This is a genomic window from Bradyrhizobium sp. 154 (assembly GCF_023073875.1).
In the GTDB taxonomy this organism is placed as follows: domain Bacteria; phylum Pseudomonadota; class Alphaproteobacteria; order Rhizobiales; family Xanthobacteraceae; genus Bradyrhizobium.
In genome coordinates, this window is sequence record NZ_JADPKG010000118.1 from 56,983 (window position 1) to 113,756 (window position 56,774).

At 64.5% G+C, this 56,774-nt stretch carries 55 protein-coding genes (2 of these 55 only partly in view); 32 read left to right on the plus strand and 23 right to left on the minus strand.

Translation table 11 applies throughout. The features are described from left to right. Window positions 1-5, plus strand: partial view of a DUF2171 domain-containing protein gene (locus IVA92_RS32525; protein ID WP_247275955.1) — the end only. Its footprint begins 229 nt before the window's first position; only the last 5 of its 234 coding nucleotides appear in the window; its start codon lies off the left edge, out of view; it ends in the stop codon at window positions 3-5. 95 nt (window positions 6-100) lie between these two features. Next, the gene (locus tag IVA92_RS32530; RefSeq protein WP_247275956.1) at window positions 101-2,380 is read left to right on the plus strand and encodes a ComEC/Rec2 family competence protein; all 2,280 of its coding nucleotides are present in this window, start codon (window positions 101-103) and stop codon (window positions 2,378-2,380) included. Between the two features lie 138 nt (window positions 2,381-2,518). Here the strand turns inward: IVA92_RS32530 and IVA92_RS32535 are convergent, their stop codons facing one another. From IVA92_RS32535 to IVA92_RS32560, 6 genes are all read right to left on the minus strand, one after another. Beyond that, entirely contained in the window at window positions 2,519-2,953 is a 435-nt protein-coding gene (locus tag IVA92_RS32535; protein WP_247275957.1) for a hypothetical protein, read from the minus strand. A 538-nt stretch (window positions 2,954-3,491) separates the two neighbouring features. After that, window positions 3,492-4,193 (minus strand): transcriptional repressor LexA, encoded by a 702-nt coding sequence (lexA, locus tag IVA92_RS32540; RefSeq protein WP_247275958.1) that lies wholly within the window; start codon window positions 4,191-4,193, stop codon window positions 3,492-3,494. A 177-nt stretch (window positions 4,194-4,370) separates the two neighbouring features. Beyond that, the gene (gene glp / locus IVA92_RS32545) at window positions 4,371-5,582 is read right to left on the minus strand and encodes a gephyrin-like molybdotransferase Glp (RefSeq protein ID WP_247275959.1); all 1,212 of its coding nucleotides are present in this window, start codon (window positions 5,580-5,582) and stop codon (window positions 4,371-4,373) included. 221 nt (window positions 5,583-5,803) lie between these two features. Beyond that, complete coding sequence (locus IVA92_RS32550) at window positions 5,804-6,010, minus strand: hypothetical protein (RefSeq protein ID WP_247275960.1); 207 nt, start codon at window positions 6,008-6,010, stop codon at window positions 5,804-5,806. Window positions 6,011-6,171: 161 nt separating this feature from the next. Next, window positions 6,172-6,795 carry an HAD-IA family hydrolase gene (locus tag IVA92_RS32555; protein ID WP_247275961.1) on the minus strand — a complete coding sequence of 208 codons (624 nt, stop codon included), beginning with the start codon at window positions 6,793-6,795 and terminating at the stop codon, window positions 6,172-6,174. A gap of 16 nt (window positions 6,796-6,811) precedes the next feature. Continuing rightward, on the minus strand, window positions 6,812-7,945 hold the full coding sequence (locus tag IVA92_RS32560; protein ID WP_247275962.1) for an alpha-hydroxy acid oxidase: 1,134 nt from the start codon (window positions 7,943-7,945) through the stop codon (window positions 6,812-6,814). A gap of 319 nt (window positions 7,946-8,264) precedes the next feature. On the opposite strand from IVA92_RS32560, the gene IVA92_RS32565 reads away from it, so the two are divergent. Then, window positions 8,265-9,602, plus strand: a complete 1,338-nt coding sequence (locus IVA92_RS32565) for a S41 family peptidase (RefSeq protein WP_247275963.1) — start codon at window positions 8,265-8,267, stop codon at window positions 9,600-9,602. Window positions 9,603-9,682: 80 nt separating this feature from the next. Here the strand turns inward: IVA92_RS32565 and IVA92_RS32570 are convergent, their stop codons facing one another. The 5 genes from IVA92_RS32570 to IVA92_RS32590 form a co-directional block, all read right to left on the minus strand. Beyond that, a complete protein-coding gene (locus IVA92_RS32570; RefSeq protein ID WP_247275964.1) occupies window positions 9,683-12,403 on the minus strand; it encodes an EAL domain-containing protein in 2,721 nt (906 codons plus the stop codon). A 175-nt stretch (window positions 12,404-12,578) separates the two neighbouring features. Further along, window positions 12,579-13,097, minus strand: coding sequence for a cyclic pyranopterin monophosphate synthase MoaC (gene moaC, locus IVA92_RS32575; protein WP_247275965.1), 519 nt, complete (start codon window positions 13,095-13,097; stop codon window positions 12,579-12,581). A 1-nt stretch (window position 13,098) separates the two neighbouring features. Then, a complete protein-coding gene (gene trpC / locus IVA92_RS32580; protein ID WP_247275966.1) occupies window positions 13,099-13,920 on the minus strand; it encodes an indole-3-glycerol phosphate synthase TrpC in 822 nt (273 codons plus the stop codon). A 7-nt stretch (window positions 13,921-13,927) separates the two neighbouring features. Then, window positions 13,928-14,941: an anthranilate phosphoribosyltransferase gene (gene trpD, locus IVA92_RS32585; protein WP_247275967.1), complete on the minus strand. Its 1,014-nt coding sequence runs from the start codon at window positions 14,939-14,941 to the stop codon at window positions 13,928-13,930. A gap of 14 nt (window positions 14,942-14,955) precedes the next feature. Beyond that, the gene (locus IVA92_RS32590; RefSeq protein WP_247275968.1) at window positions 14,956-16,854 is read right to left on the minus strand and encodes a SurA N-terminal domain-containing protein; all 1,899 of its coding nucleotides are present in this window, start codon (window positions 16,852-16,854) and stop codon (window positions 14,956-14,958) included. Between the two features lie 221 nt (window positions 16,855-17,075). Here IVA92_RS32590 and tpiA point away from each other — a divergent pair, with 221 nt between their 5' ends. The 3 genes from tpiA to IVA92_RS32605 all read left to right on the plus strand — a co-directional run bounded on the left by tpiA (window position 17,076) and on the right by IVA92_RS32605 (window position 20,149). Continuing rightward, a complete protein-coding gene (gene tpiA / locus IVA92_RS32595) occupies window positions 17,076-17,831 on the plus strand; it encodes a triose-phosphate isomerase (RefSeq protein WP_247276044.1) in 756 nt (251 codons plus the stop codon). A gap of 139 nt (window positions 17,832-17,970) precedes the next feature. Next, entirely contained in the window at window positions 17,971-18,351 is a 381-nt protein-coding gene (secG, locus tag IVA92_RS32600) for a preprotein translocase subunit SecG (protein ID WP_247275969.1), read from the plus strand. Between the two features lie 166 nt (window positions 18,352-18,517). Then, on the plus strand, window positions 18,518-20,149 hold the full coding sequence (locus tag IVA92_RS32605; RefSeq protein WP_247275970.1) for a CTP synthase: 1,632 nt from the start codon (window positions 18,518-18,520) through the stop codon (window positions 20,147-20,149). Here the strand turns inward: IVA92_RS32605 and IVA92_RS32610 are convergent. From IVA92_RS32610 to IVA92_RS32620, 3 genes are all read right to left on the minus strand, one after another. After that, on the minus strand, window positions 20,112-20,846 hold the full coding sequence (locus IVA92_RS32610; protein ID WP_247275971.1) for an rRNA adenine N-6-methyltransferase family protein: 735 nt from the start codon (window positions 20,844-20,846) through the stop codon (window positions 20,112-20,114). The genes IVA92_RS32605 and IVA92_RS32610 overlap by 38 nt on opposite strands. 101 nt (window positions 20,847-20,947) lie before the next feature. Continuing rightward, window positions 20,948-22,324, minus strand: a complete 1,377-nt coding sequence (locus tag IVA92_RS32615) for a HAMP domain-containing sensor histidine kinase (RefSeq protein ID WP_247275972.1) — start codon at window positions 22,322-22,324, stop codon at window positions 20,948-20,950. Continuing rightward, window positions 22,321-22,995, minus strand: coding sequence for a response regulator transcription factor (locus IVA92_RS32620; RefSeq protein ID WP_247275973.1), 675 nt, complete (start codon window positions 22,993-22,995; stop codon window positions 22,321-22,323). Before IVA92_RS32620 ends, IVA92_RS32615 begins: the two co-directional genes overlap by 4 nt. Before the next feature lie 196 nt (window positions 22,996-23,191). Here IVA92_RS32620 and IVA92_RS32625 point away from each other — a divergent pair, with 196 nt between their 5' ends. The 3 genes from IVA92_RS32625 to IVA92_RS32635 all read left to right on the plus strand — a co-directional run bounded on the left by IVA92_RS32625 (window position 23,192) and on the right by IVA92_RS32635 (window position 25,691). After that, window positions 23,192-23,518, plus strand: coding sequence for an NIPSNAP family protein (locus IVA92_RS32625; protein ID WP_247275974.1), 327 nt, complete (start codon window positions 23,192-23,194; stop codon window positions 23,516-23,518). A 116-nt stretch (window positions 23,519-23,634) separates the two neighbouring features. Further along, window positions 23,635-24,483: a 3-deoxy-8-phosphooctulonate synthase gene (gene kdsA / locus IVA92_RS32630; protein ID WP_247275975.1), complete on the plus strand. Its 849-nt coding sequence runs from the start codon at window positions 23,635-23,637 to the stop codon at window positions 24,481-24,483. Beyond that, window positions 24,483-25,691 (plus strand): MFS transporter, encoded by a 1,209-nt coding sequence (locus IVA92_RS32635; RefSeq protein WP_247275976.1) that lies wholly within the window; start codon window positions 24,483-24,485, stop codon window positions 25,689-25,691. The genes kdsA and IVA92_RS32635 overlap by 1 nt, the downstream gene beginning before the upstream one ends. Window positions 25,692-25,731: 40 nt before the next feature. Here IVA92_RS32635 and queF read toward each other — a convergent pair whose 3' ends face one another. Beyond that, a complete protein-coding gene (gene queF / locus IVA92_RS32640) occupies window positions 25,732-26,184 on the minus strand; it encodes a preQ(1) synthase (RefSeq protein WP_247275977.1) in 453 nt (150 codons plus the stop codon). 51 nt (window positions 26,185-26,235) lie between these two features. Beyond that, window positions 26,236-27,213, minus strand: a complete 978-nt coding sequence (locus IVA92_RS32645) for a lyase (RefSeq protein ID WP_247275978.1) — start codon at window positions 27,211-27,213, stop codon at window positions 26,236-26,238. A gap of 174 nt (window positions 27,214-27,387) precedes the next feature. On the opposite strand from IVA92_RS32645, the gene eno reads away from it, so the two are divergent. The 5 genes from eno (at window position 27,388) to IVA92_RS32670 (ending at window position 32,259) form a co-directional block, all read left to right on the plus strand. Then, window positions 27,388-28,671 (plus strand): phosphopyruvate hydratase, encoded by a 1,284-nt coding sequence (eno, locus tag IVA92_RS32650; RefSeq protein WP_247275979.1) that lies wholly within the window; start codon window positions 27,388-27,390, stop codon window positions 28,669-28,671. Window positions 28,672-28,715: 44 nt separating this feature from the next. Beyond that, complete coding sequence (locus IVA92_RS32655; RefSeq protein ID WP_247275980.1) at window positions 28,716-29,855, plus strand: zinc-binding dehydrogenase; 1,140 nt, start codon at window positions 28,716-28,718, stop codon at window positions 29,853-29,855. Between the two features lie 111 nt (window positions 29,856-29,966). Beyond that, the gene (locus IVA92_RS32660; protein ID WP_247275981.1) at window positions 29,967-30,965 is read left to right on the plus strand and encodes an MBL fold metallo-hydrolase; all 999 of its coding nucleotides are present in this window, start codon (window positions 29,967-29,969) and stop codon (window positions 30,963-30,965) included. 226 nt (window positions 30,966-31,191) lie between these two features. Next, window positions 31,192-31,743 (plus strand): NAD(P)H-dependent oxidoreductase, encoded by a 552-nt coding sequence (locus IVA92_RS32665; protein ID WP_247275982.1) that lies wholly within the window; start codon window positions 31,192-31,194, stop codon window positions 31,741-31,743. Window positions 31,744-31,941: 198 nt separating this feature from the next. Next, window positions 31,942-32,259 (plus strand): septum formation initiator family protein, encoded by a 318-nt coding sequence (locus IVA92_RS32670; RefSeq protein ID WP_008567889.1) that lies wholly within the window; start codon window positions 31,942-31,944, stop codon window positions 32,257-32,259. Between the two features lie 168 nt (window positions 32,260-32,427). On the opposite strand, the gene IVA92_RS32675 is transcribed toward IVA92_RS32670, so the two are convergent. Then, on the minus strand, window positions 32,428-32,598 hold the full coding sequence (locus IVA92_RS32675; protein ID WP_247275983.1) for a hypothetical protein: 171 nt from the start codon (window positions 32,596-32,598) through the stop codon (window positions 32,428-32,430). Between the two features lie 54 nt (window positions 32,599-32,652). Between IVA92_RS32675 and pdhA the strand changes: the two genes are divergently transcribed. The 9 genes from pdhA (at window position 32,653) to IVA92_RS32720 (ending at window position 41,314) form a co-directional block, all read left to right on the plus strand. Continuing rightward, the gene (pdhA, locus tag IVA92_RS32680; RefSeq protein WP_247275984.1) at window positions 32,653-33,675 is read left to right on the plus strand and encodes a pyruvate dehydrogenase (acetyl-transferring) E1 component subunit alpha; all 1,023 of its coding nucleotides are present in this window, start codon (window positions 32,653-32,655) and stop codon (window positions 33,673-33,675) included. Window positions 33,676-33,704: 29 nt separating this feature from the next. Further along, complete coding sequence (locus tag IVA92_RS32685) at window positions 33,705-35,096, plus strand: pyruvate dehydrogenase complex E1 component subunit beta (RefSeq protein WP_247275985.1); 1,392 nt, start codon at window positions 33,705-33,707, stop codon at window positions 35,094-35,096. A 3-nt stretch (window positions 35,097-35,099) separates the two neighbouring features. Beyond that, window positions 35,100-35,402: a DUF5076 domain-containing protein gene (locus IVA92_RS32690; protein WP_247275986.1), complete on the plus strand. Its 303-nt coding sequence runs from the start codon at window positions 35,100-35,102 to the stop codon at window positions 35,400-35,402. Between the two features lies 1 nt (window position 35,403). Further along, complete coding sequence (locus IVA92_RS32695) at window positions 35,404-35,856, plus strand: nucleoside deaminase (protein ID WP_247275987.1); 453 nt, start codon at window positions 35,404-35,406, stop codon at window positions 35,854-35,856. Window positions 35,857-35,918: 62 nt separating this feature from the next. Then, on the plus strand, window positions 35,919-37,271 hold the full coding sequence (locus IVA92_RS32700; protein ID WP_247275988.1) for a pyruvate dehydrogenase complex dihydrolipoamide acetyltransferase: 1,353 nt from the start codon (window positions 35,919-35,921) through the stop codon (window positions 37,269-37,271). A 22-nt stretch (window positions 37,272-37,293) separates the two neighbouring features. Then, a complete protein-coding gene (locus IVA92_RS32705; RefSeq protein WP_247275989.1) occupies window positions 37,294-37,527 on the plus strand; it encodes a hypothetical protein in 234 nt (77 codons plus the stop codon). A 16-nt stretch (window positions 37,528-37,543) separates the two neighbouring features. Further along, window positions 37,544-38,965, plus strand: a complete 1,422-nt coding sequence (gene lpdA, locus IVA92_RS32710) for a dihydrolipoyl dehydrogenase (RefSeq protein WP_247275990.1) — start codon at window positions 37,544-37,546, stop codon at window positions 38,963-38,965. 55 nt (window positions 38,966-39,020) lie between these two features. Further along, window positions 39,021-40,262, plus strand: coding sequence for a threonine synthase (locus tag IVA92_RS32715; RefSeq protein WP_247275991.1), 1,242 nt, complete (start codon window positions 39,021-39,023; stop codon window positions 40,260-40,262). A gap of 83 nt (window positions 40,263-40,345) precedes the next feature. Next, window positions 40,346-41,314: a tripartite tricarboxylate transporter substrate binding protein BugD gene (locus IVA92_RS32720; protein WP_247275992.1), complete on the plus strand. Its 969-nt coding sequence runs from the start codon at window positions 40,346-40,348 to the stop codon at window positions 41,312-41,314. Window positions 41,315-41,366: 52 nt separating this feature from the next. On the opposite strand, the gene IVA92_RS32725 is transcribed toward IVA92_RS32720, so the two are convergent. The 3 genes from IVA92_RS32725 to IVA92_RS32735 form a co-directional block, all read right to left on the minus strand. Further along, the gene (locus tag IVA92_RS32725; RefSeq protein WP_247275993.1) at window positions 41,367-41,747 is read right to left on the minus strand and encodes a response regulator; all 381 of its coding nucleotides are present in this window, start codon (window positions 41,745-41,747) and stop codon (window positions 41,367-41,369) included. Between the two features lie 95 nt (window positions 41,748-41,842). Next, window positions 41,843-42,511 (minus strand): response regulator transcription factor, encoded by a 669-nt coding sequence (locus IVA92_RS32730; protein ID WP_247275994.1) that lies wholly within the window; start codon window positions 42,509-42,511, stop codon window positions 41,843-41,845. Beyond that, window positions 42,508-44,493 (minus strand): PAS domain S-box protein, encoded by a 1,986-nt coding sequence (locus tag IVA92_RS32735; protein ID WP_247275995.1) that lies wholly within the window; start codon window positions 44,491-44,493, stop codon window positions 42,508-42,510. Before IVA92_RS32735 ends, IVA92_RS32730 begins: the two co-directional genes overlap by 4 nt. A 1,334-nt stretch (window positions 44,494-45,827) precedes the next feature. Between IVA92_RS32735 and IVA92_RS32740 the strand changes: the two genes are divergently transcribed. Next, window positions 45,828-46,184 carry a hypothetical protein gene (locus IVA92_RS32740; RefSeq protein WP_247275996.1) on the plus strand — a complete coding sequence of 119 codons (357 nt, stop codon included), beginning with the start codon at window positions 45,828-45,830 and terminating at the stop codon, window positions 46,182-46,184. Between the two features lie 76 nt (window positions 46,185-46,260). Here IVA92_RS32740 and IVA92_RS32745 read toward each other — a convergent pair whose 3' ends face one another. Then, window positions 46,261-48,450: a lytic transglycosylase domain-containing protein gene (locus tag IVA92_RS32745; RefSeq protein ID WP_247275997.1), complete on the minus strand. Its 2,190-nt coding sequence runs from the start codon at window positions 48,448-48,450 to the stop codon at window positions 46,261-46,263. A gap of 319 nt (window positions 48,451-48,769) precedes the next feature. On the opposite strand from IVA92_RS32745, the gene IVA92_RS32750 reads away from it, so the two are divergent. The 6 genes from IVA92_RS32750 to IVA92_RS32775 all read left to right on the plus strand — a co-directional run bounded on the left by IVA92_RS32750 (window position 48,770) and on the right by IVA92_RS32775 (window position 52,498). Beyond that, a complete protein-coding gene (locus IVA92_RS32750) occupies window positions 48,770-50,506 on the plus strand; it encodes an adenylate/guanylate cyclase domain-containing protein (RefSeq protein ID WP_247275998.1) in 1,737 nt (578 codons plus the stop codon). 122 nt (window positions 50,507-50,628) lie between these two features. Further along, window positions 50,629-50,805, plus strand: a complete 177-nt coding sequence (locus IVA92_RS32755) for a hypothetical protein (RefSeq protein ID WP_247275999.1) — start codon at window positions 50,629-50,631, stop codon at window positions 50,803-50,805. A gap of 151 nt (window positions 50,806-50,956) precedes the next feature. Then, window positions 50,957-51,169, plus strand: a complete 213-nt coding sequence (locus IVA92_RS32760) for a hypothetical protein (protein ID WP_247276000.1) — start codon at window positions 50,957-50,959, stop codon at window positions 51,167-51,169. Between the two features lie 101 nt (window positions 51,170-51,270). Next, entirely contained in the window at window positions 51,271-51,528 is a 258-nt protein-coding gene (locus IVA92_RS32765) for a hypothetical protein (protein ID WP_247276001.1), read from the plus strand. Window positions 51,529-51,562: 34 nt separating this feature from the next. Further along, a complete protein-coding gene (locus tag IVA92_RS32770) occupies window positions 51,563-51,856 on the plus strand; it encodes a hypothetical protein (protein ID WP_247276002.1) in 294 nt (97 codons plus the stop codon). Window positions 51,857-51,922: 66 nt separating this feature from the next. Then, window positions 51,923-52,498: a hypothetical protein gene (locus IVA92_RS32775; RefSeq protein ID WP_247276003.1), complete on the plus strand. Its 576-nt coding sequence runs from the start codon at window positions 51,923-51,925 to the stop codon at window positions 52,496-52,498. 260 nt (window positions 52,499-52,758) lie between these two features. On the opposite strand, the gene IVA92_RS32780 is transcribed toward IVA92_RS32775, so the two are convergent. Continuing rightward, a complete protein-coding gene (locus tag IVA92_RS32780; RefSeq protein ID WP_247534653.1) occupies window positions 52,759-52,896 on the minus strand; it encodes a hypothetical protein in 138 nt (45 codons plus the stop codon). 817 nt (window positions 52,897-53,713) lie between these two features. On the opposite strand from IVA92_RS32780, the gene ilvD reads away from it, so the two are divergent. Together ilvD and IVA92_RS32790 are read left to right on the plus strand one after the other, a co-directional pair. Continuing rightward, complete coding sequence (ilvD, locus tag IVA92_RS32785; protein WP_247276004.1) at window positions 53,714-55,435, plus strand: dihydroxy-acid dehydratase; 1,722 nt, start codon at window positions 53,714-53,716, stop codon at window positions 55,433-55,435. Continuing rightward, window positions 55,422-56,246 carry a tetratricopeptide repeat protein gene (locus IVA92_RS32790; protein ID WP_247276005.1) on the plus strand — a complete coding sequence of 275 codons (825 nt, stop codon included), beginning with the start codon at window positions 55,422-55,424 and terminating at the stop codon, window positions 56,244-56,246. Before ilvD ends, IVA92_RS32790 begins: the two co-directional genes overlap by 14 nt. Window positions 56,247-56,262: 16 nt before the next feature. Here IVA92_RS32790 and xth read toward each other — a convergent pair whose 3' ends face one another. Further along, on the minus strand, window positions 56,263-56,774 hold the 3' portion of the coding sequence (gene xth / locus IVA92_RS32795) for an exodeoxyribonuclease III (protein ID WP_247276006.1). It continues 286 nt past the right edge of the window; 512 of the gene's 798 nt are visible here — the last part of the coding sequence; its start codon lies off the right edge, out of view; the stop codon is at window positions 56,263-56,265.

Here is a 56,774-nt window from a genome sequence, read left to right on the forward strand (position 1 = left end):
AGTAGGGGACGTCCAAGTTCGTTCCTGATCCGTACCGCTATTCGCACAGCCGCACGTTCCGGTAGCCTCTGCACCTATCGCGTATCGTAAGGTGCAGGGAATGGCGGAGCCTGGCCGGCCAGTGCGCTCCCAGGGAGTTGCCGGAACGTGGCCGGTTGGCCGCGCCGCGCCCGCTGGCGGCTTTGCGCCGGCGGGCTTTGGCGCCTGGCCCGCGATCGTCGAGACGGCGCGCGAATGGGCGCGTGCCGAGGCCGGCGCCGGTCGGCTGTTGCCCTGGGTGCCGGTCGCCTTCGGCGGCGGCATCGCGCTCTATTTCGCTGCCGATCACGAGCCGGTGCTGTGGGTCGTTGCCGCGTCGGCCATCGCGCTCATGCTCGGCGCCGTCCTGCTGCGGCGGAGTCGGCTGTTCGCGCCCGCGATCATGATCGCGGCTGTCGCGGCTGGCTTTGCCATGGCGACCTGGAAGACCGCGCGCATCGCCCATACGGTGCTGGCCAAGCCACTCTATTCGGTATCGCTGTCGGGCTACGTCGAGACCCGCGACATCCGCGAGCGCACGGATCGCTTCGTGCTGCGCGTCACCGCCATGGAGGCGCAGCGCAGCGACGTCAGGCTCGAGCGCGTCCGCCTCTCGGTGCGCAAGGGGATGGCACCGCAGGTCGGCAGTTTCGTGCAGCTGAAGGCGCGCTTGATGCCGCCGATCTCTCCCGTGCGCCCGGGTAGCTACGATTTCTCCCGCGACATGTTCTTTCAAGGCATCGGCGCCTCCGGTTTTGCAATGGGCGCGATTACGGTGGCAGCCCCGCAGGAGACCGGCGGCTTGCGGCTGCGCTACGCAGCCTTCACGCAGGGCTTGCGTGATGCGATCGACGCACGCATCCGTGCGACGCTCGAGGGCGACAACCGTGCGATCGCGACCGCGCTGCTCACCGGACGGCGCGATGCCATCACCACGCCCGTCAACGACGCCATGTTCATCTCGGGGCTTGGCCATGTGCTGTCGATCTCCGGCTATCACATGGCGGTCGTCGCCGGTGTCGTGTTTTTCGCGGTGCGCGCCCTGCTGGCCTTGATCCCGGGGCTGGCGGCGGGATTTGCCATCAAGAAATGGTCAGCGGCCGCCGCGCTGGTGGCGGCTGCGTTCTACCTGCTGCTGTCAGGCGCGGAGGTCGCCACGCAACGCTCGTTCTTCATGACGGCGGTGGTGCTGATCGCGGTCATGGTCGATCGCCGCGCTATCACCTTCCGCACGCTGGCCGTGGCGGCACTGATCGTGCTCGCGGTCGCGCCGGAAGCGCTGGTGCATCCGAGCTTTCAAATGTCCTTCGCCGCAACGCTCGGGCTCGTGGCGCTGGTGCAGATCGGCATGCCGAACCTGTTTGCCTCGCCCGATCATTCCGCGACGGCCCGTATCGCGCTGTGGGGCGGCCGCGAGATCGCGATGCTATTCCTGGCCTCGCTGATCGCAGGACTTGCGACCACGCCCTATGCCGCCTTCCACTTCCATCGCGTCACCCCGTTCGGCGTGCTCGCCAATCTCGGCGCGATGCCGGTGGTCTCGGCACTGGTGATGCCGGCTGGCCTGTTGGGACTGCTCGCGGCTCCCTTTGGGCTTGACAGCGTGTTCTGGTGGCTGATGGGGATCGGCATCGACTGGATGGTCGCGGTGTCGCGCTGGGTGGCGGCACTGCCGGGTGCAGTCGGCCGGATCCCTGCCTTCGGCACCGCGCCGCTGATCGCGGCAAGCCTCGGGATCATCTTGATGGGCCTGTTGCGCACGCCCTTGCGCTGGTCTGGCGCCTTGGTGCTGCTGGCCGCCATCGCGTGGGGCCTGTCGGTGCGGCAGCCCGACATCCTGATTGCCGGGGACGGCGCCAGCGTCGCGGTGCGGGGCAGGGACGGGCAGTTGCATGTGATCCGGGCGAGCAAGGATGGCTTTCTGCTCAAAGAGTGGTTAGCTGCCGACGCCGATCCGCGCGATGCCGGGAGTAGCTCGCTGGCTGACGGCGTGTCGTGCGACGAGTCCGGCTGTGTGACGCCGCTTGCCGACGGTCGGCTGGTCGCGCTTTCACTGCGCATCGATGCGCTGGCTGAGGATTGCAGTCGCGCCGCGCTGGTGGTCACGACGCGCCCCGCGCCGCCCGATTGCGCGGCGATGGTGGTCGACCGGCAGCGTCTCACCAGCCAGGGCGCGCTGGCGTTGACGCAGCGTGGTGACGGCTTTGCGATACAGGCGGTGAGAGCAAGAGGCACAAGCCGTCCCTGGTTGCCGGCCGGCGCCGGCGAGGGTGATTTCGATGGGAGCCTTGTGCCGAGGACGGCCGCGGCCCGCAACCGGGATGCAACGCCGGCGGAGACCGACTTGCAGGTCGACGATTAGGGGCCGGACGATTAAAAACAAATGCGAAGAGTAGGTCCGGGTCCGACCGGACTCCGCAGCACACAAATTATACCATCTCGCCGGCCTCGGCCGGCGATGGCATTTCAATCCTGGCCCGACCCCGCGGGCGGGGACGGCTCAGCCAATCGGCAGGCGCGTGATCGTCGACCGGCTATCGGCAACGATCTGCGGCTTGTGCTCGCGCTCGCTGACCGGCTGCGTCACCGGCAATTGCAGCACGGTTGCGCGCTGGCCTTCGACGAGCTGCGTCACCAGCACGTATTTGCCGTCGGGGAATTCGATCGCGTCATGATGGCGGTCGGGTATGTGCGGATCGATCTTGCCGAACTTGCCGACGCGGGAGTTGATGGTGCGCGTCCAGATCCAGCGATTATCGTAACGGACGTTGTCGGCGAAGGCGAGCTCCGTTCCCGGCAGCAGGCAGACGGCCACGGTCGGATCGGCCGCGGAAGCAAAGCCGCGCGTTGAGGTGCCGCGGAACGTTGTCGACACGATCGTCTCGCCGACTTCGGCGGGGCGAGATGCAACGGCATGCAGGCTGTAGTCACACATCGGGTGCTCCTCATTCGAAGATAGCAACCCGCGCCTCCTTCGGAGGCGCAAGCCTCTATCAGAGTGGAAGCACGTAACGCTCTGCTCGGTTGTGGGCAAATCTGCGGCTGGCGTTGCCGGACACGATCACATTATCTTTCCCGAAGTCATAGGAACAAAGCTCGCTTCAGTGCATTCGGCGGATGCGAGCGCCCGTGGCCTGCGGGCGCCGAGAGGGGGAATGTGGCCAGCTTCGCCGTGGCTGTCGGTTGATGGGAGTTTAGGCGTTGCGGAATAGCTCGCTCCCTACGTGCGCAGATTGCGTGCATGGTGCTGCAATTGAGTTGCGAATGCTTGCGCGAGCACGCTGCGAAGGCGCTTAAAGCGATCCTGCGCACGATCTCTTCACAAGCGATGCGTGCTTGGAGCCGCATGCCGAGGATGGAGCGCCGGAGAGAGGGGCCGGATAATCTGCGCAAGACCAAAAGACTATCCAGCTGGAGCGGACCATCGTCCGCTCCAATCGGAATCATTGGTATCGAATGACCGCTGGCCCGTCTCAGTACTTGCGGTACAGCCCGATCAGCTTGCCCTGAATCTTCACCCGGTTCGGCGGCAGGATGCGCACCTCGTAGGCGGCATTGGCGGGCTCGAGCGCGATCGACGCCCCCCGGCGACGAAAGCGCTTGAGCGTCGCTTCCTCGTCGTCGATCAGGGCCACCACGATGTCGCCGGTATCGGCGCTCTCGTTACGCTGGATCAGCGCCATGTCGCCATCGAGAATGCCGGCTTCGACCATCGAATCGCCGCGCACTTCGAGTGCGTAGTGTTCGCCCGAGCCGAGCATGTCGGGCGGCACGCTAATGGTGTGACTGCGGGTCTGCAACGCTTCGATCGGCGTGCCGGCCGCGATGCGACCCATCACGGGCACCGCAACGGGACGCTCGCCTTCGTCCGCGGAAGAACTGGAGCTCGCGCGCACCTTGCCGAGATTGCCCTCGATGACGCTCGGCGTGAAGCCGCGGCGGCTGCCGGCGGCGGCCTGGAGCTCGGGCAGCTTGATCACCTCGATGGCGCGGGCGCGGTTGGGCAGGCGGCGGATGAAGCCGCGCTCCTCGAGCGCGGTGATCAGGCGATGGATGCCCGATTTCGAGCGCAGGTCGAGCGCATCCTTCATCTCGTCGAAGGAGGGCGGCACGCCACTTTCCTTCAGACGTTCGCTGATGAACCGCAGAAGCTCGTATTGTTTGCGCGTTAACATCTCGACCAAAGTCCCCCGGTTGATGTCGTTCGATTCCGAGACGCTAAATTGGAGCGGTGAACCGCTACATGCTCGAAACAAATCATGAACGGACACTATATGTTCGATATGTGTTCCGCAACTGCTTAATTTACCGTGAACGGGACAAAGTTCGCGGAACGCGTGTGGTGGATGCGTTCAGACGGGCAGGCGCAGGACCTCGCAAGGCGAGCCGGCTTCTGCCTTCGGAGCGAACGGTGCGCGGACGAGAAGTGCCTGTGCTGCAGCGAGATTCGCAAGCAGCGAGGAATCCTGGTGTTTGACGGGAAGGGCCACCAACGTGCCATCGTCGCGCGTCTCCAGATGTGCGCGCAGATAGTCCGCGCGCATATCGTTTGCATCCACATCGCGGCCGAGCACGGCGCGTTCTTGTCGGTGATGAATCATGGATCGTCCCGACAAGGCGCGAATCAGCGGCACCAGGAACAGGAAGGCGCACACGTAGGATGACACAGGATTGCCCGGCAGGCCGATCACGCGCATCGCGCCGAGCCGCCCATGCATCATCGGCTTGCCCGGGCGCATCGCGATCTTCCAGAACGCCATCGCGATGCCTTCGTCCCTCAACGCCTGCTGGACCAGATCATGGTCGCCGACCGACGCGCCGCCGCTCGTGACCAGGATCTCGGCGCCGCTCTCGCGGGCGCGGCGGATGCCGGCAGTGGTGGCCTCCAGCGTATCGGCGGCAATGCCGAGGTCGATGGTATCGGCCCCCTCGCTGCGGGCGAGCGCGTGCAGGGCATAGCCGTTGGAATAGACGATCTGGCCGTGAGCGGGTGTGGTTCCCGGCATGACCAGCTCGTCGCCGGTGGCGAGGATCGCGACCTTCGGACGGCGGCAGACGGCAAGCTGCGGATGATTCATGGCGGCGGCGAGCGCGAGATCGCGCTCGGTGAGACGGGTTCCCTTGCGCAGGAGCACGTCTCCTTCGGAGAAGTCGACGCCCGCGGGGCGGATGTGGCGGCCGGCAATCGCGGCTTCCTTGATCGTGATGCGCTTGCCGTCCGCAACCGTGTCCTCCTGGATCACGACCGCGTCGGCACCGTTGGGAATGACGCCGCCGGTGAAGATCCGCACGGCTTCGCCGGGGCCCAGCGTTCCCGCGAACGGACGACCCGCCGCCACTTCGCCAATCAAGGTGAGCGTACTATCGAGCTTTGTTGCATCGCTCGCGCGCACCGCGTAGCCGTCCATCGCCGACATTGCTTCCGGCGGCTGTGTGCGCAGCGCCGGGACATCGCGTGCGAGCACGCGATGATAGGCCTCGTTGAGGGAAACCATCGCTTCAGGCAGCGGCTCCGCACCCGCCAGCACCGCGGCAAGCGCGTCAGAAACCGGCATCAGGGCCAAGGGCGGAAACTCCTGCTGAGCATATCGGCAATGGGCGGCGAAAGTTCTAGCCGAGTGCAGGCGCGAGGCAAAGGCGCCGACAGGATGATTTATCCTGCGTGATCTCCGTCATGAAGAATCGTGCTCAGACCGGTCACGGCATGATCCGGAAGGCGAGACAGACCGGTACGAGGATAGCCATGGCGAGGACGAGAAGGATGAGCGCCACGGCCGGCATCGGATCAACTCTGCGTCTGTTCGCCCGAACTGACGCTGGATGTCACGTCCGGAGCTTTGGGGCTTTGATCCTTGTCCGGCAGCGGATCGGCCTGCGACTTTAGGTCGGCGGCCTTGCTGATCAGCTTGGCGGAGAGGCGCGAATCCGAAGTTGTCTTGGCGAATTCGAGCAGCAAGGAGGCTTGCTTTGTGAGGTAGGCTTTGCCCAGCACGAGAATAAGTCCGATGTAGACGTCCCAACGGACTCATAGAGTCCGGAGGGAGGTATTCCGTTCCCGGAACTCTGTACAAAAATGTACAAAGTGAATTGGTTCCATACCCGAGCGGATTTGGGTGCCCGAAACCCGACCCCGATCCTGTTCGGCATCGGTGGTCAAATTCCCAACGCTAGCAAGGCGTTGCCGACATCACCGGGCGAGGTGACATGCACCGCCGTCAGTCCACGCGCTCGCGCCCCCTCGACGTTCTCGGCCAGGTCGTCGAAGAAGACGATTCGGCTGGCTGGCACGCCGATCGCCGCCACGACATGATCGAACGCCTCCGCATCCGGTTTGCGCAGGCCGATGCTGGACGACAGATAGAGCTCGCGGAAATGCCCGAGCACGCCGGCATATTCCTTCGAAAAATAGTCGACATGCGGCCGATTGGTGTTGGAGAAGGCATAGAGCGGCATCTGCTTCGCCGCGCGCGGCAAGAGCTCGGCGATCTCAGGCATCTCGCCGGCGAAGATCGCGTTCCATCCCTCCAGAAACTGCGCGTCGGAAATGCCGATCCCGAGCGATGAACGCAGCGATTGGAAATAATCCTCGTCGCCGATCTTGCCGACCTCGTGCAGCCGGTAGGCCTCGTCACGCACATAGCGCGCGACGATGGCCTCGGGCTGGCAGCCGGCATGCCCCGCCCAGCAGGCGATCGCCTTGGAGAAATCGATATCGAGCACCACGCGGCCGAGATCGAACAGGAGCGCATCGGCGCTGCCGGGGGAGAGTGAGGTCATCGTGTTCTTTCACATTTCAGTATCGGTAGGGCTCGTGGTCGAACAGCGGGAACGCGCTGAACACGCTCGGCGCATTCGTTGCGGTCGCCTGATGCAGGCAGGATTTGTCGATTTCGGCGAACGAGGTGGCACCCAAGAGGCCGAGGCAGCGCAGCACTTCGTCCTCCAGCAATTCCAGCATTCGCATCACGCCGGCTTCGCCGGCCGCCGCCAGCGCCCAGCATTGCAGCCGGCCGATGCCGACGATGTCGGCGCCGGCCGCGATCGCCTTGACGATGTCGGTGCCGCGGCAGAAGCCGCCATCGACCATGATCTTGGCGCGGCCCTTCACCGCCTCGACGATTTCAGGCAGCACATGCATGGCGCCGCGGCCGTGATCGAGCTGACGGCCGCCATGGTTGGAGACGTAGATCCACTCGACACCGTGATCGATCGCGATCTGAGCGTCCTCGGCGGTGGCGATTCCCTTCAGGATCAGTGGGATCCTGAACTTGTCCTTGATCATCTTCACCGTCCGCCATTCCAGACCCTTCTGGAAATCGCCGCCGGTCGCGCGCAGGCGGCTTTCGCGAACGTAGCGCTTGGCGATGTCACGTTCGCGACGGCTGTAATGGGCGGTGTCGACAGTCAGGCAGAACGCGGCATAGCCGTTCTTCTCGCTCCGGCTGACGACATCGGCGACGAAGGCATCGTCGCCGCGGACATAGAGCTGATAGAGCCGCAGCGCGTCGGGCGCGGCCTCGGCGGTCTTCTCGAGCCCCGGCTCGGACACCGAGCTCAACATGTGCGCCGCACCGAAGGTGCCGGCGGCGCGCGCGACGCTTGCCGCGCCATCGGGATCGAAGATCTCCAGGGCACCGACGGGGGCGAGCACCACCGGCAGCCGCATCCTGCGGCCGAGCTGCTCGACGGAGCCGTCGACCTTGCGAACGTCGCGCAGCACGCGCGGGCGGAAGGCGATCTCGTCCAGCGCCATGCGGTTGCGGCGCATCGTGGTCTCGGTCTCGGCAGCGCCGACGATGTAGTCCCAGGCATTCTGGTTGAGATTGGCGCGCGCCTTCCGGATGAACTCGTGTAGATTCTGGAACGGCTCGTTGCTGGCGCCGAGTTCGACGTTCCTGTCCGGCCGGATGCGGGGCGCGTCATTCATTGGTGTCCTCCCGAGAATTTGAAGTCTTGTCGCCATCGCCTAGCGTGTCCGGCCCCCCAAAACCATCCTAAAATCGCATAGCTGCGAGGCGTGGGCGGCCGACCGATGCCGCGTTGCGCGAAGCGGTTTCGGAACGTTGCCAAAAGCTTAAGCCGAGGCGAAGGGATTTCGCCGGTGTACCGCCGCCGGCCTTCCAGGCGGCCTTGAAGAAACCAGAATGGTGTTGTGAGAGGTGACCTGGATCGCCATTTGCATGGCGGCTTCCAAGCCCGAGAGATAAGCCCTCAACAGAACCGCTAAGCAAAAGGCCAGCCTATCCATGCGGAAAACCCTGCTGTTCCCCCTGGGCGCGCTCACGGGAGTGTGTCTGACCCTTCTGGTAGCCAGTCCCCACGGCAGCGTGTGGGCGGCACGGGCGGCGGCGAGCGCGGACGATGCCTATTCCCAGCTCAATCTGTTCGGCGCAGTGTTCGAGCGGGTCAAGGCGAACTATGTCGAGAAGCCCGACAGTGCCAAGCTGATCGAAGGCGCGATCACGGGCATGGTGACCTCGCTCGATCCGCACTCGCGCTACATGAATGCCAAGGCCTGGACCGAGATGCAGGAGACCACCTCCGGCGAGTTTGGCGGGCTCGGCATCGAGGTCACGATGGAGGATGGGCTCGTCAAGGTCGTCTCGCCGATCGACGACACGCCGGCCTCGAAGGCCGGCATCATGTCCGGCGACCTCATCAGCAAGATCGACGGCGAGGCCGTGCAGGGCATGACGCTCGAGCAGGCCGTCAACAAGATGAAGGGGCCGGTCGCCACCAAGACCAAGCTCACCATCGTGCGCAAGGGTGCCGACGCGCCGCTCGATGTCGCGATCACCCGCGAGATCATCCATGTGCGCCCGGTGCGCTTCCACGTCGAGAATGGCGACATCGGCTATATCCGCATCACCTCGTTCAACGAGCAGACCACCGACGGCCTGAAGAAGGCGATCGCGTCGGTCTCCAAGGAGGTCCCCCCGGAGAAGCTCGCAGGCTATGTGGTGGACCTGCGCAACAATCCCGGCGGCCTGCTCGACCAGGCCGTCTCGGTGTCGAGCGCATTCCTCCAGCGTGGCGAGGTCGTCTCGACCCGCGGGCGCAATCCGGAAGAAACCCAGCGCTTCACCGCGCATGGCGGCGATCTCACCAAGGGCAAGCCGCTGGTGGTTCTGGTCAATGGCGGCTCGGCGTCGGCTTCCGAGATCGTGGCCGGCGCGCTGCACGATCACAAGCGCGCGACGATCATTGGCACGCGCTCGTTCGGTAAGGGCTCGGTGCAAACGATCATTCCGCTCGGCGCCGGCAATGGTGCGCTGGCGCTGACCACGGCGCGCTACTACACGCCGTCGGGCCGCTCGATCCAGGCCCAGGGCGTCGCGCCCGACATCGAGATCCTCCAGGACGTGCCGCCCGAGCTGAAGGGCCGGATGGATACGATGGCGGAGTCCCAGATGCGCGGGCACTTGTCGGCCGCCGATGGCACCGAGCAGACCGGTTCCCAATCCTACGTCCCGCCGGAGGAGAAGGACGACAAGGCGCTGCATGCGGCCTATGACTTCCTTCACGGCGTCACCGCGAATGCCGTCGCCGCCAAGCGCGCGACGAAGGCTGCGGTGCCGAACTAGACTTGACGGCCTCAGACATGGATCGCCTGGGAGCGGATGACCGCTTCTGGGCGATTTCGTTTGCGGCGCAGTCTGCGAGCCTAACCGGCCTCGCGGCGTCGGCTCTCGCTGCCTTCGCGTCGGGCGAGACGGCTGCGATGCAGCGCGAACAGCTCCAGCATCTTGTCGGCCGGTTTCGCGGCGCTGAAAAGATAGCCCTGCATCTCCGAACAACCGAGCGCCCGGAGCAGGCGCTGCTGCTCTTCGGTTTCGACGCCCTCGGCCGTGGTGGTCATGCGGCGGGCGGCAGCTAAGTTGACAACGGCCTGGACGATGCTGGCGGAGCCGTCGGGGCCGGCGATGTCTTCGACGAAGCAGCGGTCGATCTTGATCTTGTCGAAGGGGAAGCGGTGCAGATAGCTCAGCGACGAGTAGCCGGTGCCGAAATCGTCCAGCGCGATGCGCACCCCGATGGCGCGAAGCTGGTGCAGGATCGCCAGCGCTGCTTCGTCGTCGCGGATCAGCACGGCCTCGGTGATCTCGAGCTCGAGCCGGCTCGCCGGGAGGTCCGAGGCGGCCAGCGCCGCCATGATCTTGAGCGCCAGCGTGCCGCTCTTGAATTGCACTGGCGAGACGTTGACGGCGAGGCGGATGTCGTCGGGCCAGATGGCTGCGTCCCGGCAGGCGGTCGCCAGCACCCATTCGCCGATCTCGTTGATCAGGCCGGTGTCTTCGGCGATCGGGATGAACTCGGCTGGCGAGACCATGCCGCGCTCGGGATGGCGCCAGCGCACCAGCGCCTCGCAGCCGGTGATGTGGTCGTCGTTCAGGCCGAGGCAGGGCTGGTAATAGACCTCGAGGCCGCCATGGGCGATGGCGTGACGCAGGTCGATCTCGAGCTGCCGCCGATCGCGAACCTTAGCGTCCATGTCCGGCTCGAAGAAGCGATAAGTGCGGCGTCCGGCGGCTTTGGCGGCATACATCGCCATGTCCGCGTTCTTCAGGATCTGATCGAGCACCTCGCCGTGTTCCGGCGCCAGCGCAATGCCGATGCTGGCGTCCGCGGTGAGATGATGGCCCATGCAGTCGAAAGGGGTGCGGATGGCCCGGAAGACCCGTGCGACGAGATCGTTGACCTGGTCCGGCGAGGTCACCGCGCTCTGCACGATGGCAAATTCGTCGCCGCCAAGCCGGGCCACGAAATCCGCCGGGCCGGCACAGCGGCGCAGGCTCTGCGCGATCGACTTGAGCAGTTCGTCGCCGACGAGATGGCCAAGCGCGTCGTTAACGCCCTTGAACTCGTCGATGTCGATATAGTGCACCGCGATCTGTTCGCCGTCGGCGATGGCGGCCAGCTCTTGCCGCAGATGCTCGTGGAACATGGTGCGGTTGGGCAGATCGGTCAGCGCGTCGTAATGGGCGAGGTGGGTGATGCGCGCCTCGATCCGCCGGCGCTCGGTGATATCCTCATGCGTCGCCACCCAACCGCCGTCCGCAAGCGGCTCGTTGACGATCTGGATCGAACGGCCGTCGGAGGTGTTGACGACCATGGCGTTGCGCACATGGACGCCGCTCAGCACGCGCGCAACGTAGTCGTCGACATCGCCGGTGAACGAGCCCGTCGCTTTCCGATGGGCGATGATGTCGTGGAAGCTGCAACCCGGCTTCACGATCGCGGCCGATAGCCCGTACATGTCGATGTAGCGTTGGTTGCAGATCACGAGCCGCCGCTCGGAATCGAACAGCAGAAGGCCCTGGGTCATGTTGTTGACGGCGCGGTCGAGACGCTGCATTTCCAGCATCAGCCGTTCCCGCGAGAGGCGGTGCTGCTCCAATAGCTTGCGCACGATCGCGATCAGCACGCCCGCGATGGCGAGCGCAGAAGACGCGGCGACCGAGATCAGGATCCTAATCTGCTCGCGCCAGTCCGTCAGGGCCGCCGCGCGCGTCATAGTGGCCATGATCAGGATCGGGAAGTGGGGCAGGGCGCGCGAGGAGATCAGCCGGTCTTCTCCGTCGACCGGGCTTACGAAGCGGCCGGCGAAGTGATCGAGCCCGAAAACCCTCTGCTGCGAGAACGGGCCGGTCTTGAAATTCCGGCCCATCAATTCGCTGGAAAGCGGATACCGGGCGAGCAGCGTGCCGTCTCGATGCAGCATCGAGATCGTCGCGCCTTCGCCGAGCACGACGGAAGCGAAGAATTTCTCGAAATTTGCGGGCTCGATACCGCGCCCGACGATGCCCAGGAACTCGCCGTTCGGTCCCAGGATCTTGCGCACGATCAGGATGGTCCAGGCACCCGAGATGCGACTGTGCAGCGGCTCGATCAGCACGTCAGGCGAATGCGGATCGTATTTGAAGGTGCGGAAATAGGCGCGATCGGCAACGTTCACTTTCGGGGCCGGCCATGCCGTCGACGAATTGACCAGATTGCCTTCGGCGTCGATGACGTTAACCCCACCCATGTAGGGCAACGCCTCGATCTTCGAGCGCAGCATCCGGTGGACGTCCTGCCCCGAGAGGCGCCTGCGATAATCCTCCGCGTCACGGATGCCGGTCGTGCGGACGTGGTCGACGAAATCCCGTTGGATGACCGCAAAATCCTGCAATTGGTGGTCGAAATGATGGGCGAGCATCAGCACGGTGTTTTCCAGCTCGCGGCCGGAGTTGCGCAGCGCACGTTCGCGGAAATTCTGCGCCATCAGCGTCGCGCCGACGGCGATCGCCGCGATCAGCAGCGTGCCGCCCACCACCAGCCAGCGGATCGGTCCGCTGCGCACGAAGGCTTGGTCAAAGAGGCGACTGCCGAATCTCGTCATCATGCTGGATCATTGCCGTGCACACGCCAGGATCAATTCCTGACCTCGAAAACACCCGTTGGTTTACGGGAACGGTATGGAGGCGAAGTTAGGAAGCGCGGTTAACGCGATGTGAACGGCCGGGTGCAAAGGCAACCGATGTGCGCGGCGCAGAAGGTGGATCGCTGACGTCCGCGTGTCAGGCGCGGTAATGGCCGGACTTGCCGCCGAGCTTCTCGACGAGATGGATGCCCTCGATGCGTACGCCGCGCTCCACCGCCTTGATCATGTCGTAGATCGTGAGGCAGGCGACCGAGACGGCGGTGAGCGCCTCCATCTCGACGCCGGTGGGACCGGTAACCTTCACGCTGGCGCGGACGAGGCAACCCGGCAGTTTCGCATCGGGCCCGATGTCGACCGTGACCTTCGACAGCGCGAGCGGATGGCAGAGCGGGATCAGCTCGGAGGTGCGCTTGGCGGCCATGATTCCGGCAATGCGCGCAGTCCCGAGCACGTCGCCCTTCTTGGCGTTGCCGGACACGATCAGCTCGAGCGTCGCCTTGGTCATGATGACACGGCCTTCCGCCACCGCAAGCCGCTCGGTCGCGGGCTTGTCCGAGACGTCCACCATCCGCGCTTCGCCGGACGCGCCGATATGGGTGAGGGCAGCGCCGGCCTTCGACTTGGCTGGGATTGTCTTGGATGGCTTGCGCGCCATGTCAGCGCGTACCCGTCGCGCGCGGCGCCGTCTCGCGCGCCAGCAGCGTGCGCGTGGCGGCGGTGACGTCGGCCTGCCGCATCAGGCTCTCGCCGACGAGGAAGGTCGACATGCCGACGCGCTCGAGCCGCGCAAGATCCGCGGCTGTGAAGATGCCGCTCTCGCCGACCATCAGCCGGTCCCCGGGGATCAGCGGCGCCAGAGCCTCGCTGGTCGCAAGCGTGGTTTCGAAGGTGCGCAAATTGCGGTTGTTAACGCCGATCACCGGCGAACGAAGTTTCAGCGCGCGGTCGAGCTCGGCGCGGTCGTGGATCTCGATCAGCACATCCATGCCGTAGGCGAAGGCGGCATCTTCGAGGTCTCTGGCAGTCGCATCATCGAGCGCGGCCATGATGATCAGGATGCAGTCGGCGCCATGCGCGCGAGCCTCCGCCACCTGATAGGTGTCGAACATGAAGTCCTTACGCAGCACCGGCAGCGAGGTTGCCGCGCGCGCGGCCACCATGAAGTCGAGATGGCCCTGGAACGAGGGCGTGTCGGTCAGCACCGAGAGGCAGGCGGCGCCGCCGGCCTCATAGGCCTTGGCAAGCTGGGGCGGATCGAAATCGGCGCGGATCAGTCCCTTGGACGGCGAGGCCTTCTTGATCTCGGCGATCAGCGCGTAGTCGCCATTGGCGTGCTTCGCCTTGATCGCGCGCACGAAGCCGCGCGGGGCGGCTTGCGCCTTGGCCTTTGCCTCGACAATCGAGAGCGGCTGCGCGCGCTTGGCCGCGGCAATCTCCTCGCGCTTGTACGCTTCAATCTTGGTCAGGATATCCGACATGTCAGGCTCAGCCGTTCGAAACCGCGATCAGATGTTTTAGCCGCGCGCTCGCGGCGCCGCTGTCGAGCGATTTTGCGCCGATCGCCACCCCTTCCTTGAGGTCCTTGGCGCGTCCGGCCACGACGAGCGCGGCGGCGGCGTTGATCAGCGCGACGTCGCGGTAGGGGCTCGGCCTGCCGTCGAGCACGCTTTTCAGCGCGATCGCGTTGGCATCGGCGTCGCCGCCTTTGAGTGCGCCCGTCTCGCAGCGCGATAGGCCGGCCTCCTCGGGCGTCACCTCGAAATTCCGGATCTCGCCATTGTGGAGCGCGGAGACGAAAGTCGGGCCGGTGAGGGTGATCTCGTCGAGGCCGTCGGAGCCGTGCACCACCCAGGCTGACTCCGAGCCGAGGTTCTTGAGCACCTGCGCCAGCGGCTGCACCCATTGCCGCGAAAAGACGCCGACCATCTGCCGCTTCACGCCAGCCGGATTGGAGAGCGGACCGAGCAGATTGAAGATCGTGCGCGTCGCGAGCTCGACCCGGGTCGGGCCGACGTTCTTCATCGCGGGATGGTGCGCGGGGGCGAACATGAAACCGATGCCGCATTCGCGCACGCAGTGTCCGACCTGCTCGGGCCTGAGGTCGATCTTCACGCCGAGCGAGGCCAGCACGTCGGCGGCGCCCGAGCGCGACGACAGCGCGCGGTTGCCATGCTTGGCCACCGGCACGCCGGCGCCCGAGACGATGAAGGAGGCGCATGTCGAGACATTGACGGAGCCGGAGCCGTCGCCGCCGGTGCCGACGATGTCGACCGCATCAAGCGGCGCCGTCACGGTCAGCATCTTGGAGCGCATCGCCGTCACAGCGCCGGTGATCTCGTCCACGGTCTCGCCGCGCACCCTGAGCGCCATCAACAGGCCGCCCATCTGCGAGGGCGTGGCCTCGCCGGACATCATGGCATCGAAGGCGGAGGCGGCTTCGTCACGCGACAGGCTGGCGCCGGTCGCCACTTTTCCAATGATCGATTTCAGGTCGTCCATCGCGTGCTTTCAACTCACTGGTTCGCGCCGGTCACCTGCGCGAAGGCGGCCTGATTAATGGTGGTCCCGATGTCGGTTTCAAGCTTGTTGACGTAGGAAGCGACCTGCTCCTCGGTCTGCGCACGGTCGAGGCTGTCCTTCAGCTTCTTCACCGCCTCGGAGGCTGCGTCGACCGCGGGTTCGACGATGTCGGTGACGCGGAAGATGATCACTTCGCTGCCGCCGCTCACGGGCGTCTGCCCGACGCCGTCCTTGGCGGTACGGAAGGCCGCCGACACCACAGTTGCGGGCACGCCGGCAGGCGAATCGTCGCGCTTGAAGCCGGTTGCGGTCTCGACTTTGGCGCCGATCGCAGCGGCCTCATCGGCGAGCTTGCCGCCGGATTCGAGCTTCTGCACCATCTCGGTCGCCTTGGCCTTCAGCTTGGCCGCGACCTGGTCCTGGCGCCAGCGCGCCTCGACCTGGTCGCGGACCTCGTCGAGATTGCGGTCGCGCGAGGGCGTGATGGCGAGGACGTCGTACCAGACATAGCCGCCTTTGAACGAGATCGGGTCGTTGTCGACGCCGACGTCGGTGTTAAAGGCCTGCGACACCACGTCGAGACCCTGCGGAATGTTGGCGACCGGCTGGCCGTTCGGGGCGCGGCCGGAACGGTCGACGGCGTCGATGGTCACGGCCGTGAGCCCGAGCTTCTGTGCCGCGTCGATCACGCTGGAGCCGCCCCCACGCTCGTCCTCCATCTTGTCGCGGAGATCCGCGACCTTGACGCGCGCGCGCTCGGTCGCGATCTCGCGCTTGATATCGCTGGCAACGCTCGCGTAGTCCGCCTCCTTGCCCGGTTCGATTTTCTCGACCTTGACGATCGCGACGCCAAGCCCCCCCTGGATCGGCTGGCTGATCTCGCTGGCAGGAAGCGCGAAGGCGGCTTCGCCAACGGCGGGATCGAGCGAAGACTTGGTCACGAGCCCGAGGTCGACGTCGGAGGCGCTCAGCCCGCGCTCCTTGCCGAGGTCCTCGAACGACGTCCCGCCGACGAGGCGCTCGCGTGCGGTCTGCGCGTCGGCCATGTTCGCAAACACGATCTGCTGGATCTGGCGCTTCTCCGGCGTGCCGAGCCGGTCCTTGCGCTGGTCGAACACTTTCCTGGCGTCCTCGTCCGAGACCTCGGTCCACTTGCCGATCTCCTCCGGCGAGACCACGACGAAGGCGACCTTGCGATATTCGGGCGCGCGGAACTGGACCTTGTGATCCTCGAAATAGGCGGGGAGCGTCTCGGGCGAGGGCGCATCGATGGTGCCTGCCTGCGCGGCGTCGAGCCTGACGAACTCGATGGCGCGCTGCTCGTTCTGGAAGCGCGTCAGTACGTCGAGCATCGTTTTCGGCGGCTCGAGGCCGGCGCCGATCGTGCCGGTGATCTGCCGGCGCAGCGACACCTTGCGCTGCTCGGCGACGTAGCGCTGCTCGGTGTAGCCGAAATTGCGGATCACGGCCTGGAAGCGGTTCGCATCGAAGTTGCCGCCGACGCCCTTGAAGTTCGGGTCGTTCATGATGACCTGGCGGATCTGCTCGTCGGACTGGCCGAGCCCGAGCCGACGCGCCTCCTCGTCCAGGGCGGCCTCCGCAATGGTCTGCTGCAGCACCTGACGATCGAGGCCGAAGGCGCGCGCCTGATCGGGCGTCAGCGGACGGCCGAACTGGCGGCTGATCTGTTGCAGGCGGTCCGTGTAGATCTGGCGGAACTCGTTGAGCGAAATCTCGGTGCTGCCGATCTTGGCCACCGTGGACTGCCCGAAGCCGCGGAAGATGTCGGCGATGCCCCAAATGCCGAAACTGACAATCAACACGCCCATCACCACGGCCATAATGGTCTTGCCGAGCCAGTTTGATGAGGCCTTGCGCATTCCTCGAAGCATTTGGTCCAACTTGTTTGGCAGGAGGGGAACGGGAGCGCGTCTTAATGCAGATTCCGCAAAAGCGCGTCACCAAATTGATAGATCATCATAAAGTGGCGGCTTTCCCCCCGCAACCTCGCCTCAAGCGGCTGCTCGAAGCTGCGGTTAAAAGCCCCGAGGTCTGGAACTGGCGCGACAGCTCTGCTAGCGCATGCACAAACCTCATTTTGCTGGACATTGACATGACCGACGCCATCCGACCGCTGATCGCCGGCAACTGGAAGATGAACGGCCTGAAGGCCCAGGTTGCGGAATTCGACGCCATGCTCAACGGCGCGGCAGATGTGACTGGAAGGGCCGACCTGCTGGTCTGCCCACCGGCAACCCTGATCGCCGCCTTCGCCGACAGGGCGCGGGGCAAGAAGGTGACAGTAGGAGCCCAGGACTGCCATCCCAAGGCCTCGGGGGCCCATACCGGCGATGTCGCCGCCGAAATGCTGGTGGATGCGGGTGCTGCCGCCATCATCGTAGGTCATTCCGAGCGCCGCGCCGACCACGGCGAGGGCGATGCCCTGGTCCGGCAGAAGGCCGAGGCAGCCTGGCGCGCCGGGGCGACCGCGATCGTCTGCATCGGCGAGACGCAGGGCCAGCGCGATGACGGCCAGACCCTGGACGTCCTGCGCGGCCAGCTCGACGGCTCGCTGCCGGACGGCTCCAGCGCGGCCAATCTGATCGTCGCCTATGAGCCGGTCTGGGCGATCGGCACCGGCCTCACCCCCACATCCCAGGATGTCGAGCAGATTCATGGCTTTATTCGGGAACTCCTGACGTCCCGGTTCAGAGCCGATGGTGCCAGGATGCGGATCCTCTACGGCGGCTCGGTCAAGCCCTCGAACGCGGCCGAACTGATGGCCGTGAAGAACGTCAACGGCGCGCTGGTCGGCGGGGCCAGCCTGAAAGCAGCTGATTTCCTTGCGATCGCGAAGGGCTGTCCCTAGCTCATCCAAACCATGGGTCCGGATCCGATCGGGGGTGGCAATACCCCCTCCGATCGTGTAACACCGCGCAACTTCAGGAAAACCCGCGAAGCGCGATCGGCCGCCGTCAGGCGCCGCCCGCTTATGACGGAAGGATACTATGCAGACCGTTGTCATCGTCATCCACCTCATGATCGTCGCCGTCATGATCGGCGCCGTCCTGCTCCAGAAGTCGGAAGGCGGCGGCCTCGGCATGGGCGGAGGCGCGGGCTTCATGTCGAGCCGCGGCACCGCAAACCTCTTGTCGCGCACGACAGCGATCCTGGCCGCGGGCTTCTTCCTGACCAGCCTGTTCCTGTCCTGGTACGCCGGTTATGACCGCAAGCCGTCGTCGATCATCGGCCAACCTGGGCAGACTCAGCCGGCCGGCGGATCCCCGATCGCGCCGCCGACCTCGGGCGGTATCCTGGATTCGCTGAAGAAGGCCGACGAGCAGCAGAATCAGGCGCCTGCCGGCCCGCAGGTGCCGCGCTCGCAATAAAGCAGGGGGGCCATGCAGGTCGGCTGCTACCGTCCTGCATCAAAAATCCCCATCAAGGCACTGTCACCACTCTCAGTTCTGGATCACCCACAGGCCCGCAGAATCTTTGGGGCGGAATGCGAATCGCTTTGGCGAATCGAATTCGAGGGATTAGAGGTTAAGTCCCATGGCGCGGTATATATTCATCACCGGCGGCGTGGTTTCTTCGCTCGGCAAGGGTCTGGCTTCAGCGGCACTCGGTGCGCTGTTGCAAGCCCGGGGCTACAAGGTCCGCCTCCGCAAGCTCGACCCCTATCTCAACCTCGATCCCGGAACGATGTCGCCGTATCAGCACGGCGAAGTGTTCGTCACCGATGATGGCGCAGAGACCGATCTCGATCTCGGTCACTATGAGCGCTTCACCGGCAGGCCTGCGACCAAGGCCGACAACATCACAACGGGGCGCATCTACCAGGACATCATTTCCAAGGAGCGCCGCGGCGATTATCTCGGCGCGACCATCCAAGTGGTTCCGCACGTCACCAACGCCATCAAGGAATTCGTCCTCGACGGCAATGACCATTACGATTTCGTGCTGGTCGAGATCGGTGGCACTGTCGGCGACATCGAGGGCCTGCCGTTCTTCGAGGCGATCCGCCAGCTCAAGAACGAGCTGCCGCGCGATCATGCCGTCTACATCCATCTCACGTTGCTGCCCTACATCCCCAGCGCCGGCGAGCTCAAGACCAAGCCGACGCAGCACTCCGTGAAGGAGCTGCGCTCGATCGGCATCCAGCCGGACATCCTGCTCTGCCGCACCGACCGCGAGATCCCGAAGGAGGAGCGGCGCAAGCTCGGGCTGTTCTGCAACGTGCGCGAAAGCGCCGTGATCGAGGCGCGCGACGTCGACAACATCTACGCCGTGCCCGAGGCCTATCACAATGCGGGCCTCGATGATGAAGTGCTCGCCGCCTTCGGCATCGCCTCGCGGACCCCGCCCGAGCTGCGCAGCTGGCAAGAAATCAACGAACGCGTGCGCAATCCCGAGGGCAACGTGACCATCGCCATCGTCGGCAAGTACACCGGCATGAAGGATGCGTACAAGTCGCTGATCGAGGCGCTGTCGCATGGCGGCATCGCCAACAAGGTGAAGGTCAATCTCGACTGGATCGAGAGTGAGATATTCGAGAAGGAAGATCCCGCGCCGTTTCTCGAGCACGTCAACGGCATCCTGGTGCCCGGCGGCTTCGGCCAGCGCGGCGCGGAAGGAAAGATCAAGGCGGCGCAATTCGCACGCGAGCGCGACGTGCCGTATTTCGGCATCTGCTTCGGCATGCAGATGGCGGTGATCGAGGCCGCGCGAAATCTCGTCGGCATTGAGGATGCCAACTCCACCGAGTTCGGCCCGACCAAGGAGCCGCTGGTCGGCCTGATGACGGAATGGCTGCGCGGCAACGAGCTCGAGAAGCGCTCGCAGGCCGGCGACCTCGGCGGCACGATGCGGCTAGGGGCCTATCCTGCAACGCTCAATCGCGGCAGCCGCGTCTCAGAGGTCTATGGCGGCGCCACCGAAATCTCCGAGCGTCACCGCCACCGTTACGAGGTCAACACTGCCTACAAGGATCGCCTCGAGCAGCACGGCCTAAAATTCTCCGGCCTGTCGCCCGACGGCGTGCTGCCGGAGATCGTCGAGTACGAGGATCACCCCTGGTTCATCGGCGTCCAGTTCCACCCCGAGCTGAAGTCGCGCCCCTTCGAGCCGCACCCGCTGTTCGCCTCGTTCATTCAGGCGGCGATGGTGCAATCGCGGCTGGTCTAGACGCCTCAGCTCGCTTTCTTGACGATCTTACGGAGAGCGGCATCGATCGTCGATTGCCAGCCAGATCAATCCGTCCCGGCAACATCGGCGCCGCAAGCTCGGGCGAAAGCAGTGCCGTGACAAGTTTCATCTGCGGCCGCCGCGTCAGCCTGTAGACGGCCGCGGGTGGCACGTTCAGCATTGCCCGATCCACCAGCTTGGCGCGCAGGCCCAGCCGGTCGAGCACCGGGCGCGGCACCGGGCAGCTCATGCCGTAAGTGAACTGATAGAAGGCGCCGCCGGGGCGGATGTAGCTGAATGCGCCGCTGACAATCGAGACGACTTTGCGCATTGACATGTTGAGCATCGGCAATCCGCTCACCACGGCGCCGACCGGCGCGCCCTCATAAAGGCGATGCGTGGTGAGCCGCGCCGCATCGATCCACAATATGCGAGCCCCGGGAAAGCGCACCTGCAGCAGCTTCATGAAATCGGAGCCGTATTCGACCAGCGTGAGGTCTTCCTGGCGCACGCCGCGCTTCAACAGCTTGTAGGTGAATGCGCCGGTGCCGGGACCGAGCTCGAGGATGGGGCCGGTCGATGCGTCGATCTCGCGCGTGATGAGATCCGCCAGTGCCGCGCTCGACGGCGCGATCGCACCGACCTGACGCGGTGCCGACATCCAGGCGAGGAAGAACGAGAGAAAATCGTTGGGCATGCGCACTCCGGCATTTTGCTTCGCGCCTCGCAAATCAGAGGCGGCTCACAATCTCACGGGAGTGCATTGCGACAGCATTGCGTAGGTGATGCCGACCAAGATCACTTGGCGCGGATCGGCGGCAATGTGATCCGGAAGCATGCGCCGCCGTTCGCTCCGTCCAGCACCGAGACGTCGCCGCCATGCAGCAGCACGATCTCGCGAACCATGTTGAGGCCGAGGCCGGCGCCGCGATCGAGCGGCGTGAGCCGATAGAACGGCTCGAAGATCATCTCGCGTTGCTCGGGCGGAATGCCCGCGCCCTCGTCGGTGACTTCGATGCAAGCGGGCTTGCTGACGCGGATGCCGATCGTGCCGCGGCGCGGGCCGTGCTGGATGGCATTCTGCACCAGGTTGGTCAGGGCGCGTTCGAGCGCGACCGTGTCGCCGAGTGTCTCGATCGCTGTTTCCGGTGCGTCGAGCGCCAGCTCATAGCCCGCGGCGATGGCAAGCGGAGCAAGCTCGGCGGCGACGCCCTGGGCGATTGCGACGAGGTTGACCCGTGCGAAAGGGTGCCCGCAGCGGTCGAGCCGCTGGATATCGAGCAATTGCTCGGCGAGCGTGGCGAGCCGCGCGGCATCCTCGATCAGGCGGGTCTTGTCAGGTCCCGGCGGAAGCGACTCCAGGCGCGTGTTCAGGATCGCGATCGGCGTGCGCAGTTCGTGCGCGGCATCGGCGACGAAGCGCTTGTGCCGGGCATAGCCTTCATCGAGCCGCGCCAGCGCGTCATTGACTGCGGTCACGAGCGGCACGACCTCGAGCGGAATCTGGTCCACCGACAGTCGCGCGCCGCGCTGATGAATGTCGATGCGGCGCGCCTGATCGGCGGTCGTGTCCAGCCCCCTGAAGGCGCGCCGCACGATCATCGGAGTAGCGATCAACGTCGCCGTTCCCATCAGGAGCAGGCCGGGCAGGGCGATGCCGAGAAACATCAGCGAGGTCATGAGCACCGCCTTGGCGCCGGTTAGCGTGCCCTGCGTCGCCGTGATGACCTGCACGTTGCCGGCGTCGGCATCGACGCGCTTCAACCGCGCGGGGGCTTTGCGTGGATCGTCCTCGAAAAGCTGCCAGCCGAGCCGCGCCTGGCTGATGTGGTCGAGCGCCCCGCCGATCGTGGCGAATTCGGCCGGCACAGCGCCTTCGCTGAGCGAATGGCCCTCTCTGTCACGGACCAGGAACCACAGGTCGGGCGTCTCCGCGCGCAGCTGTTTCAGCTCCGGCGTCGCGCGCAGCATCAGGCCGCCCTGTGCGTCGCGGGTCAGCGCATGCTGCACGGCGTCGATGACACGGTCCTCGTCGCGCGCGGCGAGCACGAAGCCGGAGGCGCATAGCCCCGTGATGATGACGGCCACCAGTGCGACGAGCAGCGCGGCCTGGAGGGACAGCAGGCGCCAGCTCAGCCGCGAGCGCAGGCAATAGGGATCGGCGTGCCTGCTCACGGCAGCTTCTTCAGGAGATAGCCGACGCCGCGAATGCCGTGAATCTCGACATCCGCATCCGCTTCGGCAAGCTTGCGGCGCAGCCGCGATATGTGGGTATCCAGCGCGTTCGACTGGATTTCGTCGTCGAAATTGTAGACGGCCTCTTCCAGTGCCGAGCGCAGGACGGTCCGGCCCATGCGGCGGATCAGCGCTTCGAGCACCAGCAGCTCGCGGCGCGGTAGCTCGAACGGGTGGCCGTCGATGCTCGCCTCGCGATGGCCGACATCGAAGGCGAGGCGGCCGGCGCGGATGACATCCGGCGTGAGACCGGCGGGCCGCCGCAGCACCGCGCGCAGACGCGCGAGCAATTCCTCGACCGCGAAGGGCTTTGCCAGATAGTCGTCCGCGCCGCTGTCGAGCCCGGCGACACGGTCGGCGAGCTCGCCGCGGGCCGTCAGGACGATGATGGGCACGCTGTCGGCGCGCGCCCTCAGCTTCGGGATCAGGGCAAGACCGTCACCGTCCGGTAGCTGGCGGTCGAGCAGGACTGCGGCGTGGACCTCGGCGGAAAGCGCTTCCTCCGCTTCGCAGAGCGTCGGCACGTGGTCCACCACCATGTCGTAGCGCTTCAAGGCCGATGCCAGCGCGCCCGCCATCTCCGCCTCATCCTCGACGAGCAAAATTCGCATGATCTCGCACCTCAGCCTTCAGAGCCGTTCTAGCCGCCGTATCATTGCGGCAGCATTGCGGGAACCGGCTGCGACGCGGTGACAGTGAAGGGGGCACCAGCCATGCGCGGAACGCCGCAGGGGCGGCCGGGTGAGGCTCAAGACAGCATCACGGCCAATCGTTATAACCGCTGCACTTGATCAGGGAGGAACATGAATGATCTACGAAATGCGCCAGTATCGCTGCGTGCCTGGCCGTTTGCCGGCGCTCTTGAAGCGGTTCGAGACGGTCACGCTGAAGCTCTGGGAGAAGCACGGCATCAAGCAGGCCGGCTTCTTCACGACGCTGATCGGTGAGTCCAACCAGGAGCTGACCTATTTTCTGGCCTGGGAGACCCTTGCCGAGCGCGAGAAGAAGTGGGGCGCGTTCATGATCGATCCGGATTGGCTCGAGGCGCGGGTCAAGTCGGAAGCCGATGGCCAGATCGTCGCCAACATCGTCAGCCAGATACTGACGCCGACCGCTTTCTCGGCGGTGAAGTAGTGAGCCTGGCGCGGCGGGGAACCTTGGTGCAACCCTGATATTCGAACGGTCCCGGCCGAAGAGGGTTGATCCGACCCTCATCGCCGCTATGGTCGCGCCGAAACGAGGGATTTGCCTTGAGCTCTTCGAATTCAGCGGCGCCGGTCGTCACCATTGGCACGGTCAAATTCGGCAATGACCTGCCGATCTCGGTCATTGCCGGGCCGTGCCAGCTCGAGAGCCGCCAGCATGCGCTGGAGGTCGCCTCCGCGCTGAAGGAGATCGCCGCGCGGCTGAACATCGGCCTCGTCTACAAGACCTCGTTCGACAAGGCCAACCGCACCAGCGCGTCCGCTGCGCGCGGGCTGGGCCTCGCGCAATCGCTGCCGATCTTCGCGGAGATCCGCTCCTCGCTCGGCTTGCCGGTGCTGACCGATGTGCACGAAGCCACGCAATGCGCCGAGGTGGCGCAGGCCGTGGACATCCTCCAGATACCCGCCTTCCTGTGCCGGCAGACCGATCTGCTTCTTGCAGCGGCTGCGACCGGGAAGGTCGTGAACGTCAAGAAGGGCCAGTTCCTGGCGCCTTGGGACATGGCGAATGTCGTGACCAAGATCACGGGTGCGAACAATCCCAATGTGCTCGTTACCGAACGCGGCGCCTCGTTCGGCTACAACACGCTGGTTTCCGACATGCGCGCATTGCCGATCCTGGCACGCACCACCGGCGCGCCTGTGATCTTCGACGCCACCCATTCGGTGCAGCAGCCGGGCGGGAAGGGGACTTCCTCGGGCGGCGAGCGCGAGTTCGTGCCGGTGCTGGCACGCGCGGCTGTTGCCGTTGGCGTTGCCGGCGTCTTCATCGAGACCCATCCCGACCCCGACAGCGCGCCCTCCGATGGTCCCAACATGGTGCCGCTGCGCGAGTTCGAGGGGCTGATCGCCAAGCTGATCGCGTTCGACGCACTCGCAAAGAACCCGGGCTAATGCAGCGAGGCGAGGCGCGGCCGCAGGATCACGGCTTGCCGACAGCACTCTACGTCATATCGGGCGCAAGCTTCGCCGCAGCGCTTTCGGCACGCGCGCTCGATCCGGTGCTGCCGCACGTCGCCGAAGATTTTGGCGTCAGCATCGCGACCGCCGCCGGCTTTGCTGCGGTGTTCGCCTTCACCTTCTCGATCATCCAGCCCATCATCGGCGCCGCCGCCGATCTATTCGGCAAGACGCGGCTGATGATCGGCTGCCTCGCGCTGCTCGGCCTTGCCAACATCCTGGGCGCGCTCTCGACCTCGTTCTCGGTTCTGTTTGCGACCCGCATCCTCGCCGGTATCGGCTCGGGCGGCGTGTTTCCGGTGGCGCTGAGCCTGACCAGCGATCTCGTTGGGCCGGAGAGACGCCAAGTCGCGATCAGCCGCACGCTTGCAGGCGCGATGACCGGCAATCTGCTTGGCGCCTCGGCCTCCGGGCTGATCGGCGATTTCCTCGGTTGGCGCGGCGTGCTCGCGGTGCTCGGCGTGCTGGTGATCGCCGCCTCGATCGCGGTCGCGGCCGGCTTTCACGGCGCCAAGGTCAAGCATCCGCCGAAGACCAGCCTGTCGGCACTGAAGGCCGGCTATCGCACCATCTTCACCAATCCGAACGCCTATGTCTGCTACTCGGCCGTGTTCATCGAAGGCTGCTGCGTGCTCGGCCTGTTTCCCTACATCGCCTCGTTCCTGTTTGAGCTCGGGCAGACCTCGCTCTCGATCGCCGGCATCGTCATCGCGGGCTTTGCGGTCGGCGGCTTGTTCTACACGCTGACGGTGTCGCGCCTGCTGCCGCGGCTAGGGATGAAGGGCATGATGATCGCGGGCATGACGCTGGTGGCCTCACAGCTCATGGCCGTCGCATTCGGCCCACGTTGGGAAGTGCAAGCACTGAATCTCGTCGTGATGGGATGGGGCTTCTACATCGCCCATGGCTGTCTGCAGGTCTTCGCCAGCGAGCTCTCGGTCGAGGCGCGCGCCACCGCACTGTCGCTGCATTCGTTCTTTTTCTTCATGGGACAGACCGTTGGGCCGCTCGCCTATGGCTTCGGGCTCCAGCATGCTGGCAAAATGCCGACGCTGGTCGCGAGCGCCGGGATCATGGTGGTGCTGGGCTTCGTCTGCGCCCGGTTGCTCAAGCCGCGTGCACCGGCGGATGCGCGGGCCTGAACAATACCGTTCAGGCCACGCCAAGCTGGACAACAGGACGCTATCCCCGCCCGCGATAAGGCGCGACACCTTGCTCCGGCACCCACAATCCTTTCGGCACGCGGCCGGTTTGCCAGAACACGTCGATCGGAATGCCGCCGCGCGGATACCAATAGCCGCCGATGCGCAGCCATTTCGGCTTGATCTCGCTCGCGATGCGCTTGCCGATCATCACGGTGCAGTCCTCGTGGAAAGCGCCGTGATTGCGGAAGCTCGCAATGTAGAGCTTGAGCGACTTCGACTCCAGCAGCCATGGGCCCGGCGCGTAGTCGATCATCAGATGCGCGAAATCCGGCTGGCCCGTGACCGGGCACAGCGAGGTGAATTCCGGCACGGTGAAGCGCACCAGATAATCCGTGCCCCTCTGCGGATTGGGCACGCGATCGAGCTGCGCTTCTTCCGGTGTGTGCGGCCACTCGACCGCGCGGCCAAGCTGCAGGGATTTCTTCGCCATCGTCGTCACATCCTGTTTCGGATGCCGGGATGGACGCAAATGTCGCTGTCGTCAACCGGCGGCGATGGTGTGGATCATGACGATCCGGTCGTTGCCGGATTCGCAGCCCCAGAGCTCGCCCGGCCTGCCGTCGAGCTGTCGCACATTGGCATTGGCCTTATTGCTGGCGAAGACGTTGAACCGCTCGGTTGTGGGATCGAAACGGACGATGGCGTTGGCGGAGAAATCGCTCAGCCAGACCTTATCCTTATCGTCGACATAGACTGCGTAGGGCCGGGGGCGCTCGCCCGGCAGCTTCCAGGTCTTCCAAGAGCCGTCCGCGGGATCGTGCACCGAGACATGGCCGCTGTTCCACTCGCTGACCCAGATCCGGCTCTTCGAATCGGACCACACCCGCCGCGAGCCTTGGCTCGGCGTCGGCGGCTCGACCACGCTCGCATTGCCGCTCGCGCGGTCAATCTTCGCGATGTAGCTCCCAGCGAGCGAGGCGTACCAGATGTCGCCGTCCGGGGTGACCGTGATGCCGTAGGGGCCGATTCCCTTGGGCGCCTTGAACACATTCATGTCGCCAGACTTCGGCACGAGCCGGCCGTAATAGCCGGACTGACCGGTGAACCAATACGTGCCGTCCTTGTCGAACACGCCGGTGTTGAGATTGGCGGCGGCGAACTTTTCCGGCAGGCGGAACAGCGTGACCTTGAGATCGCCGGGGTCGGCCCGCGCAATTGCGTTCTGGCCGCCCTCGGTGATCCATGGCGCGCCGTCGGGGCCGATGGTCACCCCGTGCGGGGCAGCACCCTGGCCGAGGCTGACCGTCTTGAAGGTGCCATCCTTGGGGTCGAGCCTGCCGAGCATGCCCTTGCCCTGCGCGGTGAACCACACTGTGCCGTCAGGGGCGGGCGTCAGATCGTGCAGGCCGATGCCGGCACTGATCGGGAAATACTTTGTCCGGAACGGGCCTTCCTGCGCGAAACCTGGGCGGATGGCGAGCAGGGCGGCGCTTGAGACAAGAAACTCGCGGCGATTCATGGCGTTACCCCGACTGTTTCAGATTGAGGTTGGACGCGCAGATCAGATGCCGTGGAGCATAATCTGAGGGGCTTCACGGGTCAGTCGAAGCCAGCCGTCCAAGCGTTCACATTTGCTTGCGCTCCGTGTAAGACCCGCGACACCGATCAGCCCTAACGAACGGAAGTGCACATCATGACCGCCATCATCGACATCATCGGCCGCGAAATTCTCGATAGCCGGGGCAATCCCACGGTCGAAGTCGATGTCGTGCTCGAAGACGGCGCACTGGGCCGCGCCGCGGTGCCGTCGGGGGCCTCCACCGGCGCCCATGAAGCGGTGGAACTGCGCGACGGCGACAAGGCCCGCTATCTTGGCAAGGGCGTCTCCAAGGCGGTCGGCGCCGTCAACGGCGAGCTCTTCGAGGCCCTCAGCGGCCTCGATGTCGAGCAGCAGGCCCAGATCGACCAGATCATGATCGACCTCGACGGTACGCCGAACAAGAGTCGCCTCGGCGCAAACGCCATTCTCGGGGTATCGCTGGCCTGCGCCAAGGCGGCCGCGAACTCGCTGGACATGCCGCTCTATCGTTATGTCGGCGGCACCTCGGCGCGCCTCTTGCCGGTGCCGATGATGAACATCATCAATGGCGGCGTGCACGCCGACAACCCGATCGACTTCCAGGAATTCATGATCCTGCCGGTCGGCGCATCGAGCTTTGCCGAGGGCCTGCGCTACGGCGCCGAAGTCTTCCATACGCTGAAGTCGGAGCTGAAGAAGGCCGGCCACAACACCAATGTCGGCGACGAGGGCGGCTTCGCGCCGAACCTGCCGTCGGCCGATGCCGCGCTCGACTTCGTCATGAACGCGATCGGCAAGGCCGGCTTTAAGGCCGGCTCCGATATCGTGCTCGGCCTCGATTGCGCCTCGACCGAGTTCTTCAAGGACGGCAAATACGTCTATGAAGGCGAGGGCAAGACGCGCTCGATCTCCGAGCAGGCGAAGTACCTTGCCGACCTCGTCGCGCGCTATCCGATCGTGACCATCGAGGACGGCATGTCGGAGGACGACATGGACGGCTGGAAGGAGCTCACCGACCTCATCGGCAAGAAGTGCCAGCTGGTCGGCGACGATCTCTTCGTCACCAACGTCAAGCGCCTCGCCGAAGGCATCAAGGCGGGCAGGGCCAATTCGATCCTGATCAAGGTCAACCAGATCGGCACGCTCACCGAGACGCTTGCCGCGGTCGAGATGGCGCACAAGGCGGGCTACACCTCAGTGATGTCGCACCGCTCGGGCGAGACCGAGGATTCCACCATCGCCGATCTCGCGGTCGCCACCAATTGCGGTCAGATCAAGACCGGCTCCCTTGCGCGGTCCGACCGCACCGCCAAATACAACCAGCTCCTGCGCATCGAGCAGCAGCTCGGCAAGCAGGCGCTCTACGGCGGCAGGGCGGCACTGAAGGCGCTGGCTTAAGCCGGCGCTTCGACCTGCGAAACGACGAACAGGGGAGGATCGACATGAGCGACGGCAACACCGGACTGCAATTGCGTTCGCTGATCAAGGCGAGCGGCGAGCTGGAAATCTCGCTGGTCGACGTGCCGACCCCCGAGCCTGCCGCGGACGAGGTCGTCGTCCGCGTCGACGCGGCGCCGATCAATCCGTCCGACCTCGGGCTTCTGATCGGCGCGGCCGACATCAGCACGGCGAAAGCTTCGGGCAGCAAGGACGCTCCCGTCATCACCGCGAAGGTGCCGGAGGGCGCGATGCGGGCGATGGCAGGCCGGCTCGACCAGTCGATGCCGGTCGGCAACGAGGGCGCCGGCGTCGTCGTCAGGACCGGCTCGTCGGATGCCGCCAAGGCGCTGATGGGCAAGACTATCGCCATGATCGGCGGTGCGATGTATTCGCAATATCGCACGCTGAAGGTGAGGGAGTGCCTGCCGCTGCCTGAGGGCACGACGCCGGCCGAGGGCGCCTCTTGCTTCGTCAATCCGCTCACCGCGCTCGGCATGACCGAGACGATGCGGCGCGAAGGTCACAAGGCCCTGGTGCACACCGCGGCCGCCTCCAATCTCGGCCAGATGCTGAACAAGATCTGCATCAAGGACGGCATCCCGCTGGTCAACATCGTGCGCAGCAGGGAGCAGGCCGACATCCTGCACAAGATCGGCGCCAAATACGTGGTCGATTCCACCGCGCCGAGCTTCCTCGGCGATCTCACCGATGCGCTAGTCGAGACCGGCGCCACCATCGCCTTCGACGCTATCGGCGGGGGCAGGCTGGCCGGCGACATCCTCAACTGCATGGAAGCGGCAATCAACAAGACCGCGAAGGAGTACAGCCGTTACGGCTCCAACGTGCACAAGCAGGTGTACGTCTACGGCGCGCTCGACACGCGGCCGATCGAGCTGCCGCGCGGCTTCGGCATGGCCTGGGGCGTCGGCGGCTGGCTGCTGTTTCCGTTCCTGATGAAGATCGGGCAGGCGGACGGCGCCAAGCTGCGCCAGCGCGTCCTCGACGAATTGAAGACCACCTTCGCCAGCCATTACACCAAGGTGGTCTCGCTTGCCGAGGCGCTCGATCCCGCCAACATCGCCGTGTACGCCAAACGCGCCACAGGCGAAAAATTCCTCATCAACCCGAATAAATTATCGTGATGTGCGACGGCACGTCACCGAAAGAAGGACTTGCCTTCTGAGCGAACCGGGGGATTATTCCCGCCGCCGTTGAAAGCGGAAAAACCGCAAGGCACTCAGAAGGGGATCTGCATGACCGACCTCAATCGCCGTCACCTGCTTGCAGGCGCCGCCACCCTCAGTGCGGCTGCCGTTACCGGGCTTGGACCGATCGCCGCCGATGCCTCAGTGCCGCCGGCCGGAACGCAGGCGCCGGGCTTCTATCGCTATAAGGTCGGCAGCTTCGAGTGCACCTCGATCAATGACGGTGCGCGCACCTTCCCGATGCCGGACAAGTTCGTCGTCAACGTGCCGAAGGACGAGGCGCTGGCCGCAGGCGAGGCGGCCTACATGCCGAAGGGCATGGTCACGGTGCCCTTCAACCCGCAGCTCATCAATACCGGCTCCAAGCTGGTGCTGATCGATACCGGCAACGGCATCGCGAATTTCGAGCCGAGCAAGGGCGCCGTCGGTCGCACGTTGCAAAATCTCCAGGCCGCTGGCGTCGATCCCAAGAACATCGACGTCGTGCTGCTCTCGCATCTGCATCCCGACCACACCAACGGCATCCGCCTCGCCGACGGCGCGCTCGCCTTCCCGAACGCGGAGATCATGGTGCCGGGCAAGGACTGGGAGTTCTGGACCAGCGAGGACAACGCCGCCAAGGCCGAGTCCAACGCGATGATGAAGAATTATTTCGCGAACGTGAAGAAGACCTTTGCCGGCCTCGAGTCCAAGGTCACCAAGTACGAGTGGGGCAAGGAGGTCGCGCCCGGCATCACCTCCATCGCGACGCCGGGTCATACGCCCGGCCACACCTCGTTCGCGGTCGCATCGGGCGATGCGAAGGTGCTGATCCAGTCCGATGTCACCAACATTCCGGAATTCTTCCTGCGCAATCCGGACTGGCACGTGATGTTCGACACCGATGCCGCGCTGGCGCAGGCGACCCGCCACAAATTCTACGACATGGCGGCGGCCGAGAAGGCGACCGTGGTCGGCTTCCACTTCTCCTTCCCCTCGATCGGCCATGTCGAGAAGGACGGCGCAAAATATCGCCTGATCCCATCGGCGTGGAATCCAACGATCTGATCTGGGTTAGTCTCGTCTAGACGTTCGCGCGAATGATCGGGCCGCCACTTGGCGGCCTGACTGTTTTGGCCAACAGGTCAAAGGACGCGATTTCCCCAGAAGAGCCGAGGGCACTTTCACGAAACACAGCGTTTCCAAATCGAGCCAGTTCATGCACTTGCATCCATCGGTCCGGATGGCTTAAGTGCCTTCCCGGCACTCCCGCTCAAGATCCCAAGGACACACCATGGCCTACAACATTGTCACGATCGCCGGCAGCCTGCGCAAGGACAGCTTTTCGCTCAAGATCGCCAATGCCCTCGCCAAGCTCGCACCTAGCTCGCTCAAGCTCGAGGTCGTCACGCCGGCGGGCATTTCCTTCTTCAACCAGGACCTCGAGGGCGCGCCGCCCGCCGACTGGCTGGCCTTCCGCGAGAAGCTTCAGAAATCTGACGGCGTCATCTTCGTCACGCCCGAATACAACCGCTCGATCCCGGGCGCGCTGAAGAATGCCATCGACGTCGCCTCGCGGCCCTATGGCAAGAGTTCGTTCAACGGCAAGCCGGTCGGCATCATCTCGAATTCGCCGGGGCCGCTCGGCGGGGTCAGCGCTGCCAAGCATTTGCAGACCATCCTGCCTGGTATCAGCGGCCCGATCATGCAGCAGCCGGAGGCCTATCTGAACGCCGTGGGCGACGCCTTCGATGCCGAGGGCAATCTGACCAAGGAGTCGCTGAAGCCGGTGCTGCAGGCCTATCTCGACGCCTTCGCGGCGCACGTGGCGAAGCATCACGGCTAATCCAAGTCGCCGGCGGCTAGACGCCAGGTCCTGATCTTGAGGAGGCGCGTCAGCGCCGTCTCGAAGGATGGCCGCGGGGACAGCGGGGCCTTCATGATTCGAGACGGCCGCTATGCAGCCTCCTCACCATGAAGGTCAGATCCTCGTCAGCTAGGGCCGATTAGCACTCCCTTAACCAACCTGTCCCATCTTCCCAAGATGGTCTCCCGCGCGCGCCTGAAATCGATCCTGACCGGCCTTGCCCTGTATGCGATGGCGGCGGCCATCGTCGGCTATTTCGGCGTCAACGCCTACACCGGCAAATACGGCCTCAATGCCCGCCAGGAGCTCGATCAGGAGATCATCGCCCTGACCAGCGAACTGGCGCAGCTCAAGCGCGAGCGCGCCCGGAGCGAGCAGCGCGTCTCTTTGCTGCGCACGTCGAGGATTGATCCTGACATGCTGGACGAGCGGGCGCGCTACCAACTCGACTATGTCAATCCGCATGATCTCGTTCGGATGATCCCGGCGAAATAGCGTTCTCGCTGCCGAGCGGTCGTGACATGATCGGCCATGGTGTCTTGGTCGAAACGGTCGGGGCGTCGGGCGTGAGTCCCAAAAGATGATGCTCGATCACGACCCGCAGACCAAGAAGCTCCCGAAGAGGGTCGGCTTCTTCTGATTGGGCGGACGGAGAGGGCGGCGTCATTTCGGCATCGCCCGTCCTCCCCATTTCTTGACGCGGTCACGAATCTGCGCGTGCGGCAGCCTTGCATCGAATTGTTGCCCGATCGGCGCCAAAGATTTTCCAATATTACGATCACGTTGCAGTGCGGCATAATGAAAGTCGTGCCATGCCGCCGCGGTGCTTTCCAACGGTGTTTGACTTGGGTTAGAGAGGGCGAAAGTTTTCTCTGACCCGGAATTCCCATGGCCGCACCCAAGAAAGCCGCCGCAAGCACTCCACAGGACAAGGCCGACGGCGGTCCGCCCCCGGAATTCACCAGGGAGCAGGAGCTCAAGGCGCTCCGCGACATGCTCCTGATCCGGCGCTTCGAGGAAAAGGCTGGCCAGCTCTACGGCATGGGCGCGATCGGCGGTTTCTGCCACCTCTATATCGGCCAGGAGGCCGTGGTGGTCGGCATGCAGATGGCCCTGAAAGAGGGCGATCAGGTCATCACCGGCTATCGCGATCACGGCCACATGCTCGCCACCGGCATGGACGCCAACGGCGTGATGGCCGAGCTCACGGGCCGCCGCGGCGGCTATTCCAAGGGCAAGGGCGGCTCCATGCACATGTTCAGCAAGGAGAAGCACTTTTACGGCGGCCACGGCATCGTCGGCGCGCAGGTCTCGCTCGGCACGGGTCTCGCCTTCGCCAATCACTATCGCGGCAACGACAATGTCAGCGTCACCTATTTCGGTGACGGCGCGGCCAACCAGGGTCAGGTCTATGAGAGCTTCAACATGGCGGAGCTCTGGAAGCTGCCGGTGATCTACGTCATCGAGAACAACCGCTACGCTATGGGGACCTCGGTCTCGCGCGCCTCGGCGCAGCAGGACTTCTCCAAGCGCGGCGCCTCCTTCAACATTCCCGGCAAGCAGGTCGACGGCATGGACGTCCGCGCCGTGAAGGCTGCGGGCGAGGAGGCGGCGGCCTGGTGCCGTGCCGGCAAAGGCCCCTACATTCTCGAGATGCAGACCTACCGCTATCGCGGCCACTCGATGTCCGACCCTGCAAAATATCGCACGCGCGAGGAGGTCGAGAAGATCCGCCACGACCAGGACCCGATCGAGCAGGTACGTAACCGCCTCTTGGCGGCCAAGGTCAGCGAGCAGGATCTGAAGGCGATCGACGCCGAGGTGCGCGACGTCGTCAACGCGTCCGCCGATTTCGCCCAACATGATCCCGAGCCGGATGCCGCCGAGCTCTGGACCGACGTTTACCGCTGAACGCGCGCAAGCTTTCTTTTGGAGTCGATATGCCAATTCAAGTGCTGATGCCCGCGTTGTCGCCCACGATGGAGAAGGGCAACCTCGCCAAATGGCTGAAGAAAGAGGGCGAGACGATCAAGTCCGGCGACGTCATCGCCGAGATCGAGACCGACAAGGCGACGATGGAAGTCGAGGCAACCGATGAGGGCACGCTCGGCAGGATCCTCATTCCCGAGGGCACCGCCGACGTTGCCGTCAATACGCCGATCGCGACCATCCTCGCCGATGGCGAGAGCGCCGCCGATCTCGCGAAGGCCCCAGCGCCGGCCAAGCAGGAGAAGGCTGCGGAGTCCGCGCCGCCCGCCGCCGCCAAGTCCGAGGCCCCCCAGCCCAAGGCGGCGCCGTCCGCGCCGCAGCCCGTGGCCGAGCCCGATCCGGAGGTACCCGCCGGCACCGAGATGGTGACGCAGACCATCCGCGAAGCCTTGCGCGATGCCATGGCCGAAGAGATGCGCCGCGACGGCGATGTCTTCGTGATGGGCGAAGAGGTGGCCGAATATCAGGGTGCCTACAAAGTCACGCAAGGGTTGCTTCAGGAGTTCGGCGCCAAGCGCGTGATCGACACGCCGATCACCGAGCACGGCTTTGCCGGTGTCGGCGTCGGTGCCGCGATGACGGGCCTCAAGCCGATCGTGGAGTTCATGACCTTCAACTTCGCCATGCAGGCGATCGATCAGATCATCAACTCCGCGGCCAAGACGCTGTACATGTCCGGCGGCCAGATGGGCTGCTCGATCGTATTCCGCGGGCCCAATGGTGCCGCTGCGCGGGTCGCAGCCCAGCACAGTCAGGATTACTCGGCCTGGTATTCGCACATTCCCGGCCTCAAGGTGGTCGCGCCGTATTCGGCGGCCGATGCCAAGGGGCTGCTTAAGGCCGCCATCCGCGATCCCAACCCGGTGATCTTCCTCGAGAACGAGGTGCTCTACGGTCACACCGGCCAAGTACCCAAGCTCGACGATTTCGTGATTCCGATCGGCAAGGCGCGCATCGTGCGCTCCGGCGGCCACGTCACCATCATCTCGTGGTCGAACGGCATGACCTATGCGCTCAAGGCCGCCGACGAGCTCGCCAAGGATGGCATCGAGGCCGAGGTGATCGACCTACGCACGCTGCGCCCGATGGACACCGAGACCATCATCAACTCGGTCAAGAAGACCGGTCGTGCGGTGACGGTGGAGGAGGGCTGGGCTCAGAGCGGGGTCGGCGCCGAGATCGCCGCGCGCATCATGGAGAACGCCTTCGACTATCTGGACGCGCCGGTTACGCGGGTCTCCGGCAAGGACGTGCCGATGCCCTATGCCGCGAACCTGGAGAAGCTCGCGCTGCCCTCGGCAGCGGAAGTCGTCGAGGCCGCCAAAGCCGTCTGCTACAGGTAGACCATGGCGGGCCCCAAGGAGCAGCCACTGCCGCCCGACGTCATGACCCGCGAGGACGCGGTCGAGATCCTGCGTGTGTTCGTGCTGGACGGTGGGCTGTCGATGGCGTTCCAGCGCGCCTTCGAGGAGCCCGACATGTGGGGCCTGCTGCTCGTCGATCTCGCGCGCCATGCCGCGCGCGCCTATGCGCGCGAGAGCGAATACACCGAGGAGGATGCCTTGAACCGGATTCTGGAGATGTTCCAGGCCGAGATCGAGCGTCCGACCGACACCGGCAGCACGACGCCACGCGGCAAGGGGCACTGACGTGGCCATCGAATCCTATCACTACGATTTTATGCTGGAGGCGATCCGCGAGGCGGAAACCTCGATCGCGCAGGGCGGCCTGCCGATCGGTGCGGTGCTGACGCGCGACAACAAGATCATCGCCCGCGGTCACAACAAGCGCGTGCAGGAGAACAACGTGATCCTGCACGGCGAGATGAGCTGCCTGCGCGAAGCCGGCGCGATCACGTTTCATGACACCGTCATGTACACCACCCTGTCGCCATGCTCGATGTGCGCCGGCGCGCTGGCGCTGTTCAAGGTCAAGCTGGTGGTGATCGGGGAATCTGTCACCTTCGAGGGATCCAAGGACATCCTCGACAAGTTCGGCATCCCCTGGATCGACCTTGCCGACGACCGCTCCATCACCATGATGAAGAATTGGCGTTCCAATCCCGCCAATGAGCGTCTGTGGCAGGGCGACATCGGCAACTAAACCTGGTCTGTTCGTCTTCGCTTCAGGAGACGACGTTTTGAGAAGTTCTTCGTGAGGTCAGCATGCCCATCAACATCCTGATGCCCGCTCTTTCGCCGACGATGGAGAAGGGCAACCTCGCCAAGTGGCTGAAGAAGGAGGGCGACAAGGTCAAATCCGGCGACGTCATCGCCGAGATCGAGACCGACAAGGCGACCATGGAGGTCGAGGCGATCGACGAAGGCACGATCGCCAAGATCCTGGTGCCCGAGGGCACCCAGGACGTTCCGGTCAACGACGTGATCGCGGTGCTGGCCGGCGAGGGCGAGGACGTGAAAGCCGCGGGCGCCGCGAAGCCGACCGCCTCGGCTGCACCGCCCAAGACCGCTGAGGCACCTGCTGCCGCGCCGGCACCGGCACCTGCGCCGGCCGCACCCAAGGCGACGCCGGCTGCCGCCGCACCGGCTCCGCCGGCTGCAGCTCCCGCCGCGCAGGGCAACGGCCATGGCGGCCGCGTGTTCTCATCGCCGCTCGCGCGCCGTATCGCGAAGGAAGCCGGCATCGATGTTGCGATGATCACGGGCACTGGCCCGCACGGCCGCGTGGTCGCGCGTGACGTCGAGCAGGCCAAGTCCGGCAAGGGCCTCAAGGCTCCCGCCGCAGCACCGTCTGGGGCGCCCTCGATCGCGCCGACCATGTCTGACAAGCAGATCCTGTCGCTGTTCGAGCCGGGCTCCTACGACATCGTCCCGCATGATGGCATGCGCCGGACCATCGCGCAGCGCCTGACCGCATCGATCCAGAACGTCCCGCACTTCTATCTCACCATCGATTGCGACATCGGCAAGCTGCTGGCCGCGCGCGAGGAGATCAATGCGGCTGCTCCCAAGGACAAGGAGAAGAAGCCGCTCTACAAGATCTCGGTCAACGACTTCGTCATCAAGGCGATGGCGGTCGCACTCCAGAAGATCCCGAACTGCAACGTCAGCTGGACCGAAAGCGGCATGGTCAAGCACCACCATTCCGACGTCGGCGTTGCCGTCGCGATGCCAGGCGGCCTGATCACGCCTATCATCCGCAAGGCCGAGACCAAGACGCTCTCGACCATCTCCAACGAGATGAAGGACTTTGCCGCGCGCGCCCGCTCGCGCAAGCTGAAACCCGAGGAATACCAGGGCGGCACCACGGCCGTCTCCAACCTCGGCATGTACGGCATCAGTCACTTCACCGCGGTGATCAATCCGCCGCACGCGACCATCCTCGCGGTCGGCACCAGCGAAGAGCGTCCCGTCGTGCGCGGTGGCAAGATCGAGATCGCAAACATGATGAGCGTGACCTTGTCCTGCGATCACCGCGCCATTGACGGCGCGCTCGGCGCCGAGCTGATCGGCGCGTTCAAGCAGCTGATCGAAAATCCCGTCATGATGATGGTCTGACGCGGCGGCAGAGGGGGCAACGTTGCATGTCCGTACCCGCTGGCCATGGATATCGCTGCTGCTTGGGGGGATCGTCGCGCTCAATCCGATCGGGCTCGATTTTCTTCAGTCCGCCTTCCTGTCGGCAGAGCAATTATCGCGGAACATCGCTCAACCCATTGTGTTGAGCGCGCTGGCTATTCTGGTCCTGGTCGGGATCATCGAATGGCTAGTCAGGTTTGTTGTCTTCAAGCGCCGCGCTCGCGGCGCCTCTTGAATTGAACGGGAGCGCCATGGCCGATACATCCTTCGACGTCATCATCATCGGCTCCGGTCCCGGCGGCTATGTCACCGCGATCCGCGCCGCACAGCTCGGCTTCAAGACGGCGATCGTCGAAAAAGCGTATCTGGGCGGCATCTGCCTGAACTGGGGCTGTATTCCGACCAAGGCGCTGCTGCGTTCGGCCGAGATCTACCACTACATGCAGCACGCCAAGGATTACGGCCTGTCGGCAGAGAAAGTGTCTTTCGACCCGAAGGCTGTGGTGCAGCGCTCGCGCGGCGTCTCGAAACGACTCAACGACGGCGTCGGCTTCCTGATGAAGAAGAACAAGGTCAGCGTGATCTGGGGCGCGGCGTCGATCGACGCGACCGGCAAGGTCACTGTGAGTAAATCGGACGTCGAGGGCCCGAAGGGCACGTTGGGCGAGGGGAGCTACCAGGCCAAGCACATCATCGTTGCGACCGGCGCGCGGCCGCGCGTGCTGCCCGGGCTGGAGCCGGACAAGAAGCTGGTCTGGACCTATTTCGAGGCGATGGTGCCGGAACGGATGCCGAAGTCGCTGCTGGTGGTCGGCTCCGGCGCGATCGGCATCGAGTTCGCCTCGTTCTTCCACACCATGGGCTCCGACGTCACGGTGGTCGAGGTGCTACCCCAGATCCTCCCCGTCGAGGACGCCGAGATCGCGAGCCTGGCGCGCAAGCGCCTGGAGAAGCAGGGCATCAAGATCATGTCCTCGACCAAGGTCACCAAGCTCGAGAAGAAGGCCGATAGCGTCGTCGCCACCATCGACGACGGCAAGGGCAAGCCTGTGGCGACCGAGTTCGAACGGGTGATCTCCGCTGTCGGCGTGGTCGGCAACGTCGAGAATCTCGGCCTCGAAAAGCTTGGGGTGAAGACCGATCGCGGCATCATCGTGGTGGACGGCCACGGCAGGACCAACGTTCCTGGCATTTACGCCATCGGCGACGTCGCAGGTCCCCCGATGCTCGCGCACAAGGCCGAGCATGAGGGCGTGATCTGCGTTGAGGCAATCAAGGGTCTCAATCCGCATCCCATGGACAAGAACATGATCCCGGGCTGCACCTATTGCCATCCGCAGGTGGCATCGGTCGGGTTGACTGAGGCCAAGGCCAAGGAGAGCGGCCGCGAGATCCGCGTCGGCCGCTTCCCCTTTGTCGGCAACGGCAAGGCGATCGCGCTCGGCGAGGACCAGGGCCTCGTCAAGGTGATCTTCGACAAGAAGACCGGACAGCTTCTCGGCGCTCATATGGTCGGCGCTGAAGTCACCGAGCTGATCCAGGGCTACGTCGTCGCCATGAACCTGGAGACCACGGAAGAAGAGCTGATGCACACAGTGTTCCCGCATCCGACGCTGTCGGAGATGATGAAGGAAGCCGTGCTGGATGCTTATGGACGGGTGCTGAATATTTGAACGCTCGCCATGACGACCAAAGAGCTGTTCTCCAGAATAAGAAGGAAACCACCCCATGCACGACAACGACAACCTCACCATCGAACGTCCGACCTTCGTCACGCATCTCGAATGCGCGATGGAAGGCGATCATTACGCCCCCGACCAGGTCCACAATCTCTCCAAGGCCGGCAAGCCGCTGCTGGTCCGCTACGACCTCACTGGGGTGAAGAAGGCGCTGACCAAGGACGCCCTGGCCCAGCGTCCCGCCGACATGTGGCGCTACCGCGAGCTGCTGCCGGTGCGCAAATGCAAGGACATCGTCTCACTCGGCGAGGTCACGACGCCGCTGATCCGGCTGCCGAAGCTCGGCGCCAAACTCGGCGGTGGCGAGATCATCGTGAAGGACGAAGGGCGCCTGCCGACCGGCTCGTTCAAGGCGCGCGGCCTCGTGATGGCGGTGTCGATGGGCAAGGCGCTGGGCATCAAGCACATGGCGATGCCGACCAATGGTAACGCCGGCGCCGCGCTGGTGGCCTATGCGACCTCCTGCGGCATCAAGACAACGATCTTCTGCCCGGCCGATACGCCCGAGGTGAATGTCAGCGAGATCGAGCTCCAGGGCGCGACCGTCTATCGCGTCAACGGCTATATCGACGATTGCGGCAAGATCGTCGGCGAGGGGAAAGCAAAAGTCGGCTGGTTCGACACGTCGACGCTGAAGGAGCCGTACCGCATCGAGGGCAAGAAGACGATGGGCCTCGAGCTTGCCGAGCAGCTCGGCTGGGACGTGCCCGACGTGATCTTCTATCCGACCGGCGGTGGCACCGGCCTGATCGGCATGTGGAAGGCGTTCGACGAGCTCGAGAAGATCGGCTTCATCGGGTCCAAGCGTCCGCGCATGGTCGCGGTGCAGGCCTCGGGCTGCGCGCCGATGGTGCGGGCCTATGACGCCGGCGCCGAGCATGCGACGCGCTGGGAGGATGCCCACACCATCGCCTCGGGCATTCGCGTGCCGCAGGCGATCGGCGATTTCCTGATCCTGCGCGCGGTGCGGCAGAGCAAGGGTTTTGCCATCGCGGTCGACGACGACAAGATCTCGTCGGCGCTGAGCGAGGTTGCGCGCGAGGAGGGACTGCTGTTGTGTCCCGAGGGCGCCGCCACCTACGCTGCCTACAAGCAGAGCCTTGCCGATGGCCGTGTCAGCAAGACCGACCGCGTCATGCTGTTCAACTGCGCGACCGGACTGAAATATCCATTGCCGCCGGTCACCCGGACGCTCGATCGCCACAAGCCGATCGATTACACGCAGTTCTAGCGCGGCAATACGCCACGAACGATCCCTCTTCCCGTACGCGGGCAGAGGGTCACAATAACAAAGACATCGCTGGGGAGAGGACTATGAAGGCCGCTTGGGCTGCGCTGATTGCCATTCTCGCTGTTGCAGGCGCCGCGCGCGCTGACGACTATCCCACGCGTCCCATCACCATCATCGTGCCATTCGCGGCCGGCGGGCCGTCGGATGCAATGGCGCGGGTGCTTGCGGAGCGCATGCGCGTATCGCTTGGCCAGCCCGTGGTGATCGAGAACGTCACCGGTGCGGGCGGCTCGATCGGCGTCGGTCGCGCCGTGCAATCACCGCCGGACGGCTACACCATCTCGTTCGGCCATCTCGGTACCCACGTCGCAAACGGTGCCGTCTACAAGCTCAAATACGACCTTGTCGCCGACCTCGAGCCGGTGGTGCTGTTGCCGAGCAATCCGATGATCGTGGTCAGCAAGAACGCGGTGCCGGTGACCTCGCTGAAGGAGCTCATTGAATGGCTGAAGTCGCGGCCATCGCCGCCCACGGCAGGCACGGCCGGCGCAGGCTCCGGCAGCCACATCGCCGGCGTCTATTTCGAGAGCGTCTCCGGCATCAAGCTGCAATACGTGCCGTATCGCGGCACAGCGCCCGCCCTCAACGATCTCATCGCCGGCCAGATCGATCTCATCGTCGACCAGACCTCCAATTCCATCAACCAGGTCCGCGCCGGCACCATCCGCGCCTACGCCATCACCGACGACAAGCGCCTGCCGTCGGCGCCGGAGATTCCGACCGCGGAGGAGGCGGGCCTGAAGGGTTTCAAGATGACGCTGTGGTCAGGCATGTGGGTGCCGAAGGGCACGCCGAAGGAGGTCGTGACCAAGCTCAACGCGGCGGCCGTGGAAGCGCTGAACGATCCTGGAGTGAAGAAGCAGCTCGAAAGCCAGGGCCTGGAGATGACGCCCAAGGATCAGCTCACGCCAGAAGCGCTCGGCAACCGCCAGAAGGCGGAGATCGCTAAATGGTGGCCGATCATCAAGGCGGCGAATATCAAGGTGGATTGAGGTGGGCTGCGCTGGTGTCAGCGTCGCATTCGCTGATCGCCGGACAATCACTTCATGGTTTCGTCACCTGCTGCAGCGCCACCTCCAGGCATTTCATCAGATCCGAGGCGGCAAACGGTTTACCGAGGAAACAACTTGCCCCGGCTTTAAGCGCACGCACACGCACGCTCTCCTCCGGGAAAGCGGTGATGAAGATGAACGGCGTTGACGACCCCTGCGCGCGCATCTGCGTCAGCAGATCGATTCCAGTGACCGACGGCATCTGCACGTCCGCGATCACGCAGGAGGTGTCGGTCGAATCGGTCGACCTCAAAAACTCCTCGGCGGAGGCGAATGTGTGGACGATGTATCCGCGGGATTCCAAGAGATTGTTGATCGCGGCCCGCACGTAGGGATCATCGTCAAGCACAGAAATGACCGAAGCCACTGACAAGACGTCCGCTCCTCGCCCGGAATTACGCTTGCCGTCGCTACGGCCTCACATAAACCCGCAAGGTGGACCCGCCGGTCATCGTTGGAAACTCATACTTAGGTTTGTACGTCGGGCTTGCTGGGTCGAATCCCGAGCGCCTCGCTCATCCTCACCAGGTCGGCCAGCGACTTCGCCCCCATTTTCCGCATGATTTGGCCGCGATAGATCTTGACGGTGATTTCCGCCAAACCGAGCTGGGCGGCCACTTGCTTGTTCATCAGGCCCGACGTCACCAGTGACAAGACGTCCCGCTCCCGCGAGGTGAGTGACTCGAAGCGCGATCTGACGTCCGAGACGGTCTTGTAAAGATCGCGGCGCTTGCGGTCTCGCTCGATCGCGGCCTGGACCGCGTCGAGAATTTCCTGGTCGCGAACCGGCTTGGTCAGGAAGTCGATCGCGCCGCTCTTCATGGCCCGAACAGTCATGGGAATATCGCCATGACCGGTGATGAAGATGATCGGCGTATGGATATTTGCCTTGGCAAGATCGGTTTGCAGCTCAAGGCCGCTCGTTCCGGGCAGGCGGATGTCGAGCACCAGGCAACTGGGGACTTCCGGCGGCTTGGTCTGGAGGAGTTGCGGCGCCGAGCCGAATGCTTCGACCTTGAGGCCGACCGACTCGAACAGATTGGTAAGCGCACGACGCATGGACGCGTCGTCGTCGACGATGAAGACGATTGGCTGATCGCCGTCCTCCTTGGGCGAAGGCCCCGCGCGCTCGTTCACGGTGCTTCCTCTCGATGGAGTGGCAGGGTGATCTGAAAAGTCGCTCCGCGCTCCTGGTTCGGTATGGCGGAAAGTCGTCCGCCGTGTGCCTCGATAATCGAGCGGCAGATCGACAGGCCCATGCCCATGCCGCTGGACTTCGTGGTAAAGAACGGCATGAACAGGCGGTCCATTGCCTGTTCGCAGATGCCGACGCCGCAGTCGGAGACGCTCACCAGCACCGCGCCATCGTCGTCGGCCGCTGAACGGATCGCCAGCTCGCGCGGGCGGTCATCGATGCCTTCCATGGCCTCGATGCCGTTCTTGATCAGGTTGATGAGGACCTGCTGCAATTGAATTCGATCGCCAAAGATCCTGGGCAGTGCCGACGACAGTTCCATTCGAACCGACACGGCATGGCTCGCCATCTCGCGCTGAACGAGCGCGACAGCCTCGCGCACGACCACGCTGACTTCGAGCGGAGCCATCTCGATATCGGAACGCTTGGCGAGCGCCCGAACGTGACGGATGACGTCGCTGGCACGCTTGCCGTCCTCGATGATCCACTCCACGGAGCGGCGCGCCGCCTTGAGATCGGGCGGACTGCGCTGCAGCCAGGCTAGGCAGGCGTCGGCGTTTGCGATCACGGCGGCGAGGGGCTGGTTGATTTCGTGAGCAATTGAAGCGGTCAGCTCGCCCAGCATCGTGACGCGAGTCACATGAGCGAGCTCGGCTTGCGCCTTGCGCAGCGCCTCTTCGGCGTGATCGGCCCGGATGGCCGCGGTCACGTCGGTGCAGACGCCCCGATAACCCAGAAAGGTGCCGTTGGCGTCGAAGAACGGCTTGCCGCTCGTCCGCACATAGATCGGCTGTCCGTTGCGGTCCTTGCTGCGGTAAACCAGATCGCGGAACGGGACGTGGGCATCGAGCGCCGCCCGATGTTGTCGCCATTTTTCGGGCTCGAGATCGGCGTCGGGAGCAATGTCCCAACGCGTGAGCCCGATCAGGCCCGCGGGGGCGGTGACGGTATCAGAATGTTCCGAGATGTGAGTGACGCGATGGTCTGGTCCCGTCTCCCAGAACCAGTCGGAGGCGGTTTCGGCATAGTCGCGAAAGCGCTGCTCGCTGTCACGAAGTCTGCGCTCTGCCTCCTTGGTCGCCGTGATGTCAGTCACCGACCCCACGAACTCCACGTGACCGCTCGCATCTCGCGTCGCGCGGGCGACCGCTCGGACGTACTTGATGGAACCGCCGGGCATCACCAGCCGGTATTCGTGATCGTAATCTTTTCCCTCGCGCGCCGCCCGGCCCGTGATCCGCTGCACTGCGAGCCGGTCCTCCGGATGGATGCGCTGGAGCATGAAGGGAATCTCTGGCTTGGTCCCCTCGTCGCATTGGAAGATGCGATAGGTCTCCTTGGACCATGTGATCTCGCCGGTTGCAGCCCTCCAGCCGAAACTGCCGGTGTGGCTCAATTCCTGTGCCTGGGCGAGGTAAGCTTCGCTCTGTCGCAGCGCATTCTCCGCTTCCTTGCGCTCGGTGATGTTCTCGCAGGCGACCAGCACGATCGGCCCGCCATTGCCCCGCAGCATGGTCTTGGCATTCTCGCGCACCCATAGCACCGAGCCGTCCTTGCGAACCTTCCGGATTTCCCAGGTGTGTGACTGATCAACGGTCTCAAGGCACAGCGCAACACACGCGCGTACGAAGTCGCGATCTTCCTCGAAGAACACATCCAGCACTGATCGGCCGATCAACTCCGCGGCCGTATAGCCCAGTTGCGCCGCGCCGAACGTGTTCACGTTGATCACGGTTCCGCTCGGATCGACCATGAAATACATGACCGGGTTGTGCTCGAAGACTTGCTGCCACTGCTTGACCGCCTCCAGCAGACCGGCGTCGCTGGGCTCGCTGCGCGGCTTGGGGGTGACAACTTGCCTGAGGCAGCCGGCGAGGTATTGCGCGGCTGACTTCCCGAACGTTGCTGCCCGGCCCGGCTTCATCGCAGACGCTCCCGGCGCTCTCTGCGTGAACACAAGTAGAGCACGTTGCCGCCGGAGGAGCAATTCCGGCCAAAGTCGGATGCCGGTGACGACGTTGGGCTTGGAATTGGCTGCTCGCCGTCCTGGTCACCTCAGCGCCCGATTTTTCGCGGTAGCCGTGCAACCCGCGCATCGTGCGTGGTCTCGTTGAACGCGAGCCCGCGCGAGAGCCCCCGGGCGAGTACGGGACAAACCTAGGTATAGCTCGTCTATTCCTAGTCATGGCGGCCATTTACCTCCGTACAATTGAGCGCCTCATGCCTGGCGGACTAGCCTCATGACCATCGGGAGTGTCGACCAGCCAATCGCATCGGTCGGGCGAGATCGGGTCTCAAGCCTACGGCCGAGGCCTCTCACTAACAGGCACGACCAAGGACGAGGCCGCTGCATTTCTCGACACCCAGCCGCGTTGGAGCAATTCACGACCCGCGTGAGGTCGACGGGAACCAAGCAACAAGGGAGAGAACAATGTGCAATACGTCGCAACTTCCTGAGCCTCGCCTATCCGAGTCCGAACGTTGCTCTTCAATCAAAGGCTGTGCGGTGTGTGGCGGCAAGTTTGGCCTGATCCGCTACTATTCCTGGCGCACAGCGCTCTGCTCCAAGAAGTGCGTTGATCGCTTCCGCACACGCCGCGAACGCGACCGCCGGTGGCTGTTCCGGGCTCAGGTCGCGTGAGGGCTGAACTGGAGAGCTGACTTCTAATCGCGGAGCTCGTGCGTTGAACCGCTCATGCAAGCTCTTGTGCTCGATGGTTCTCCTTGGCTCCGCTGCGACGGTCCAGGCGCAGGAGACAAGAGACGGTGCCGTTCATCGCCAGCATCCACCCCAGGACCAGGCGCTGCACGAAAAATTCTATTCGACCTGGCACATGCCGGACAATCCGAGCCTCAGTTGCTGCAGCAGCGCTGACTGCTATCCGACTGATATCAAGTACATTGACGGCCGGCTCTATGCACGGCGCAGGGAGGACGGCAGATTCATTCTGATCCCACCGCAAAAAGTGGAGCGAAACAGGGATAATCCGGACGGCCGAAACCATCTTTGCGCTCCACCGCCCGCACTTTCTCCGTTGGACAGCGTTTACTGCTTCGCTTTGGGAGGTGCCACGTGAGATTCGCGTTCGTATTGGTGAACGGCCGGACTCCGTTCCGGAAGACCTGGTGCATGCAGTGCTGCGAGCCGATCAGCAGCAGCTATCTCCGCGAGATTCGGACAGGTCTGCCTTACTGCGACTATCAGTGCTACGCGCTGTTCTGCGAAGCGCTCGCCAAAGATGGCGTGAGGGCGGCTTCATGAAATTCGTGGTGGTCAATCACGACCCCCCGTTGCCCGCCGTCACGTGCAGCACATGCTCGCGGTCAATCCGCTCCGGCTATGTCCGGCATGTGCGGACGCAGCGCCGTTACTGTGACTACGATTGCTACCGCCGCGGCGAACTCGTCACGTTTATGCGATGGTCGATGCCCGGGTGGACAGAACGGGCCGCCGAGAACGTCGAGTTCGCTGGAAACATGATCGAGACGTTGGCGGTCCTGACGGCCGTCTCGTGCTGGAGCTGCACGATACACGCCTGGACCTTCGCAAGAGCGTTGACCGGCGCATATTTGGACGGTCGCGATCTGATCACGATGGAAGGAGGTGACACCTAGCTGCGCGACTGCACGCGCGTGGAAGCCGCAGCACCGTAACCTTGCAGGCGCCGCGTTCAGCCCCGGGCGGCGTTGACTAGGGAGCAGGTGCTGCGGCCGCCACGGGTGCGGTTGCGCCAGCTTCGTGCGTGACGACGCGCTGGTCGCTCTTGCCGGCGATCATGCCGCTGTCTTCGAACCGTGCGCGGTAGACCAGCACGTTCTCGATCACGCGCTGGACGTAGTTGCGCGTCTCCGACAGCGGGATGCGCTCGACCCAGTCGACCGGATCGACCTTGGGGTCTCTGGGATCGCCACGCGCCTGCACCCATTCGCGCACGCGACCGCGGCCGGCATTGTAGCCGGCGAAGGTCATGATCTGGTTGCCGCGATATTCCGAGAACAGCGCGCTGAGCTCGGCCGCGCCCATCTGCGTGTTGTAGACGGGATCGGAGACCATCCTGTTCCAGTCATAGGTCAGGCCGAAGCGTTTGGCGGTGTCGCGGCCCGCTTCCGGCGTCACCTGCATCAGCCCGACCGCATTGGCCGGCGACTTGTCGCGCTGGTCGAACGAGCTTTCGGTGCGCGCCACCGAATAGATCACGCTGGTCTCGATCGCGGGCGCGACCTGTTTGTGCTCGGGAACGCCGATGGTGGGGAAGGCATAGTGGTCGAGCGCAAGCCCGCGTGCCAGCGCCGATTTGCCGATCTCCAGCATCACGCGCGCATCGCTGCGCCGGCCCGCGAGCTCGGCGAGGGCTTCGAGCGCCGCGAGCTCGGTGCTCTCCTTGGCAAAATCCTCGGCATAATAGAACACCACGCCGCGCTCGCCGATATCGTAGAGCATGTTGGCGGCGCGCACGCGTTCGTCCGCCAATTGCGTGTCGGCAGTGGCCAACACCGGGGAGGGCGCACGTAGCTCGATACGGTCGAGGCCAAGCTTTGCGCGGGCGAGCTGGCCGTAATAGGCGGTCTGATAGCGCGCCGCCGCCTTGTAGCTCATGCGGGCGTCGACGGTGGCGCCCATCGCTTCGGCGGCGCGGCCGCGCCAGTAATGGGCGCGCGACAGCGCGATCGGATTGGCCGAGCCTTCGTCGATTGCGGCGAAGTGCACCATCGCCGTCTTGGGATCGTCGAGATAGCGCAGCGCGATCCAGCCGCACATGAAATGGTAGTCGACGCGGTAGACTTCCTTTTCCGGCACCGCGGCCGTGCGCACCACGTCGTAGGCGGTCTTGAACTTGCCCTGGTCGAGCAGCTTGCGTGCCAGCAGGCGGCGCTCGCGCCACCAGGCATCGGTGTCCTGCGCCGCCATCGTGTCGGGCAGGGCGGTGAGGATCACCTCGGCTGCGTCGTCGATGCGGTCGTTCTGAAGATGCCATTGGGCGCGGCACAGTACATAGCCGAGATCGCGCCGCGCCTCGGTCGAGACGTCCTCGAGATAGTCCTTGGCCTTGCTAGCCTTGCCGGTGACGGCGGCGCAGGCCTTTACGATCGCGAGCGCATCCTCGCCGAGACGTTTGGCTGCGCGTCGTGCGCCTGCGTAGTCCTTGGCGCCGAGACGCTTGTCCATGCGCGCGCGGTGATCGTCGGTGGATAGAAGGTCGTGGAACGCCGCGTAGGAGTCTTCTTCGCTCCGCTCGGACAATTCATCCGTGCGCCAGGCCTCGCGCACGAGACGCGCGGCCCTGTCGGTCTCGCCTTCAGTGAGCAGCACACGGGCCAGCGCGAACCTGCCCTTGGCGCTGGTCGGCCGGTCCATGGTGAATTTGTGCACGATGGCCGGCTCGCTCTTCTCCTGCCACAGCCGCGCCTCGGCGCGCCGGCACAGCAGAGCGCTGCTCGGCCAGTCCGGATTGGCGGCGAGGAAGGCGGCGTAGCGCTTGAAATTCGCCGTGCTCTCGGAATGGCGCAGCATGAACCAGTCCACAAGCTTCTGTCCGGCGGGGTCAGTGATGCGGTCGCGTGCGGCGCCCGCATCCTCGGTCTTGCCCTTGCGCGCGAGGTCGATCGCATCCCTCAGCGCGGCGAGATCGCCGGTCAGCGGCGGCGGTGCCGGCTTATCCGAGGGTACCTCGACCGTCTTCTTCGACTTGCGCTTGGCTTCGGCGTGCTTGCCGTGCCGCGCCTTGGCGGCCGAGGCATGGCGGTGCTTGCCGGCCTTCGCCTCATTCGTCTTCTTCGGAGCAGATGATTTATGACTGCTCTTCGCCGCCAACGCCGTGGGAAGGAGGGCGATCGCGGCCACGGCAACGACACACGCGAGCGAGCGTAGGCACTGGTTCATTCCATGGCCCCCCTGCGAAACCACTACAAACCAAGGTCCGCGACGACATGCGGCTTGAGAATCAAAAAAAGACACCAAAACGATGTCATGACATCGTTTCGCATTTCTCACGCTCCCGCAACAATGCGGCAAAATACGGATGGGAACTCGGGAACGTGCGAAATGGTGGAAGGACAGCGCCTTTAAACCTCTGTTAGTGGGCTCTCGCAGGGGTTGTGTAGGTTCAGGACGTCAGGCCCGCCAGATTGTGCGTGTCCCTACGACCAATTCCGGTGTATTGAGTTCCATCGTTCATCCTTTCAGCCTTTGCCCTGCACCTATGCCGATTTTCAACCAGTCGATTCGGCGCAAGATCGTCGGGGTCGCCCTCGGATTGATCGTTCTCATGTTGATCACCTCGATCCTGTCGATGGTGATGTCGAGCCAGGTCGGCGTGCTCTTGGACGAGCTGACCAACCGTTACATCCCGGCCTATGGGCATCTGGCGCGGGCCAACGTCCGTTCGCTGGAACGGGCGTTGGCACTGCGGCGCATGGTCATGACCAAGATGCAGTCGCCATCGGACGAGGAGGCCTATGCGGCGCGCCTGCGCGAGTTCGATCAAACCGACCGCAAGATCGAGGAGGAAGCCGAGAGTGCACGCAAGCTCATCAACGCCATCATCGACGATCCCAGGACCCCGTCCGACTATGCCGCGCTGGCGCGGATCGAGCTCCGCATCGAGACCGCCGTCACTGAGCTGCGCCGCGATCTTGACGAGGACCACGGAAAGCTGGTCAAGCAGGTCGATGCCAAGCAGATGGCGGAGGCCCGCGGCACGCTGGAGCACATCGATGCGCTGCGCGACCAGTTCAACCAGAAGATCGATGCGATCCGCACCGACATGCTGGCGCAGGTTTTCTTCAGCACGTCGCAGGTGATCAGCCGCCAGCACCAGACGATCATCGTGTCGGGCGTCGTGACCCTACTCGCAGCGATCGTCGGATTTGCCTTTGCGCTGCTCGTGAGTAGCGGTATCACGCGCCCGGTGCGACTGCTGCTCGCTGGCACCCGCGAGGTCGAGGCGGGTCGGTTCGACAAGCCGATCACCGTTTCCACGCAGGACGAGATCGGCGAGCTTGCCGCGGCCTTCAACCGCATGATCGAGCAGTTGCGCCACAACGAACGCATCCGCGAGACCTTCGGGCGCTACATCGACCCCAAGGTGGTGCAGGGCCTGATTGACCGGCCGGAGGTCGCCATCGAGGGCCAGCGTCGGGTCATGACCATCATGTTCTGCGACATGAGCGGCTTCACTTCGATGAGCGAAGGCATGACGCCGCGCGGTCTCGTCAAGGTGATGAACCACTATTTCACGGTGATGTCCGGCCCCATCCGCAGCAATCGCGGCGTCATCGACAAATATATCGGCGACGCCATCATGTCCTATTGGGGGCCGCCCTTTATCGAGGAGGACGAGCAGGCGATGCTCGCCGGCCTTGCCGCCATCGAGATGGCCGATCAGGTGCCCGCGCTCCAGAAGCAGCTGCCGGATCTGCTCGGCATCCGCGCCATGCCGGCGCCCTGCGATCTGCGTATCGGCATCGCCACCGGCGAGGTCCTGACCGGCAGCATCGGCTCCGAGCTGATGATGAGCTTTACCGTGATGGGCGACGCCGTGAACCTCGCCTCGCGGCTGGAGGCCGCCAACAAGGCGTATGGGACCCGCATCCTGATCTCGCAGGCAACGGCAGAGGCGGTCGGCGCGCGCCTCGAGCTGCGCGAGATCGATCGTCTCGCGGTGGCGGGCCAGAGCGCACCGCAAGCTGTTTTCGAGGTGATGGGCAGGGCCAACGCACTCACCGATGCCCAAGCGAGCCTGCGCACGCACTATGCCGAAGGTCTCTCCGCCTATCGCGCCCGGCGCTTCGGCGATGCCCGCGCCGCCTTCAACGCCGCGCTCGAAGCGGTCCCGGGCGACGGTCCTTCGCGCACGCTGCTCGGCCGCATCACGCAGTTCGAGGCCAACCCGCCCGACGGCGGTTGGGATGGCGCCTGGCGGTTGGAGCAGAAATAGCCGTGCCTGCCGTCCTTCGCCGCAGACCGGAAAAAACGATTCTGGTTCATAACGATGTTCGCCGTGACCTATTTCCCGGGCTTAGGCTTGATGTCCTTGAGGCGTCTGATGGGGACACGCCGATGACACATCTTGAGGACAGGCTCGAACGGTTCGAGACGCTCACCGCGGAGTGCGAGCTGATCGCCAAGCTCGCGACCGACAGCGCCAAGCGCGAGTTCTATCTGAATCTCGGAGAACAGTACCGCCAGCTGGCGCTGGACACGCGGCAGGCGATCGCGACCAGGGCCGCGGCCTGAGGCCGGCTGCAATCCGTTCTTAACATTTGGCGCGCATTCTCGCAGCATGCGGATGTCGCTGATCGGCGACGGTTCGTGGTGGGAAGGCGGGGATTCGTTGCAATGCAGCGCGCCCCGCGAGTGTCACTTGCCATGTTCGACGGGCAATCCCATGCGCCTCGTTGCAGTGATCACAGTCGCGCTCATGATGGCAGCCTGCAATCAGGAGCAGGACATCACCGGCTCGGCCTCGACCTGCCCGATGCGAAACTACAGCAGCTACAATCCCCGCGACATGAACCAGTGCGTCAGCGCCTGCAAAGCATGCGATCGCGGCACCACGGTGACCTGCACGACCTCCTGCACCCTCAAGGGGGCGCACTGATCCAAAGTCCCTGACGCGCCAAGCCCGGCGGTGCCTAGGCACCGGAACGATTCACATGGATTAATCATTGAGGAAGCGGGCAGGACGCGGAGTTCGATGGAATGGGTATGCTCGATCCCGGCCGGTTCCTGGTGTCGTGCTCGCATTGCGACGCCTGGCCGATGGCTGCCAACGTCAAACGTTCAAGCTGGTCGGCGTCCCCGCACGAAGTCCGCTTCGTGTGCCCGCGCTGCCGCCGCGAGGAGACCGCGATCGTCTCCGCCTCCGGCGAACTGACGCCGATCAAGCGCATCGATGTTCCGCCACGCGACGTCGCCGTTGCGTGGGCGCAAGCCCAGCGCCCGCGCGGGCGGACGTAAGTCGCCACGCACTCGCAGTCTGACGGGACGTCCCTTGATCTCCGATTTGGAACCGGGCCCACCGGCGGGCGTTTCTGCCCAACATCAACCCATCGAGGCCGGGCGAATGATCAGCGAGCACTTCGACACCCGCACACGGATCAACATGAAATTGGCGTTGGACCGGATCTGCCGCGGTCGCCCCGATGGCGAGGACTATGGCTTCCGGAGGTCGGTCGCTGAAAACATCGTCCGGTGCGCGCTTATGGGCCGAACCGGTATCGGCCAGCTCGTCGACGCCGGCGAACGGGCCGTGGTCCGGACGCGCTCCGAGAGAACGCCGGCCTGATCGTGCTGGCTTGCGTAAATCGTAAATCATCACCAGACGTGGTAAGACGACCGTCTGGAGATCACCATGGCTCTCATCCTGCCATCTCATGACGACCGTTTCCGGCTTCACCCCGTCGCGCCGCGCCTTGCGCGGATGTTCTGTTTTGCGCTGTTGGCGGTGTCAGGCGCGCTCGGAAGCTTCGCGTTCGCCTGCGCCACGCCGTTTGCGGCCTTCGCGGTTGTCGCGGCCGCGATGCTGCCGCTGCGGCCGGCACTGCTCGTCGTCACCGGCGTCTGGCTCGTGAACCAGGCCATCGGCTTCGGCGCGCTGCATTACCCTATCGACGGCAGCACCATCGCCTGGGGTTTTGCGACCGGCGCGGCCGTGCTGCTGGCGACCGCCGTTTCGTCCGCCGTGCTGCGTACGCTGCCGCAGGGCCGCAGGCCGCTGGCGCTGGCCGTCACGCTCGTTGCCGCCTATGCGGCCTATGAGCTCGCGCTGCTCGCCGCGACGCCGGCCCTCGGCGGAGAGGGCGCCTTCACCGCTGCCATCGTGACGCGCATTGGGCTCACCAGTGCCGTGTGGCTCGCCGGTCTCGTCGCCGTCTGCGAGATCGTCCGTGTGGGCGATCCGTTCGTCCGCGCGCTGCGGAATGCCTGAGCACATCCCGACGGGCAAAACACCAGGCAATTTCGGCCTGTCCCGTGTCAAGCGGCGCGTTCAAAAATATTCCGCTTTACCGAAATTCGGAAATGACGTATGTGTCGTGCATCCCGGCTCATCCGAGAGGGGCGATCATGTGTCGTGATGATCGCGGAGCCGGGCTTGCGGTGGACGCGGCAGCGTCGGGCGCGAAAGGCCAAGGGCAGGGCGGATTGCTCTCCGTGAGCCCTTGAGCTTCGCGTAGACGGACGGCGCTGTCAGGTTCGTCGCGCCAGCATGTCGATGGTAAAGTGCACAACGCCGTCGAACCCTGCGGCGCAGGCGAGCCGCGCGTACGGCAAAACCGTGTGGTCCTGGCCGTCGTTGCTACGGTCAAGCCCTGGCGGATGCGGCATGGGCGTCAACCGGCGCGGTGTCCGTGACTTCTACGAGGGCGAGGGAGGCCAGAACGAATTCGGCTCCCAGGAGAGCGCGGCATAAGCCGTCAAACCACTGCGCAGGGAAGGCCGTGTGTTGGGCTTCACCTGTATGCCGCTGTGCAGTTTTCTGCGTGTGCCTTTCGCACAGCGGACCGTGGGTGCCAGGTCAGCACCCGGCCGCCCCTGCGCCCTCCCGGCTTTGAGGGTGGAGCGACGAAGCAAAGCTCGGGCGAAATGCGCCGCGAGGATGCGAAGGCGTGTCTGCGCGTTGAAATGCACGTCGGAGAGTTACGATATCCCCTCTCGATCCATCATTGCGATGCGCCGACGGCGGTGTGTCACACCTCCCTCGTGCTCCGGACGCCAGCGCCGGGCTTGCCTGGCGATGTGGAGCTTGTCGCGGACACGAGCGAGGTGTGCACGGACATGATCAGGCAAAGCGGGTCCCCGACTCAGTGCAGCCGCGCTTCCTGTCACCAACCAGATCCGGGCGGAGCTTCTTCGCTCCTTCAAGTCGGAGATTGGGCCTCGCCGCGAGGTATCACTGTAGGCTTATCCGTGTCTTCCGAGCCACGATTGTGCTGTCCGCGCAACACTCCCCCGGATTTAACTTTGATCACCGACCGTTCGCGTCGTCGCCGCTTTTTAGCCACACCCGAACATGAATAAAATCACTCTAATGTTTTAAGGGTAGCGGCCAGTCTTCGACGGCGACGGGAAATCCCAAGGTCGATTCAAATCTTGGCTCTGATTTTTCGGGTCTGAAAGGGTTGACCGGGGAAACTGGTTTGCGATGCGCGCGAAGATCGACAAGCAGAGGCTGCCGAGCCGTCACGTGACGGAAGGTCCTGCGCGCGCGCCTCATCGCTCCTACTTCTACGCGATGGGTCTGACTACCGAGCAGATCCACCAGCCTTTCGTCGGCGTCGCCTCGTGCTGGAACGAGGCTGCGCCCTGCAACATCGCTTTGATGCGTCAAGCACAGGCGGTGAAGAAGGGGGTCGCATCGGCCGGCGGCACTCCGCGCGAATTCTGCACCATCACCGTCACCGACGGCATCGCCATGGGCCATGATGGCATGCGCTCCTCGCTGCCGTCGCGCGAATGCATCGCCGACTCGGTCGAGTTGACGGTTCGCGGCCACGCCTATGATGCGCTCGTCGGCCTCGCCGGCTGCGACAAGTCGCTGCCGGGCATGATGATGGCTATGGTCCGCCTCAACGTGCCGTCGATTTTCATTTACGGCGGCTCGATCCTGCCCGGCAATTTCCGCGGCCAGCAGGTCACGGTGCAGGACATGTTCGAGGCGGTCGGCAAGCATTCGGTTGGCGCCATGTCGGACGAGGACCTCGACGAGATCGAGCGCGTGGCCTGTCCCTCGGCGGGTGCCTGCGGCGCGCAGTTCACGGCCAACACCATGGCGACTGTCTCCGAGGCGATTGGCCTTGCGCTGCCATACTCAGCCGGTGCGCCGGCACCTTATGAAATCCGCGACGCCTTCTGCATGACCGCGGGCGAGAAGGTGATGGACCTGATCGCCTCCAACATCCGGCCGCGCGACATCGTCACCCGCAAGGCGCTGGAGAATGCGGCCGCCGTGGTCGCCGCGTCCGGCGGCTCGACCAATGCTGCGCTGCACCTACCGGCGATCGCGCACGAGGCGAGCATCAAGTTCGACTTGTTCGACGTCGCCGAAATCTTCAAAAAGACACCATATGTCGCGGATTTGAAGCCGGGCGGCCGTTATGTCGCCAAAGACATGTTTGAAGTTGGCGGCATCCCGCTTCTGATGAAGACGCTGCTCGACAACGGATTTCTTCACGGTGATTGCCTCACCGTCACCGGTCGAACGATCGCCGAAAACCTCAAGAGCGTGAAATGGAATCCGCACCAGGACGTGGTGCACCCGGCAGACAAACCCATCACCGTCACGGGCGGTGTGGTCGGTCTGAAGGGCAATTTGGCGCCAGAAGGTGCGATCGTGAAAGTCGCGGGAATGTCCAACCTCAGGTTCACCGGTCCGGCCAGGTGCTTCGACCGTGAGGAGGATGCTTTCGAGGCGGTCCAGAAGCGCACCTATCGCGAAGGCGAAGTCATCGTGATCCGCTACGAGGGGCCGAAGGGCGGTCCCGGCATGCGGGAAATGCTCCAGACCACCGCAGCGCTGACTGGCCAGGGCATGGGCGGCAAGATCGCGCTCATCACCGACGGCCGCTTCTCCGGCGCGACTCGCGGCTTCTGCATCGGTCATGTCGGGCCCGAGGCCGCGATTGGCGGCCCGATCGGGCTGCTCGAGGACGGCGACATCGTCGAGATCGATGCCGTCGCCGGTACCCTTAACGTAAAATTGAGCGACCAGGAGCTCGCCCAGCGCAAGACCAAATGGGCACCTCGCGCGACTAACCACACGTCGGGTGCGCTCTGGAAGTATGCTCAGCAGGTTGGACCAGCGCTCGGGGGGGCGGTGACCCATCCGGGCGGCGCGCACGAGAAACAGTGCTATGCGGACATCTAGGCGTGCCATAGTTGCGTTTGTGTTGGGGGCTATAGCGCTGGCCGCACCGGCGCTCGCCTTCGACGGTGCGCCGGTGAACAAGGACGCGACCATCCCGGTCGTGACCACCTTGCCGGGCGCCGCGAATACGGTTCGCAGCCGAATTCCGCCGGCGGTCGTAACCCAGGAAACCTCGCTTAGCGCCCTGCAATATGCCGCCGAGGGCGGCCACCCCATCGCGCAGTGGAAGCTCGGCCGCATGTACGCCAATGGCGACGGCGTCGCCCAGGACGATCTGCGCGCCTTCGAATATTTCAGCCGCATCGCCAATGCGCATGCCGAGGACAGTCCGTCGGCGCCGCAGGCGCAGATCGTGGCCAACGCCTTCGTCGCGCTCGGCCGCTATTATCTCAGCGGTATCCCGAACTCGAAGATCAAGTCGGATCCGGAGCGGGCGCGGGAGATGTTCTCCTATGCCGCGTCTTATTTCGGCAACGCGGACGCGCAGTATGATCTGGCCCGCCTGTACCTGAAGACGCCGGACGCCTCGCGCGAGGATTTTCGCTACGGCGCGCGCTGGCTCGGCCTCGCCGCACAAAAGGGCCAGCATCAGGCGCAGGCCCTGCTTGGCCAGATGCTGTTCAACGGCGACCGCCTGCCGCGGCAGGTCGCGCGCGGCCTGATGTGGCTGACGCTGGCGCGTGACAGCGCCGGGGCCGAGGAGACCTGGATCAAGGAAAGCTATAACCGCGCCTTCGCCAAGGCCTCCGACGACGACCGCGCCATGTGCCTGCAAATGCTGGAGCAGTGGGTGCAGGGCCGCCGGGAGTGATCTGCAGAGGCGGCTCTTATGCCGCCTCAAGATCGAGATCCGCCCATACCGGCACGTGGTCCGACGGCTTCTCCCAACCGCGCACATAGCTGTCGATGCCGACATTGGCGAGCCGGTCGCTGGCCTGCGGCGACAGCAGGAGATGGTCGATGCGCAGGCCCTGGTTCTTCTGCCAGGCCCCGGCCTGGTAGTCCCAGAAGGTGTAGAGCCCGGGCTCATCCGTGACCGCCCGCAAGGCATCGGTCAGGCCGAGCCCGAGCAGGGATTGAAAGCTCTCCCGCGTCTCGGCCTTGAACAGGGCATCCTCGGTCCAGGCGGCGGGGTTGTGGACGTCGCGGGCATGCGGGATGACGTTGAAGTCGCCCGCGAGGATCAGCGGGACCTCCTCCTTAAGGCGTTCCTTCGAATACTCAAGAAGCCGCGACATCCATTTGAGCTTATAGGGATATTTGTCGGTGCCGACCGGATTGCCGTTGGGCAGATAGAGGCAGGCGATGCGCAAGACGCCCTGCTTGAGCGTTACCACGC

Bases quoted from the DNA above. Each gene is read 5' to 3' on its own strand.
- moaC (WP_247275965.1), bottom strand. From the start codon at position 13,097: ATGGCGCGCAAGCCATCCAAGACAATCCCAGCCAAGTCGAAGGCCGGC.
- IVA92_RS32700 (WP_247275988.1), top strand. From the start codon at position 35,919: ATGCCCATCAACATCCTGATGCCCGCTCTTTCGCCGACGATGGAGAAG.
- IVA92_RS32755 (WP_247275999.1), top strand. From the start codon at position 50,629: ATGACACATCTTGAGGACAGGCTCGAACGGTTCGAGACGCTCACCGCG.
- eno (WP_247275979.1), top strand. From the start codon at position 27,388: ATGACCGCCATCATCGACATCATCGGCCGCGAAATTCTCGATAGCCGG.
- IVA92_RS32645 (WP_247275978.1), bottom strand. From the start codon at position 27,213: ATGAATCGCCGCGAGTTTCTTGTCTCAAGCGCCGCCCTGCTCGCCATC.
- IVA92_RS32765 (WP_247276001.1), top strand. From the start codon at position 51,271: ATGGGTATGCTCGATCCCGGCCGGTTCCTGGTGTCGTGCTCGCATTGC.
- queF (WP_247275977.1), bottom strand. From the start codon at position 26,184: ATGGCGAAGAAATCCCTGCAGCTTGGCCGCGCGGTCGAGTGGCCGCAC.
- IVA92_RS32610 (WP_247275971.1), bottom strand. From the start codon at position 20,846: ATGCCCAACGATTTTCTCTCGTTCTTCCTCGCCTGGATGTCGGCACCG.
- IVA92_RS32560 (WP_247275962.1), bottom strand. From the start codon at position 7,945: ATGAATGACGCGCCCCGCATCCGGCCGGACAGGAACGTCGAACTCGGC.
- IVA92_RS32665 (WP_247275982.1), top strand. From the start codon at position 31,192: ATGGCCTACAACATTGTCACGATCGCCGGCAGCCTGCGCAAGGACAGC.
- tpiA (WP_247276044.1), top strand. From the start codon at position 17,076: ATGACCGACGCCATCCGACCGCTGATCGCCGGCAACTGGAAGATGAAC.
- IVA92_RS32690 (WP_247275986.1), top strand. From the start codon at position 35,100: ATGGCGGGCCCCAAGGAGCAGCCACTGCCGCCCGACGTCATGACCCGC.
- pdhA (WP_247275984.1), top strand. From the start codon at position 32,653: ATGGCCGCACCCAAGAAAGCCGCCGCAAGCACTCCACAGGACAAGGCC.
- lexA (WP_247275958.1), bottom strand. From the start codon at position 4,193: ATGTTAACGCGCAAACAATACGAGCTTCTGCGGTTCATCAGCGAACGT.
- IVA92_RS32620 (WP_247275973.1), bottom strand. From the start codon at position 22,995: ATGCGAATTTTGCTCGTCGAGGATGAGGCGGAGATGGCGGGCGCGCTG.
- IVA92_RS32565 (WP_247275963.1), top strand. From the start codon at position 8,265: ATGCGGAAAACCCTGCTGTTCCCCCTGGGCGCGCTCACGGGAGTGTGT.
- IVA92_RS32715 (WP_247275991.1), top strand. From the start codon at position 39,021: ATGCACGACAACGACAACCTCACCATCGAACGTCCGACCTTCGTCACG.
- IVA92_RS32760 (WP_247276000.1), top strand. From the start codon at position 50,957: ATGCGCCTCGTTGCAGTGATCACAGTCGCGCTCATGATGGCAGCCTGC.
- IVA92_RS32745 (WP_247275997.1), bottom strand. From the start codon at position 48,450: ATGAACCAGTGCCTACGCTCGCTCGCGTGTGTCGTTGCCGTGGCCGCG.
- IVA92_RS32530 (WP_247275956.1), top strand. From the start codon at position 101: ATGGCGGAGCCTGGCCGGCCAGTGCGCTCCCAGGGAGTTGCCGGAACG.
- IVA92_RS32570 (WP_247275964.1), bottom strand. From the start codon at position 12,403: ATGATGACGAGATTCGGCAGTCGCCTCTTTGACCAAGCCTTCGTGCGC.
- IVA92_RS32590 (WP_247275968.1), bottom strand. From the start codon at position 16,854: ATGCTTCGAGGAATGCGCAAGGCCTCATCAAACTGGCTCGGCAAGACC.
- IVA92_RS32750 (WP_247275998.1), top strand. From the start codon at position 48,770: ATGCCGATTTTCAACCAGTCGATTCGGCGCAAGATCGTCGGGGTCGCC.
- IVA92_RS32685 (WP_247275985.1), top strand. From the start codon at position 33,705: ATGCCAATTCAAGTGCTGATGCCCGCGTTGTCGCCCACGATGGAGAAG.
- IVA92_RS32660 (WP_247275981.1), top strand. From the start codon at position 29,967: ATGACCGACCTCAATCGCCGTCACCTGCTTGCAGGCGCCGCCACCCTC.
- IVA92_RS32670 (WP_008567889.1), top strand. From the start codon at position 31,942: ATGGTCTCCCGCGCGCGCCTGAAATCGATCCTGACCGGCCTTGCCCTG.
- IVA92_RS32735 (WP_247275995.1), bottom strand. From the start codon at position 44,493: ATGAAGCCGGGCCGGGCAGCAACGTTCGGGAAGTCAGCCGCGCAATAC.
- ilvD (WP_247276004.1), top strand. From the start codon at position 53,714: ATGCGCGCGAAGATCGACAAGCAGAGGCTGCCGAGCCGTCACGTGACG.
- IVA92_RS32780 (WP_247534653.1), bottom strand. From the start codon at position 52,896: ATGCCGCATCCGCCAGGGCTTGACCGTAGCAACGACGGCCAGGACCAC.
- IVA92_RS32790 (WP_247276005.1), top strand. From the start codon at position 55,422: ATGCGGACATCTAGGCGTGCCATAGTTGCGTTTGTGTTGGGGGCTATA.
- IVA92_RS32555 (WP_247275961.1), bottom strand. From the start codon at position 6,795: ATGACCTCACTCTCCCCCGGCAGCGCCGATGCGCTCCTGTTCGATCTC.
- IVA92_RS32720 (WP_247275992.1), top strand. From the start codon at position 40,346: ATGAAGGCCGCTTGGGCTGCGCTGATTGCCATTCTCGCTGTTGCAGGC.
- IVA92_RS32775 (WP_247276003.1), top strand. From the start codon at position 51,923: ATGGCTCTCATCCTGCCATCTCATGACGACCGTTTCCGGCTTCACCCC.
- trpD (WP_247275967.1), bottom strand. From the start codon at position 14,941: ATGGACGACCTGAAATCGATCATTGGAAAAGTGGCGACCGGCGCCAGC.
- IVA92_RS32535 (WP_247275957.1), bottom strand. From the start codon at position 2,953: ATGTGTGACTACAGCCTGCATGCCGTTGCATCTCGCCCCGCCGAAGTC.
- IVA92_RS32625 (WP_247275974.1), top strand. From the start codon at position 23,192: ATGATCTACGAAATGCGCCAGTATCGCTGCGTGCCTGGCCGTTTGCCG.
- trpC (WP_247275966.1), bottom strand. From the start codon at position 13,920: ATGTCGGATATCCTGACCAAGATTGAAGCGTACAAGCGCGAGGAGATT.
- secG (WP_247275969.1), top strand. From the start codon at position 17,971: ATGCAGACCGTTGTCATCGTCATCCACCTCATGATCGTCGCCGTCATG.
- IVA92_RS32605 (WP_247275970.1), top strand. From the start codon at position 18,518: ATGGCGCGGTATATATTCATCACCGGCGGCGTGGTTTCTTCGCTCGGC.
- IVA92_RS32635 (WP_247275976.1), top strand. From the start codon at position 24,483: ATGCAGCGAGGCGAGGCGCGGCCGCAGGATCACGGCTTGCCGACAGCA.
- IVA92_RS32740 (WP_247275996.1), top strand. From the start codon at position 45,828: ATGAAATTCGTGGTGGTCAATCACGACCCCCCGTTGCCCGCCGTCACG.
- lpdA (WP_247275990.1), top strand. From the start codon at position 37,544: ATGGCCGATACATCCTTCGACGTCATCATCATCGGCTCCGGTCCCGGC.
- IVA92_RS32655 (WP_247275980.1), top strand. From the start codon at position 28,716: ATGAGCGACGGCAACACCGGACTGCAATTGCGTTCGCTGATCAAGGCG.